At 59.5% G+C, this 57,671-nt stretch carries 48 protein-coding genes and 1 pseudogene (2 of these 49 cut by a window edge); 31 read left to right on the top strand and 18 right to left on the bottom strand.

Annotated elements, in window-relative coordinates; translation table 11 throughout:
- A protein-coding gene (gene icd, locus MMG91_RS03950; RefSeq protein WP_123358348.1) for an NADP-dependent isocitrate dehydrogenase crosses the window boundary here: on the bottom strand, window positions 1-711 show its 5' portion. 546 nt of this gene lie to the left of the window's left edge; the window shows 711 of its 1,257 coding nt (coding positions 1-711); its start codon is at window positions 709-711; the stop codon falls past the left edge of the window.
- Between the two features lie 493 nt (window positions 712-1,204).
- On the opposite strand from icd, the gene MMG91_RS03945 reads away from it, so the two are divergent.
- From MMG91_RS03945 to nuoN, 22 genes are all read left to right on the top strand, one after another.
- Window positions 1,205-3,430, top strand: a complete 2,226-nt coding sequence (locus MMG91_RS03945; RefSeq protein ID WP_310658807.1) for an NADP-dependent isocitrate dehydrogenase — start codon at window positions 1,205-1,207, stop codon at window positions 3,428-3,430.
- A gap of 128 nt (window positions 3,431-3,558) precedes the next feature.
- Window positions 3,559-4,005 carry an NUDIX hydrolase gene (locus MMG91_RS03940; protein WP_305446150.1) on the top strand — a complete coding sequence of 149 codons (447 nt, stop codon included), beginning with the start codon at window positions 3,559-3,561 and terminating at the stop codon, window positions 4,003-4,005.
- A 59-nt stretch (window positions 4,006-4,064) separates the two neighbouring features.
- A complete protein-coding gene (gene mnmA, locus MMG91_RS03935) occupies window positions 4,065-5,198 on the top strand; it encodes a tRNA 2-thiouridine(34) synthase MnmA (RefSeq protein WP_305446151.1) in 1,134 nt (377 codons plus the stop codon).
- The gene (gene hflD / locus MMG91_RS03930) at window positions 5,195-5,818 is read left to right on the top strand and encodes a high frequency lysogenization protein HflD (RefSeq protein ID WP_310658806.1); all 624 of its coding nucleotides are present in this window, start codon (window positions 5,195-5,197) and stop codon (window positions 5,816-5,818) included. Before mnmA ends, hflD begins: the two co-directional genes overlap by 4 nt.
- Before the next feature lie 127 nt (window positions 5,819-5,945).
- Window positions 5,946-7,316, top strand: a complete 1,371-nt coding sequence (purB, locus tag MMG91_RS03925; protein ID WP_020799537.1) for an adenylosuccinate lyase — start codon at window positions 5,946-5,948, stop codon at window positions 7,314-7,316.
- Between the two features lie 86 nt (window positions 7,317-7,402).
- The gene (locus MMG91_RS03920; RefSeq protein ID WP_305446153.1) at window positions 7,403-8,572 is read left to right on the top strand and encodes a cupin domain-containing protein; all 1,170 of its coding nucleotides are present in this window, start codon (window positions 7,403-7,405) and stop codon (window positions 8,570-8,572) included.
- Window positions 8,565-8,990 carry a GNAT family N-acetyltransferase gene (locus MMG91_RS03915; protein ID WP_007905044.1) on the top strand — a complete coding sequence of 142 codons (426 nt, stop codon included), beginning with the start codon at window positions 8,565-8,567 and terminating at the stop codon, window positions 8,988-8,990. Before MMG91_RS03920 ends, MMG91_RS03915 begins: the two co-directional genes overlap by 8 nt.
- 154 nt (window positions 8,991-9,144) lie before the next feature.
- Window positions 9,145-9,906, top strand: a complete 762-nt coding sequence (locus tag MMG91_RS03910; protein WP_310658805.1) for a secretin N-terminal domain-containing protein — start codon at window positions 9,145-9,147, stop codon at window positions 9,904-9,906.
- Between the two features lie 512 nt (window positions 9,907-10,418).
- Complete coding sequence (aceA, locus tag MMG91_RS03905; protein WP_007905048.1) at window positions 10,419-11,744, top strand: isocitrate lyase; 1,326 nt, start codon at window positions 10,419-10,421, stop codon at window positions 11,742-11,744.
- 649 nt (window positions 11,745-12,393) lie between these two features.
- Entirely contained in the window at window positions 12,394-12,807 is a 414-nt protein-coding gene (locus MMG91_RS03900; RefSeq protein WP_007905050.1) for an NADH-quinone oxidoreductase subunit A, read from the top strand.
- Between the two features lie 10 nt (window positions 12,808-12,817).
- Window positions 12,818-13,492: an NADH-quinone oxidoreductase subunit B family protein gene (locus MMG91_RS03895; RefSeq protein ID WP_008014893.1), complete on the top strand. Its 675-nt coding sequence runs from the start codon at window positions 12,818-12,820 to the stop codon at window positions 13,490-13,492.
- A gap of 72 nt (window positions 13,493-13,564) precedes the next feature.
- Window positions 13,565-15,349 (top strand): NADH-quinone oxidoreductase subunit C/D, encoded by a 1,785-nt coding sequence (gene nuoC / locus MMG91_RS03890; protein WP_310658804.1) that lies wholly within the window; start codon window positions 13,565-13,567, stop codon window positions 15,347-15,349.
- A 2-nt stretch (window positions 15,350-15,351) separates the two neighbouring features.
- Window positions 15,352-15,849: an NADH-quinone oxidoreductase subunit NuoE gene (gene nuoE / locus MMG91_RS03885; RefSeq protein WP_007940871.1), complete on the top strand. Its 498-nt coding sequence runs from the start codon at window positions 15,352-15,354 to the stop codon at window positions 15,847-15,849.
- Window positions 15,846-17,201 (top strand): NADH-quinone oxidoreductase subunit NuoF, encoded by a 1,356-nt coding sequence (nuoF, locus tag MMG91_RS03880; protein WP_310658803.1) that lies wholly within the window; start codon window positions 15,846-15,848, stop codon window positions 17,199-17,201. The genes nuoE and nuoF overlap by 4 nt, the downstream gene beginning before the upstream one ends.
- A gap of 137 nt (window positions 17,202-17,338) precedes the next feature.
- A complete protein-coding gene (gene nuoG / locus MMG91_RS03875) occupies window positions 17,339-20,053 on the top strand; it encodes an NADH-quinone oxidoreductase subunit NuoG (RefSeq protein WP_310658802.1) in 2,715 nt (904 codons plus the stop codon).
- Window positions 20,050-21,057, top strand: a complete 1,008-nt coding sequence (gene nuoH / locus MMG91_RS03870; RefSeq protein WP_007905066.1) for an NADH-quinone oxidoreductase subunit NuoH — start codon at window positions 20,050-20,052, stop codon at window positions 21,055-21,057. The genes nuoG and nuoH overlap by 4 nt, the downstream gene beginning before the upstream one ends.
- Before the next feature lie 12 nt (window positions 21,058-21,069).
- A complete protein-coding gene (gene nuoI, locus MMG91_RS03865; RefSeq protein WP_019648466.1) occupies window positions 21,070-21,615 on the top strand; it encodes an NADH-quinone oxidoreductase subunit NuoI in 546 nt (181 codons plus the stop codon).
- Window positions 21,616-21,624: 9 nt separating this feature from the next.
- Window positions 21,625-22,128, top strand: a complete 504-nt coding sequence (nuoJ, locus tag MMG91_RS03860) for an NADH-quinone oxidoreductase subunit J (RefSeq protein ID WP_007905076.1) — start codon at window positions 21,625-21,627, stop codon at window positions 22,126-22,128.
- Between the two features lie 2 nt (window positions 22,129-22,130).
- Window positions 22,131-22,439: an NADH-quinone oxidoreductase subunit NuoK gene (nuoK, locus tag MMG91_RS03855; RefSeq protein ID WP_007946416.1), complete on the top strand. Its 309-nt coding sequence runs from the start codon at window positions 22,131-22,133 to the stop codon at window positions 22,437-22,439.
- A complete protein-coding gene (gene nuoL, locus MMG91_RS03850) occupies window positions 22,436-24,289 on the top strand; it encodes an NADH-quinone oxidoreductase subunit L (RefSeq protein ID WP_310658801.1) in 1,854 nt (617 codons plus the stop codon). The genes nuoK and nuoL overlap by 4 nt, the downstream gene beginning before the upstream one ends.
- A gap of 39 nt (window positions 24,290-24,328) precedes the next feature.
- Complete coding sequence (gene nuoM, locus MMG91_RS03845; RefSeq protein WP_253544860.1) at window positions 24,329-25,861, top strand: NADH-quinone oxidoreductase subunit M; 1,533 nt, start codon at window positions 24,329-24,331, stop codon at window positions 25,859-25,861.
- Window positions 25,862-25,868: 7 nt separating this feature from the next.
- Window positions 25,869-27,332, top strand: a complete 1,464-nt coding sequence (gene nuoN, locus MMG91_RS03840) for an NADH-quinone oxidoreductase subunit NuoN (protein ID WP_310658800.1) — start codon at window positions 25,869-25,871, stop codon at window positions 27,330-27,332.
- 141 nt (window positions 27,333-27,473) lie between these two features.
- Here nuoN and MMG91_RS03835 read toward each other — a convergent pair whose 3' ends face one another.
- Window positions 27,474-27,941 (bottom strand): GNAT family N-acetyltransferase, encoded by a 468-nt coding sequence (locus MMG91_RS03835; protein ID WP_310658799.1) that lies wholly within the window; start codon window positions 27,939-27,941, stop codon window positions 27,474-27,476.
- Window positions 27,942-28,340: 399 nt separating this feature from the next.
- Here MMG91_RS03835 and MMG91_RS28895 point away from each other — a divergent pair.
- The 3 genes and pseudogenes from MMG91_RS28895 to MMG91_RS03825 form a co-directional block, all read left to right on the top strand.
- A pseudogene (locus MMG91_RS28895) lies at window positions 28,341-28,433 on the top strand (hypothetical protein); the annotation flags it as partial.
- Window positions 28,434-28,739: 306 nt separating this feature from the next.
- Window positions 28,740-29,090, top strand: coding sequence for a toxin (locus tag MMG91_RS03830; protein ID WP_310659071.1), 351 nt, complete (start codon window positions 28,740-28,742; stop codon window positions 29,088-29,090).
- Window positions 29,080-29,394, top strand: coding sequence for a DNA-binding transcriptional regulator (locus MMG91_RS03825; protein ID WP_030130910.1), 315 nt, complete (start codon window positions 29,080-29,082; stop codon window positions 29,392-29,394). The genes MMG91_RS03830 and MMG91_RS03825 overlap by 11 nt, the downstream gene beginning before the upstream one ends.
- Window positions 29,395-29,579: 185 nt before the next feature.
- On the opposite strand, the gene MMG91_RS03820 is transcribed toward MMG91_RS03825, so the two are convergent.
- Genes MMG91_RS03820 through MMG91_RS03795 form a run of 6 tightly spaced genes read right to left on the bottom strand, consistent with a single transcriptional unit; the run spans window position 29,580 to window position 35,517 of the window.
- Entirely contained in the window at window positions 29,580-31,322 is a 1,743-nt protein-coding gene (locus MMG91_RS03820) for an ABC transporter substrate-binding protein (protein WP_310658798.1), read from the bottom strand.
- 48 nt (window positions 31,323-31,370) lie between these two features.
- Window positions 31,371-31,643, bottom strand: coding sequence for a DUF2160 domain-containing protein (locus tag MMG91_RS03815; protein WP_258622733.1), 273 nt, complete (start codon window positions 31,641-31,643; stop codon window positions 31,371-31,373).
- A 10-nt stretch (window positions 31,644-31,653) separates the two neighbouring features.
- Window positions 31,654-32,454 carry a carbohydrate ABC transporter permease gene (locus tag MMG91_RS03810; protein WP_290026443.1) on the bottom strand — a complete coding sequence of 267 codons (801 nt, stop codon included), beginning with the start codon at window positions 32,452-32,454 and terminating at the stop codon, window positions 31,654-31,656.
- 8 nt (window positions 32,455-32,462) lie between these two features.
- Window positions 32,463-33,329, bottom strand: coding sequence for a carbohydrate ABC transporter permease (locus MMG91_RS03805; protein ID WP_310658797.1), 867 nt, complete (start codon window positions 33,327-33,329; stop codon window positions 32,463-32,465).
- Complete coding sequence (locus tag MMG91_RS03800) at window positions 33,326-34,423, bottom strand: ABC transporter ATP-binding protein (RefSeq protein ID WP_305446162.1); 1,098 nt, start codon at window positions 34,421-34,423, stop codon at window positions 33,326-33,328. Before MMG91_RS03800 ends, MMG91_RS03805 begins: the two co-directional genes overlap by 4 nt.
- Window positions 34,423-35,517, bottom strand: coding sequence for an ABC transporter ATP-binding protein (locus tag MMG91_RS03795; protein WP_030130905.1), 1,095 nt, complete (start codon window positions 35,515-35,517; stop codon window positions 34,423-34,425). Before MMG91_RS03795 ends, MMG91_RS03800 begins: the two co-directional genes overlap by 1 nt.
- Before the next feature lie 304 nt (window positions 35,518-35,821).
- On the opposite strand from MMG91_RS03795, the gene MMG91_RS03790 reads away from it, so the two are divergent.
- The gene (locus MMG91_RS03790; protein WP_310658796.1) at window positions 35,822-37,672 is read left to right on the top strand and encodes a sigma-54-dependent Fis family transcriptional regulator; all 1,851 of its coding nucleotides are present in this window, start codon (window positions 35,822-35,824) and stop codon (window positions 37,670-37,672) included.
- 107 nt (window positions 37,673-37,779) lie between these two features.
- On the opposite strand, the gene cysS is transcribed toward MMG91_RS03790, so the two are convergent.
- Together cysS and MMG91_RS03780 are read right to left on the bottom strand one after the other, a co-directional pair.
- Window positions 37,780-39,162 (bottom strand): cysteine--tRNA ligase, encoded by a 1,383-nt coding sequence (cysS, locus tag MMG91_RS03785; protein ID WP_310658795.1) that lies wholly within the window; start codon window positions 39,160-39,162, stop codon window positions 37,780-37,782.
- A gap of 24 nt (window positions 39,163-39,186) precedes the next feature.
- Window positions 39,187-40,884, bottom strand: a complete 1,698-nt coding sequence (locus MMG91_RS03780; RefSeq protein WP_310658794.1) for a glutamine--tRNA ligase/YqeY domain fusion protein — start codon at window positions 40,882-40,884, stop codon at window positions 39,187-39,189.
- A gap of 261 nt (window positions 40,885-41,145) precedes the next feature.
- Here MMG91_RS03780 and MMG91_RS03775 point away from each other — a divergent pair, with 261 nt between their 5' ends.
- Entirely contained in the window at window positions 41,146-41,649 is a 504-nt protein-coding gene (locus MMG91_RS03775) for a peptidylprolyl isomerase (protein ID WP_305446168.1), read from the top strand.
- Window positions 41,646-42,398: a UDP-2,3-diacylglucosamine diphosphatase gene (gene lpxH / locus MMG91_RS03770; RefSeq protein WP_310658793.1), complete on the top strand. Its 753-nt coding sequence runs from the start codon at window positions 41,646-41,648 to the stop codon at window positions 42,396-42,398. The genes MMG91_RS03775 and lpxH overlap by 4 nt, the downstream gene beginning before the upstream one ends.
- A 122-nt stretch (window positions 42,399-42,520) precedes the next feature.
- Here lpxH and MMG91_RS03765 read toward each other — a convergent pair whose 3' ends face one another.
- From MMG91_RS03765 to MMG91_RS03735, 7 genes are all read right to left on the bottom strand, one after another.
- Window positions 42,521-44,050, bottom strand: a complete 1,530-nt coding sequence (locus MMG91_RS03765) for a DHA2 family efflux MFS transporter permease subunit (RefSeq protein WP_305502521.1) — start codon at window positions 44,048-44,050, stop codon at window positions 42,521-42,523.
- Window positions 44,051-44,115: 65 nt separating this feature from the next.
- On the bottom strand, window positions 44,116-45,318 hold the full coding sequence (locus MMG91_RS03760) for an efflux RND transporter periplasmic adaptor subunit (protein WP_310658792.1): 1,203 nt from the start codon (window positions 45,316-45,318) through the stop codon (window positions 44,116-44,118).
- 15 nt (window positions 45,319-45,333) lie between these two features.
- Window positions 45,334-46,803, bottom strand: a complete 1,470-nt coding sequence (locus MMG91_RS03755) for an efflux transporter outer membrane subunit (RefSeq protein ID WP_310658791.1) — start codon at window positions 46,801-46,803, stop codon at window positions 45,334-45,336.
- On the bottom strand, window positions 46,793-47,272 hold the full coding sequence (locus MMG91_RS03750; protein WP_052967722.1) for a MarR family winged helix-turn-helix transcriptional regulator: 480 nt from the start codon (window positions 47,270-47,272) through the stop codon (window positions 46,793-46,795). Before MMG91_RS03750 ends, MMG91_RS03755 begins: the two co-directional genes overlap by 11 nt.
- Before the next feature lie 239 nt (window positions 47,273-47,511).
- A complete protein-coding gene (locus tag MMG91_RS03745) occupies window positions 47,512-51,186 on the bottom strand; it encodes a translocation/assembly module TamB domain-containing protein (protein WP_310658790.1) in 3,675 nt (1,224 codons plus the stop codon).
- Complete coding sequence (locus MMG91_RS03740; protein ID WP_310658789.1) at window positions 51,183-52,910, bottom strand: autotransporter assembly complex family protein; 1,728 nt, start codon at window positions 52,908-52,910, stop codon at window positions 51,183-51,185. The genes MMG91_RS03745 and MMG91_RS03740 overlap by 4 nt, the downstream gene beginning before the upstream one ends.
- A 64-nt stretch (window positions 52,911-52,974) precedes the next feature.
- On the bottom strand, window positions 52,975-53,625 hold the full coding sequence (locus MMG91_RS03735) for a GNAT family N-acetyltransferase (protein ID WP_310658788.1): 651 nt from the start codon (window positions 53,623-53,625) through the stop codon (window positions 52,975-52,977).
- Between the two features lie 233 nt (window positions 53,626-53,858).
- Here MMG91_RS03735 and xthA point away from each other — a divergent pair, with 233 nt between their 5' ends.
- Together xthA and MMG91_RS03725 are read left to right on the top strand one after the other, a co-directional pair.
- Complete coding sequence (gene xthA / locus MMG91_RS03730) at window positions 53,859-54,671, top strand: exodeoxyribonuclease III (protein ID WP_305502528.1); 813 nt, start codon at window positions 53,859-53,861, stop codon at window positions 54,669-54,671.
- Window positions 54,672-54,863: 192 nt separating this feature from the next.
- The gene (locus MMG91_RS03725) at window positions 54,864-56,204 is read left to right on the top strand and encodes a phosphate ABC transporter substrate-binding/OmpA family protein (protein ID WP_310658787.1); all 1,341 of its coding nucleotides are present in this window, start codon (window positions 54,864-54,866) and stop codon (window positions 56,202-56,204) included.
- A gap of 51 nt (window positions 56,205-56,255) precedes the next feature.
- Here the strand turns inward: MMG91_RS03725 and MMG91_RS03720 are convergent, their stop codons facing one another.
- A complete protein-coding gene (locus tag MMG91_RS03720; RefSeq protein WP_030130892.1) occupies window positions 56,256-57,485 on the bottom strand; it encodes an acyl-CoA dehydrogenase in 1,230 nt (409 codons plus the stop codon).
- Window positions 57,486-57,649: 164 nt separating this feature from the next.
- Here MMG91_RS03720 and MMG91_RS03715 point away from each other — a divergent pair, with 164 nt between their 5' ends.
- Window positions 57,650-57,671, top strand: partial view of a LysR family transcriptional regulator gene (locus MMG91_RS03715; RefSeq protein WP_008068246.1) — the beginning only. Its footprint extends 908 nt past the window's final position; the window shows 22 of its 930 coding nt (coding positions 1-22); the start codon lies at window positions 57,650-57,652; its stop codon lies beyond the right edge, outside the window.

Genomic DNA, 57,671 nt, shown 5'->3' with positions numbered 1-57,671 from the left:
CTTCATGATGTTGCCTTTGTGCACGATAGTCAGCGAGTCGCGGTCATTGTCGACCACATACTGCAGGGCCTTGCGCGCCAGACGCTTGGTGCCTTCCAGGGAGACCGGCTTGATGCCGATACCGCAGTTTTCGTCGAAACGGATCTTGGTGACGCCCATTTCTTCTTTAAGGAACTTGATGACCTTGGTCGCTTCCGGCGAACCGGCCTTCCATTCGATACCGGCATAAATGTCTTCCGAGTTTTCGCGGAAGATCGTCATATCGACATCACCTGGCTTCTTGACCGGGCTAGGTACGCCTTCGAACCAGCGCACCGGACGCAGGCACACATACAAATCGAGTTGCTGACGCAGGGCCACGTTCAGCGAACGGATGCCGCCGCCGACCGGCGTGGTCAGAGGGCCTTTGATGGAAACCACGTAATCCTTGACTGCGTCCAGGGTTTCCTGAGGTAGCCAGGTGTCCTGATCGTAAACCTGAGTTGCTTTCTCCCCGGCGTAGACTTCCATCCAGGAAATTTTGCGTTCGCCGCCGTAAGCCTTCTTAACAGCAGCATCGACAACCTTGATCATGACCGGGCTGATATCAACGCCAATACCATCGCCTTCGATGAAGGGGATGATCGGGTTGTTAGGAACATTGAGAGAATGGTCCGCGTTGACGGTGATTTTGTCGCCGACGGCTGGAACCTGAATCTTCTTGTATCCCATGCTGAACTCCATTGTTTGGATTGAACATCTGGCTGCGTTCGAGCGTACCCCAGTTAAATCGGCGCGCAAACCCTATGTTCCGCCCATCTGCCGCAAAGCTGCACAGTTCGCGACGTACAAGCCTGAAAGCAAAGGGAAAAGCGCCAAACTCAAGCACGGCGAACGACTCTACGCCCCACACCGGCCTGCGACCTTTAGACCAATGGACGAAAATCGTTGCCTATGAACCATCGGCAGATTGCCAGCTACCTATGTATAATGCCGCCGCTGACCACAGAGTCACGACGGCCGACCGCTCTATCACAAGACGTTGGGCCCGAATAAGCCGGATTGTTATCGCAGTCCACCCGCTTGACGCTCGACTGATGCACCCAACATCACCGCGAAGAAACCTCGACATTCGGCTCATGGATGACTTTGAACGAACGCGCTTACCCGGCGCCCCTCGAGTTTCTGCGCACGCTTTAGCAAAGAAGAGAGAGTTAATCCGAATATGCCCACCCGCTCGAAGATCATCTATACCTTCACCGACGAAGCCCCAGCCCTCGCCACCTATTCACTGTTGCCTATCGTAGAGGCTTTCACCGCCTCGGCTGATATCGCCGTTGAAACCCGCGATATCTCTCTTGCAGGGCGCATTCTGGCCAGCTTCCCCGAGCAATTGGGTGACAAAGCCGTAGCCGACCACCTCGCCGAACTGGGCGACCTGGCCGTTACGCCTGAAGCCAACATCATCAAGCTGCCGAACATCAGCGCTTCGGTTCCGCAACTGCAGGCCGCGATCAAAGAGCTGCAAGCCCAGGGCTTCGCACTGCCGGACTACCCGGAAACCGTAACCTGCGATGCCGACAAGCTCGCCAAGTCGCGTTACGACAAGATCAAGGGCAGCGCCGTGAACCCGGTTCTGCGCGAAGGCAACTCTGATCGTCGCGCACCACTGTCGGTCAAGAACTACGCGCGCAAGCACCCGCACAAAATGGGCGCCTGGGCCAAAGACTCCAAGTCCCACGTCGCTCACATGAGCACCGGCGATTTCTACGGCAGCGAGAAAGCCGCCCTGATCGACGCCGCTGACGCCGTCAAAATCGAACTGATCGCTCAAGACGGCACCACCACCGTCCTGAAAGAAAAAACCACCGTGCAAGCCGGTGAGATCCTCGATTGCGCCGTTCTGAGCAAAAAAGCGCTGCGCAGCTTCATCGCGGCCGAGATCGAAGACGCCAAGCAAAAAGGCGTGCTGCTGTCGGTTCACCTGAAAGCCACCATGATGAAGGTCTCCGACCCGATCATGTTCGGCCAGATCGTTGCCGAGTTCTATAAAGACGCCCTGGCCAAGCACGCTGACGTGCTGGCACAGATCGGCTTCAACCTGAACAACGGCATCGGCGACCTGTACGCTCGCATCAAAGCCCTCCCGGCTGAGCAACAAGCGCAGATCGAAGCGGACATCCAGGCGGTCTACGCCGCTCGTCCGTCGTTGGCCATGGTCAACTCCGACAAAGGCATCACCAACCTGCACGTGCCGAGCGACGTCATCGTCGACGCCTCGATGCCAGCGATGATCCGTGACTCCGGCAAGATGTGGGGCACCGACGGCCAGCTGCACGACACCAAGGCCGTGATCCCGGATCGCTGCTACGCCACCATCTACCAGGCGGTGATCGAAGACTGCAAGCTGCACGGCGCTTTCGATCCAACCACCATGGGCAGCGTGCCAAACGTTGGCCTGATGGCGAAGAAAGCCGAAGAGTACGGCTCGCACGACAAGACTTTCCAGATCAAGGCAAACGGCGTGGTTCGGGTTTCCGACAGCGCTGGCCGCACCCTGCTGGAACAGTCGGTTGAAGCCGGCGACATCTTCCGCATGTGCCAGACCAAAGACGCGCCGATCCAGGATTGGGTCAAACTGGCCGTCAACCGTGCCCGTGCAAGCGCAACTCCGGCCATTTTCTGGCTGGACCCAATGCGCGCCCACGACGGCGTAGTGATCGAGAAAGTTCAGGCGTACCTGAAGGATCACGACACTTCTGGCTTGGACATCCGCATCATGTCGCCTGTCGACGCGATGAAGTTCACCCTGGACCGCACCCGCGAAGGCAAGGACACCATTTCGGTGACCGGCAACGTACTGCGCGACTACCTGACCGACCTGTTCCCGATCATGGAACTGGGCACCAGCGCCAAGATGCTGTCGATCGTTCCGCTGATGAACGGCGGTGGTCTGTTCGAAACTGGCGCCGGCGGTTCGGCACCGAAGCACGTTCAGCAGCTGCTGGAAGAGAACTTCCTGCGTTGGGATTCCCTGGGTGAGTTTCTGGCCCTGGCCGCTTCCCTCGAGCACTTGGGTGTTACCTACAACAACCCTAAAGCGCTGGTGCTGGCCAAGACCCTGGATCAGGCCACTGGCCAGTTCCTGGACAACAACAAGTCGCCATCGCGTAAAGTCGGCAACATCGACAACCGCGGCAGCCACTTCTACCTGGCGCTGTACTGGGCTCAAGCCCTGGCCGCCCAGACCGAAGACACTGCACTGCAAGCGCAGTTTGGCGAACTGGCCAAAACCCTGACCGAGAACGAAGCGACCATCGTTGCCGAGCTCAACGCCGTTCAGGGCAAGCCAGTGGACATCGGCGGTTACTACCACGCCAATGCCGAGCTGATCAGCAAGGCCATGCGCCCGAGCAACACGTTCAACGCCGCGATCGCTGCGCTGGTTTAAGGTTGTAAGGGAACATCACAAGCCCCGGCCATGTGCCGGGGTTTGTATTTCTGGCGTTCAGACATATTTATCTGTCAGAACCCGACCCACAGGTCTCGTGTTTCAACATTCAGAATCGAGGAAGCTTTATGGATTGGCTACCCCACATCACCGTCGCCACCATCGTCGAAGACAATGGTCGCTTCCTGATGGTCGAAGAACTCAAGCACGGACAAACGGTGCTCAACCAGCCCGCCGGCCATCTGGACCCGGAAGAAACCCTGATCGAAGCCGCCATACGCGAAACCCTTGAAGAAACCGGCTGGGACGTCGAGCCGACCGGCGTGGTAGGCATTTATCTCTACACCGCCCCAAGCAACGGCGTGACCTATCAACGCGTTTGCTTCACCGCCAAAGCGCTGAAACACCACCCGGATTATCAATTGGACGACGGTATTGTCGGCGCGAAATGGCTGACGCGTGACGAACTGCTGCAACAGCGCGCAAACTGGCGCAGTGAGCTGATCATCCGCTGCATCGATGATTATCTGGACGGTAAACACTTCAGCCTCGAGCTGATCCGCCCTTCTCTTTAGCCTTGCAGGCTTGAGCCTGCTAGAATCGCGTCCTTTTTCAAGACACTCATTAAATCCCTATGCGTGATCCAGCCCCTTCTACCACACAAAAGAAGCGCGTCATTGTCGGTATGTCCGGCGGCGTGGACTCTTCCGTTTCCGCTCTCCTGCTGATCGAGCAGGGCTATGAGGTGGAAGGCCTGTTCATGAAGAACTGGGAAGAAGACGATGGAACGGAATACTGCACCGCCATGGATGACCTGGCGGACGCTCAGGCCGTGTGCGACAAGATTGGCATCAAGCTGCACACCGCCAACTTCGCCGCCGAGTACTGGGACAACGTGTTCGAGCATTTCCTGGCCGAGTACAAGGCTGGTCGCACGCCGAACCCGGACATCCTCTGCAACCGCGAAATCAAGTTCAAGGCGTTTCTCGACTACGCCATGATGCTCGGCGCCGACCTGATTGCCACCGGCCACTATGTGCGCCGCCGCGACATCGATGGTCGCACCGAATTGCTCAAGGGCCTGGACCCGAACAAGGACCAGAGCTACTTCCTGCACGCCGTCGGCGGCGAACAGATCGCCAAGACGCTGTTCCCGGTCGGCGAGCTGGAAAAACCCGAAGTCCGTGCGATTGCCGAGAAACACGACCTGGCCACCGCGAAGAAAAAGGATTCCACCGGGATCTGCTTTATCGGCGAACGCCGCTTCAGCGACTTCCTCAAGCAATACCTGCCGGCCCAGCCAGGCGAGATCAAGACCACCGAAGGCGAAGTCATCGGCCGTCACCACGGCTTGATGTACCACACCATCGGCCAGCGTCAGGGCCTGGGCATCGGTGGCCTGAAAGACGCCAGCGACGAGCCGTGGTATGTGCTGATCAAGGATCTGGAACACAACGAACTGATCGTTGGCCAGGGCAATGACCACCCTTATTTGTTCTCCCGCGCCCTGCTCGCCTCGGACATCTACTGGGTCAACCCGATCGACTTGACCGAGCCGCGCAAATTGACCGCCAAGGTGCGTTATCGCCAGAGCGACCAGCCTTGTACGCTGGAAAAGACCGCCACCGGCTACCGCGCGACCTTCGATGACCCGCAACGCGCGGTCACCCCAGGCCAATCCGTGGTGTTCTACGACGGTGAAATCTGCCTCGGCGGCGGCGTAATTGAAGTGGCCGAACCCTGGACCAGCAAGGGTCAGCGTTCATGAGCCCGACTCAGGAGCAACTGACAGCCCTGGGCGGTGTGTTTCTCGCCGCCGTACTGGTCGACAAGATCGCCAAGACCGGCCAGACCAACGAAGCCGGCCTGACCTGCATGCTCGGCAGCCTGTTGATTCGCGACCCCAAGGACACGCTGGAAGTCTATGGCGGTGACGACATCAACCTGCGTGACGGTTACCGCGCGCTGATCGGCGCCCTGGAGCGCGACCCCAGCACCCTTCAGCGCGAACCGCTGCGCTATGCCCTGTCAATGCTGGGCCTGGAGCGTCAGTTGGCCAAACGTGGCGACATGCTGGACGAGATCGGTAAGCGTCTGCCGCAGATTCAGGCTCAGGTCGAGCACTTCGGCCCGGCTCATGAAAATGTGATCGCCGCCTGTGGCGCGCTGTATCAGGACACCCTGAGCACCCTGCGCCAACGGATTCAGGTGCATGGCGACATGCGCAACCTGCAGCAACCGAGCAATGCCTCGAAGATTCGCGCGCTGCTGCTGGCCGGAATCCGCTCGGCACGCCTGTGGCGGCAGTTGGGTGGTCATCGCTGGCAGTTGGTGATCAGCCGGCGCAAATTGCTTAAAGAGCTTTACCCGCTGATGCGCAGCAGCTGAACCGCGCCCGCAATACCGCTTTGTAGTCAGTAACGCGTAATACGCCGGTCAGTTGGCAACGGACCGGCGGATTTTTTCATGTATGATACGCGCCCCATTTCGTTGCCCGACTGTCCGAGAACACCCCATGCAGCTCTCTTCGCTCACTGCGGTTTCCCCTGTTGACGGCCGCTACGCCGGCAAAACCCAGGCCCTGCGCCCAATTTTCAGCGAATACGGTCTGATCCGTGCTCGCGTTCTGGTTGAAGTGCGCTGGCTCCAGCGCCTGGCCGCTCACCCTGCCATCAGCGAAGTGCCGGCGTTCTCCGCCGAAGCCAACGCGGTGTTGAACACCCTGGCGGAAAACTTCTCTCTGGAGCACGCCGAGCGTGTCAAAGAGATCGAGCGCACCACCAACCACGACGTCAAAGCCATTGAGTACCTGCTCAAAGAGCAAGCGGCCAAGTTGCCGGAACTGGCTGCCGTCAGCGAATTCATCCACTTTGCCTGCACCAGCGAGGACATCAACAACCTGTCCCACGCCCTGATGCTGCGCGAAGGCCGTGATGACGTGATGCTGCCGCTGATGCGCCAGACTGCCGAAGCCATTCGCGAGCTGGCCATCCGCTTCGCTGACGTGCCGATGCTGTCGCGCACCCACGGTCAACCGGCATCGCCGACCACCCTGGGCAAAGAGCTGGCGAATGTGGTTTATCGTCTGGAGCGCCAAATCGCTCAAGTCGCCGCCGTTCCGCTACTGGGCAAGATCAACGGTGCTGTCGGCAACTACAACGCTCACTTGTCGGCCTACCCTGAGATCGACTGGGAAGCCAACGCCCGCGCCTTCATCGAAGACGAGCTGGGCCTGGGCTTCAACCCGTACACCACGCAGATCGAACCGCACGACTACATCGCCGAGCTGTTCGACGCGATCGCACGCTTCAACACCATCCTGATCGACTTCGACCGCGACATCTGGGGCTACATCTCTCTGGGTTATTTCAAACAGCGCACCATCGCTGGCGAAATCGGTTCGTCGACTATGCCGCACAAGGTCAACCCGATCGACTTCGAAAACTCCGAAGGCAACCTGGGCATCGCCAACGCACTGTTCCAGCACCTGGCGAGCAAGCTGCCGATCTCCCGCTGGCAGCGTGACCTGACCGACTCCACCGTACTGCGCAACCTCGGTGTCGGCTTCGCCCACAGCGTGATCGCGTACGAAGCCAGCCTCAAAGGCATCAGCAAGCTGGAGCTCAACGAGCAGAAGATTGCCGCTGACCTGGACGCGTGCTGGGAAGTGTTGGCCGAGCCGATCCAGACCGTGATGCGCCGCTACAACATCGAAAACCCGTACGAAAAGCTGAAAGAACTGACTCGCGGCAAAGGCATCAGCCCTGAAGCGCTGCAGACTTTCATCGACGGCCTGGACATGCCAGCCGCCGCCAAGGCCGAGCTGAAACTGCTCACCCCGGCAAACTACATCGGCAACGCCGTGGCGCAAGCCAAACGCATCTGATCGACCGCTCTACCCGTTTGAGACGCCCGGCAGCGCCGGGCGTTTTTATTCCCGTCTGAAAAGTGCTTTTTTTCAATAGGTTACACATGAATCCTGACATTCCTCTTCAACTTCTGGGCGGCATCACGGCGCGCGAATTCTTGCGTGACTACTGGCAGAAAAAACCCCTGCTGATCCGCCAGGCGATTCCTGATTTCGAAAGCCCGATTGACGCCGACGAACTGGCCGGCCTGGCGCTGGAAGAAGAAGTCGAATCGCGCCTGGTGATCGAGCACGGCGAGCGCCCTTGGGAATTGCGCCGCGGCCCGTTCGCTGAAGACGAATTCAGCAAACTGCCGGAACGCGAATGGACTCTGCTGGTGCAAGCCGTCGACCAATTCGTGCCGGAAGTCGCTGAGCTGCTGGAGAACTTCCGCTTTCTGCCGAGCTGGCGTGTCGACGATGTGATGATCAGCTTTGCCGCCCCCGGTGGCAGTGTTGGCCCGCACTTCGACAACTACGATGTGTTCCTGCTGCAGGGTCACGGCAAGCGCAACTGGAAAATCGGCCAGATGTGCGATTCCGAGAGCCCGTTGCTGCAACACGCCGACCTGCGCATCCTCGCCGATTTCGAAGCCACCGATGAGTGGGTTCTGGAACCGGGCGACATGCTCTACCTGCCGCCGCGCCTGGCTCACTGCGGCGTGGCCGTCGACGACTGCATGACTTACTCGGTCGGTTTCCGCGCGCCGAGCGCCGCTGAAGTGCTGACTCACTTCACCGATTTCCTCAGCCAGTTCCTGTCGGACGAAGAGCGTTACACCGACGCCGACGCCCTGCCAGCGGCCGATCCTCATCAGATCCAGCACGACGCCCTCGATCGCCTGAAAAGCCTGCTGGCCGAGCACATGAGCGACGAGCGCCTGCTGCTGACCTGGTTCGGCCAGTTCATGACCGAGCCGCGCTACCCGGAACTCGTGGTTGGCCCGGAAGAAATCGAAGAAGACGATCTGCTCGCCAGCCTCGAGCAAGGCGCGGTGCTGATCCGCAACCCGAGCGCGCGCCTGGCCTGGTCGGAAGTTGATGACGATCTGCTGCTGTTTGCCAGCGGTCAGAGCCGTTATCTGCCGGGCAAACTGCGCGAGCTGCTGAAGATGATCTGCGCCGCCGATGCACTGCACGTCGATAATCTCGGCGATTGGCTGAGCGATGAAGACGGCCGCGGCCTGCTGTGTGAACTGATCAAGCAGGGAAGCCTGGGGTTTGCCGATGAATAAAATTCACGTTCGTGTCGCAGACTGGCAAAAGGATAACGCCGAGATCCGGCGCATTCGTGAGACGGTGTTCATCGCCGAGCAATCCGTTCCGCCTGAGCTGGAATGGGATGCTGATGACGCAACGGCAGTCCACTTTCTGGCCTTTGAAGGCGACTTCCCGATCGGCACCGCTCGGCTGTTGCCCGATGGTCACATCGGCCGGGTGTCGGTGCTCAAGGACTGGCGCGGCTTGAAAGTCGGCGATGCGCTGATGCAAGCGGTGATCGGTGAGGCCGAGGAGCGCGGACTGAAGCAGCAGATGCTGAGCGCGCAAGTGCAGGCCACGGCGTTCTATGAGCGCTTGGGTTTCAGCATGGTCAGTGAGGAATTCCTGGAAGCCGGGATTCCGCATGTGGACATGGTGCGTCATTCGGCTTAATACCCTGTAACTGATCGTTCCCACGCGTGGGAACGATCACAAAACGCCCCGCCATCCCCGGATGCCGGGGCGTTTTGCTGTCTGTGATTCAACTCGCACCACGCCGGGCCGACAAACTGGCAATATCAAACCTTTGATTTGCGGAGAAACGGACATGTCCCTACGCACCCTGCTCACCACGCTGCTGCTGACCTGCAGTTTTTCGGTCATGGCCGCCACCGAGATCGTGCCCCTGAACTATCGCACCAGCGCCGACCTGCTGCCGGTGGCGCAGAATTTCATCGGCAAGGACGGCCAGGTCAGCGCCTACGGTAATCAGCTGATCGTCAACGCAGAACAGCGCAAGATCGACGAACTTAAGGCCTTGATCGGCCAACTCGACGTGGCCGCCAAGCGCTTGTTGATCACCGTCGACACCAACGAAAACAACTTCCAGGGCGATCAGGGGTATTCGGTGAACGGTGCCAAGCCGAACCAGACTCGCATCATCAACCGCAGCACCGACAGCCGTGACGGCGGTATCCAGCAGGTTCAGGCCAGCGAAGGTACACCGGCGCTGATCCAGGTCGGCCAGAGCGTGCCGCTCACCAGCACCCAGACTGACAGCTATGGCGACCTGCGCAGCCAGACTGAATACCGCAATGTCACCCAAGGCTTCTACGTCACCGCCAGCGTCACCGGCGACATCGTTCATCTGGCAATCAGTACTAACCGTGACCGGATGAACCAGGAACGTCCCGATGTAGTGAACGTGCAAAGTACCGACACAACGGTCAGCGGCCGACTGGGCGAGTGGATCACCCTGGCCGGCGTAAATCGCCAGACTCAGGCCGACAAACAGGGCCTGACCCGCAGCTACTCGACTCAGGGCCGGGACGACATGACTCTGCGGGTGAAAGTCGATACGTTGGACTAAAGCACCAAAAACTGACTGATTAGTCGTATTAGACCAAAGATGTAGTGCTATAAAAAAAGCACTACAAAACGTTTGACGAGCCAAAAAAGCAAAGGCATGATGGCCTCGCTCCCGCTAATCAGAGGCCCTGGCAAGGGCTTTCGAGTTGTTGTTCGCACCTACCCCGCGAGCCGATTCGTGTCTGTACCGCCCACAAGGTGTGTTTGACGAGGTTGCCGACTGGAACGAAGTTGTCCCGAGGGACGGAAGCGTATTAGGTAACCCGGCTGCACACTGAAGTTCGCACCAAGGCCCACGACGCCCGAATGCGCTCGCCAGTTCGCCCTTACCTGCTCACTTCCCCCCCCCGAGCCCATCGTTCATCCCGTCGCCTTCCCCGCCGAACCCGACTTGACCGCCTAAGCTTCTGGTCAGCGAGCAGCCTTTTACGCCCCTTTGAAATGCGTACTTGGCACGCAGGAACTGTCCACCCAGAACCACTTTCGATTAAAGACGCGACGAGGTTTATCTCCATGGCACTGACACGCGAACAGCAAATTGCAGCCCTCGAAAAAGATTGGGCTGAAAACCCGCGCTGGAAAGGCGTGACACGCAATTACTCCGCTGCTGACGTCGTCCGTCTGCGTGGCTCGGTTCAACCTGAGCACACCTTTGCAAAAATGGGCGCCGACAAGCTTTGGAACCTGGTCACCCAGGGTGCCAAGCCGTCCTTCCGCCCCGAGAAAGATTTCGTCAACTGCATGGGCGCCCTGACCGGCGGCCAGGCTGTACAACAAGTCAAAGCCGGTATCCAGGCGATCTACCTGTCGGGCTGGCAAGTGGCTGCGGACAACAACTCCGCCGAATCGATGTACCCGGACCAGTCGCTGTACCCGGTGGATTCGGTTCCGACCGTGGTCAAGCGCATCAACAACTCGTTCCGTCGCGCTGACCAGATCCAGTGGAAAGCCGGCAAGAACCCGGGCGACGAAGGTTACATCGACTACTTCGCACCGATCGTGGCTGACGCTGAAGCCGGCTTCGGTGGCGTACTGAACGCTTACGAGCTGATGAAGAGCATGATCGAAGCAGGCGCCGCCGGCGTTCACTTCGAAGACCAACTGGCTTCCGTGAAAAAATGCGGCCACATGGGCGGCAAGGTACTGGTTCCGACCCAGGAAGCCGTGCAGAAGCTGACCGCTGCTCGTCTGGCAGCTGACGTTGCTGGTACACCGACCATCATCCTGGCCCGTACCGACGCTAACGCAGCCGATTTGCTGACGTCCGACTGCGACCCGTACGACCAGCCATTCGTGACTGGCGAACGTACTCAGGAAGGCTTCTACAAAGTGCGCGCCGGTCTCGACCAGGCCATCGCTCGCGGCCTGGCCTACGCACCGTTCGCCGACCTGATCTGGTGCGAAACCGCCAAGCCGGATCTGGACGAGGCTCGCCGCTTCGCTGAAGCGATCAAAAAGGAATACCCGGACCAACTGCTGTCGTACAACTGCTCCCCTTCCTTCAACTGGAAGAAAAACCTGGACGACGCGACCATCGCCAAGTTCCAGCGCGAACTGTCCGCCATGGGTTACAAGCACCAGTTCATCACCCTGGCCGGCATTCACAACATGTGGCACAGCATGTTCAACCTGGCGCACGACTACGCCCGCAACGACATGACTGCTTACGTGAAGCTGCAAGAGCAAGAGTTCGCCGACGCCGCCAAGGGTTACACCTTCGTGGCTCACCAGCAGGAAGTGGGCACCGGCTACTTCGACGACATGACCACCGTGATTCAAGGTGGCACGTCCTCGGTGACCGCGCTGACTGGTTCGACCGAAGAAGAACAGTTCCACTGATCTGCTTCGCTTAAGCAAATGGCCCTTGCGGACCGAATAGAAAGCTAACCGCAAAGCCGCTCATTTGACGCCCCGACTGGTTCGGGGCGTTTTTTTTGCCTGCGATTTAACAACCCCGCAAAACCCTGTGGGAGCGGGCTTGCCCGCGATGGCGACCTTTCAGCCAACATCTGCAGCGTCTGACACACCGACATCGCGGGCAAGCCCGACTCCCACAGGGAATGAGTCAACCCACAAAATCCAGACAAAAACATTGATCCAGAGCGGTGTCGCGATCAGAAAAAGAGGGTAAAACGGAGGTGCCTGCTACTTGCAGTAACGCGCATATAAGACAACTTCCCAGCCACTCACCTGTTAAACAGTTTGAAAGCCACGCCAAACAATACTGATTATCATTTAGCGACAACTATGTTCGTTACATTCCCTACAAAACATATTTGACAAAACCCCCGCTAATGCCCGAGCTGCATGGGCTACAGGGCTTTGGAGGTACGCTATGTCCTTATTCTTGTAAATAATTTCGCCATCTGAATTTTACTTGCTCGGTGTTTAGCCATAAAATCACCGCGATTGATTGCTGCGACATATCGTCACTGCTTTGTTTCTTTTCAAGCTCAGAGACCTTTGCTCTCTGTTAAGGATTACCAGCATGCCCGAAGCGACCGGACTCATGGCCCACAACTGGGGCTTTGCCATTTTCCTTCTGGGTGTTGGCGGCCTTTGCGCCTTCATGCTCGGCGTCTCCAGCCTCCTCGGGTCAAAAGCCTGGGGCCGCAGCAAAAACGAACCGTTCGAGTCCGGCATGCTACCTACAGGTGGCGCCCGCTTGCGGCTCTCAGCCAAATTCTATCTGGTCGCGATGCTCTTCGTGATCTTCGATATCGAAGCCCTATTTCTCTTTGCCTGGTCTGTGTCCGTCCGCGAAAGCGGCTGGACCGGATTCGTCGAAGCTCTCGTTTTCATAGCAATTCTGTTGGCAGGTCTTGTCTACCTATTCCGAGTGGGCGCCCTTGACTGGGCTCCGGAAGCTCGTCGTAAGCGGCAAGCGAAGCTGAAACAATGAGGCTTTGGCAATGCAATACAATCTCACCAGGATCGACCCCGATGCTCCTAACGAGCAGTATCCGATTGGCAAACGGGAAACCGTTTCCGATCCGTTAGAAGATCAAGTTCACAAAAACATTTTCATGGGCAAGCTCGAAGACGTGCTCAACGGCACGATCAACTGGGGGCGCAAGAACTCCCTGTGGCCGTATAACTTCGGTCTTTCGTGCTGCTACGTGGAAATGACCACCGCCTTCACGGCGCCCCACGACATCGCGCGCTTTGGCGCCGAGGTTATCCGGGCATCGCCGCGTCAGGCGGATTTCATGGTTATCGCCGGTACCTGCTTCATCAAGATGGCGCCGATCATTCAGCGTCTCTACGAGCAAATGCTCGAGCCTAAATGGGTCATCTCCATGGGTTCGTGCGCCAACTCCGGTGGCATGTACGACATCTACTCCGTCGTTCAAGGGGTGGACAAGTTCCTGCCCGTGGACGTCTACGTGCCTGGCTGCCCACCCCGCCCTGAAGCTTTTCTGCAAGGCTTGATGCTGTTGCAGGAGTCGATTGGCCAGGAGCGTCGCCCACTTTCCTGGGTCGTTGGCGATCAAGGCGTTTACCGCGCCGAGATGCCTTCGCAAAAGGAACAGCGCCGCGAACAGCGTATTCAGGTAACCAACCTGCGCAGCCCCGACGAAGTCTGATCCAGATCTGTTCTTACAAAGAAACGAGAAACTGGCTTCATTCTTTACGTTGACCGAAAGCGATAAATAACCATGACTACAGGCAGTGCTCTGTACATCCCGCCTTATAAGGCAGACGACCAGGATGTGGTCGTCGAACTGAACAATCGTTTTGGCCCGGAGGCGTTCAGCGCCCAGCCGACCCGCACCGGCATGCCGGTGCTTTGGGTTGCCCGCGCCAAACTCGTCGAAGTCCTGACTTTCCTGCGCAACCTGCCCAAGCCGTACGTCATGCTCTATGACCTGCACGGCGTGGACGAGCGTCTGCGCACCAAGCGTCAAGGGCTGCCAAGCGGCGCCGACTTCACTGTGTTCTATCACTTGATGTCGATCGAACGTAATAGTGACGTAATGATCAAGGTCGCCTTGTCCGAGAGCGACCTCAACCTGCCGAGCGTCACCAGCATCTGGCCGAACGCCAACTGGTACGAGCGTGAAGTGTGGGACATGTACGGCATCCACTTTGCCGGTCACCCGCACCTGACCCGTATCATGATGCCGCCCACCTGGGAAGGTCACCCGCTGCGCAAGGACTTCCCGGCCCGTGCCACCGAGTTCGACCCGTTCAGCCTGACCCTGGCCAAGCAACAGCTCGAGGAAGAAGCCGCGCGCTTCAAGCCTGAAGACTGGGGCATGAAGCGTTCCGGGCCGAACGAGGACTACATGTTCCTCAACCTGGGTCCCAACCACCCTTCGGCGCACGGTGCGTTCCGTATCATCCTGCAGCTGGACGGTGAAGAGATCGTCGACTGCGTGCCGGACGTCGGTTACCACCACCGTGGTGCCGAGAAGATGGCCGAGCGTCAGTCCTGGCACAGCTTCATTCCGTACACCGACCGTATCGACTACCTCGGCGGCGTGATGAACAACCTGCCGTACGTGCTCTCGGTCGAGAAGCTGGCCGGCATCAAGGTGCCCGAGAAGGTCGACGTCATCCGCATCATGATGGCCGAGTTCTTCCGGATCACCAGCCACTTGCTGTTCCTGGGGACTTACATCCAGGACGTCGGCGCCATGACCCCGGTGTTCTTCACCTTCACCGACCGTCAGAAGGCGTACACGGTGATCGAAGCCATCACCGGTTTCCGTCTGCACCCGGCCTGGTACCGCATCGGTGGCGTCGCCCACGACCTGCCGCGCGGCTGGGAAAAACTGGTCAAGGATTTCGTCGAGTGGATGCCAAAGCGTCTGGACGAATACCAGAAAGCCGCACTGGACAACAGCATCCTGCGTGGCCGGACCATCGGCGTCGCCGCCTACAACACCAAAGAAGCCCTGGAATGGGGCGTCACCGGTGCCGGCCTGCGTTCGACCGGTTGCGATTTCGACCTGCGTAAGGCTCGCCCTTACTCCGGCTACGAGAACTTCGAATTCGAAATCCCGTTGGCGGCCAATGGCGATGCCTACGACCGTTGCATCGTTCGCGTCGAAGAAATGCGCCAGAGCCTCAAGATCATCGAGCAGTGCATGCGCAACATGCCGGAAGGCCCGTACAAGGCGGATCACCCGCTGACCACGCCGCCGCCCAAAGAGCGCACGCTGCAGCACATCGAGACCCTGATCACGCACTTCCTGCAAGTTTCGTGGGGCCCGGTCATGCCGGCCAACGAATCCTTCCAGATGATCGAAGCGACCAAGGGCATCAACAGTTATTACCTGACGAGCGATGGCGGCACCATGAGCTACCGCACCCGGATTCGTACTCCAAGCTTCCCGCACCTGCAGCAGATCCCATCGGTGATCAAAGGCAGCATGGTCGCGGACTTGATCGCGTACCTGGGTAGTATCGATTTCGTTATGGCCGACGTGGACCGCTAAGCATGAACAGCCCGCTTATCCAGACAGACCGTTTCGCCCTGAGCGAAACCGAGCGCTCGGCCATCGAGCACGAGCTGCATCACTACGAAGACCCGCGCGCGGCGTCGATCGAAGCCCTGAAGATCGTCCAGAAGGAACGTGGCTGGGTGCCTGACGGCGCGCTCTACGCCATCGGCGAGATCCTCGGCATCCCGGCCAGCGACGTTGAAGGGGTGGCGACGTTCTACAGCCAGATCTTCCGTCAACCCGTGGGCCGTCACATCATTCGCGTCTGCGACAGCATGGTCTGCTACATCGGCGGCCACGAGTCGGTGGTCAGCGAAATCCAGAGCAAGCTGGGCATCGGCCTGGGTCAAACCACCGCCGACGGTCGTTTCACCCTGCTGCCAGTCTGCTGCCTCGGCAACTGTGACAAGGCGCCGGCGCTGATGATCGACGACGACACGTTCGGTGATGTGCAGCCTGCCGGCGTTGCCAAATTGCTCGAGGGCTACGTATGACCCTGACTTCTTTTGGTCCAGCTAACCGCATCAAGCGTTCGGCCGAGACTCACCCGCTCACCTGGCGTCTGCGTGATGACGGCGAAGCCGTATGGCTCGACGAATACCAGGCCAAGAACGGTTACGCCGCTGCGCGCAAGGCCTTCGCCGACATGGCCCAGGACGACATCGTCCAGACCGTGAAAGATTCCGGCCTCAAGGGCCGCGGCGGTGCAGGCTTCCCCACGGGCGTGAAGTGGGGTCTGATGCCCAAGGACGAATCCATCAACATCCGCTACCTGCTGTGCAACGCGGATGAAATGGAGCCGAACACCTGGAAAGACCGCATGCTGATGGAGCAACTGCCCCATCTGCTGATCGAAGGTATGCTGATCAGTGCCCGCGCACTGAAAACCTACCGTGGCTACATCTTCCTGCGTGGCGAATACACCACCGCCGCCAAGCATCTGAACCGTGCCGTGGAAGAAGCCAAGGCAGCAGGCCTGCTGGGCAAGAACATCCTGGGCAGCGGCTTCGATTTCGAGCTGTTCGTGCACACCGGCGCCGGGCGTTACATCTGCGGTGAAGAAACCGCACTGATCAACTCCCTCGAAGGCCGCCGCGCCAACCCGCGCTCCAAGCCGCCCTTCCCTGCCGCCGTAGGCGTGTGGGGCAAGCCGACTTGCGTAAACAACGTCGAAACCCTGTGCAACGTGCCGGCGATCATTGCCGACGGCGTGGACTGGTACAAATCGTTGGCCCGGGTCGGCAGTGAGGATATGGGCACCAAGCTCATGGGCTTCTCCGGCAAGGTCAAGAACCCTGGCCTGTGGGAATTGCCGTTCGGCGTCACCGGTCGCGAGCTGTTCGAAGACTACGCCGGCGGCATGCGCGACGGTTACAAGCTCAAGTGCTGGCAGCCAGGCGGCGCCGGTACCGGTTTCCTGTTGCCGGAACACCTGGACGCGCAAATGTACGCCGGCGGCATCGCCAAAGTGGGTACCCGCATGGGTACCGGCCTGGCCATGGCGGTGGACGACAGCGTCAACATGGTGTCCTTGCTGCGCAACATGGAAGAGTTCTTCTCCCGTGAATCCTGCGGCTTCTGCACCCCATGCCGTGACGGTCTGCCGTGGAGCGTCAAGCTGTTGCGCGCGATCGAGAATGGTGAAGGGCAAGCCGGCGATATCGAGACCCTGCTGGGTCTGGTCGGTTTCCTCGGCCCGGGCAAGACCTTCTGTGCACACGCACCGGGTGCCGTGGAGCCTTTGGGCAGCGCCATCAAATACTTCCGTCCAGAGTTCGAAGCCGGCATCGCGCCCACCAGCGCCGTCGTCCCGCCTCTGGCAAAGCCGATCGTAGTCGGCGCGTAAACGCTTAAAAAGGCGAAGGGTCCGTGCCCTTCGTCTTCTCGTGTGATGACGCCGTAAACGGCTGTGTTGATTCACGCGAATAACAAGATTCCATTAGCCACGCCCGCTGACACCGGGCCAACGAAGAACTTTGAACCATGGCCACTATCCACGTAGACGGCAAAGAGCTCGAAGTCGATGGGGCAGACAACCTGTTACAGGCATGTCTGTCGCTAGGCCTCGACATCCCTTATTTCTGCTGGCACCCCGCCCTTGGCAGCGTTGGCGCTTGCCGCCAGTGCGCGGTCAAGCAGTACACCGACGAGAACGACAAGCGTGGTCGGATCGTCATGTCCTGCATGACCCCCGCCACCGACGGCAGCTGGATCTCCATCGACGACGAAGAAGCGAAAGTGTTTCGCGCCAGCGTCGTCGAATGGCTGATGACCAACCACCCTCACGACTGCCCGGTCTGTGAGGAAGGCGGTCACTGCCACCTGCAAGACATGACGGTGATGACCGGCCACAACGAGCGCCGTTATCGCTTCACCAAACGCACCCACCAGAATCAGCAATTGGGGCCGTTCATTTCCCACGAAATGAACCGCTGCATCGCTTGCTATCGCTGCGTGCGCTTCTATAAGGACTACGCCGGCGGCACCGACCTCGGTGTGTTCGGCGCCCACGACAACGTGTACTTCGGTCGCGTTGAAGACGGCACCCTCGAAAGCGAGTTCTCCGGCAACCTCACCGAGGTCTGCCCGACCGGTGTGTTCACCGACAAGACTCACTCCGAGCGCTACAACCGCAAGTGGGACATGCAGTTCTCGCCGAGCATCTGCCATGGCTGCTCCAGCGGTTGCAACATTTCCCCGGGCGAGCGTTACGGCGAACTGCGTCGTATCGAAAACCGCTTCAACGGTTCGGTGAACCAGTACTTCCTGTGCGACCGTGGCCGTTTCGGTTATGGCTATGTCAACCGCGAAGATCGCCCGCGTCAGCCACTGCTGGCCAATGGCGCCAAGCTGAGCCTCGACGAAGCGCTGGATAAAGCTGCTGACCTGCTGCGCGGTCGCAATATCGTCGGTATCGGTTCGCCGCGCGCCAGCCTCGAAAGCAACTACGCGTTGCTGGAACTGGTCGGCGCCGAGCACTTCTACTCCGGTATCGAAGCCGCTGAACTTGAGCGCATTCGTCTGGTTGTGCAGGTGCTCAAAGACAGCCCGCTGCCAATCCCGAACATGCGCGACATCGAAGACCACGATGCGATTTTCGTCCTTGGCGAAGACCTGACCCAGACTGCTGCGCGTATGGCCCTGGCCCTGCGTCAATCGGTCAAGGGCAAAGCCGAAGACATGGCCGACGCCATGCGCGTTCAGCCGTGGCTCGATGCCGCGGTGAAGAACATCGGTCAAGATGCGCTGAACCCGCTGTTCATCGCCAGCCTGGCTGAAACCAAGCTCGACGACGTGGCGGAAGAATGCGTTCACGCAGCGCCAGACGACCTGGCCCGCATCGGTTTCGCCGTGGCTCACGCCCTCGATGCCAGCGCGCCGGCCGTTGAAGGCCTGGACGCTGAAGCCCTCGAACTGGCTCAGCGCATCGCCGATGCCCTGCTCGCTGCCAAGCGCCCATTGATCATTGCCGGTACCTCGCTGGGTTCCAAGGCGCTGATCGAAGCCGCGGCGAACATCGCCAAGGCCCTGAAGCTGCGCGAGAAGAACGGTTCCATCAGCCTGATCGTGCCAGAGGCCAACAGCCTCGGCCTGGCCATGCTCGGTGGTGACTCGGTCGACGCAGCCCTGCAAGCGGTGATCGACGGTAAGGCTGACGCCATCGTCGTGCTGGAAAACGATCTGTACACCCGCACCGACAAAGCCAAGGTCGATGCTGCTCTGAACGCCGCGAAAGTGGTGATCGTGGCGGACCACCAGAAGACCGCCACCACCGATCGCGCGCACTTGGTTCTGCCAGCCGCCAGTTTCGCTGAAGGCGACGGTACGCTGGTCAGCCAGGAAGGCCGCGCGCAGCGTTTCTTCCAGGTCTTCGACCCGACTTACCTCGACGCAAGCATTCTGGTTCACGAAGGCTGGCGCTGGCTGCATGCCCTGCGTTCGACCCTGCTGAACCAGCCGATTGACTGGACCCAACTGGACCACGTCACCGCTGCCGTTGCTGCAAGCAAACCGCAACTGGCGCGCATCGTCGATGCCGCACCGTCCGCCGCGTTCCGCATCAAAGGCCTGAAACTGGCTCGCGAACCGCTGCGTTACAGCGGCCGGACCGCCATGCGCGCCGACATCAGCGTGCACGAACCGCGTACTTCCCAGGACAACGACACCGCGTTCTCGTTCTCCATGGAAGGTTACTCGGGCTCGGTCGAACCGCGTCAGCAAGTACCATTCGCCTGGTCTCCGGGCTGGAACTCGCCGCAAGCCTGGAACAAGTTCCAGGACGAAGTCGGTGGTCACATCCGCGCGGGCGACCCGGGCACTCGCCTGATCGAAAGCACCGGTGATTCGCTGAACTGGTTCGCCAGTGTTCCGCGCGCGTTCAACCCGGCTCCGGGCACCTGGCAGGTCGTGCCGTTCTTCCACCTGTTCGGCAGCGAAGAGAACTCTTCCAAAGCCGCGCCGGTTCAAGAACGCATTCCAGCCGCTTACCTGTCGCTGGCCAAGTCCGAAGCCGATCGCCTGGGCGTTAATGACGGTGCCCTGCTGAGTCTGAACGTGGCCGGCCAGACCCTGCGTCTGCCGCTGCGCATCAACGAAGAGCTGGGTGCCGGTCTGATCGCATTGCCAGCCGGTATCGCTGGCATTCCGCCCGCGATCTTTGGCAAATCCGTTGATGGTCTGCAGGAGGCAGCGCTATGACCTTGTTCACTCCTGAAGTGATCGACGTAATCATCGCGGTCCTCAAGGCCATCGTGATTCTGCTCGCCGTTGTGGTGTGCGGCGCGCTGCTGAGCTGGGTCGAGCGTCGTCTGCTCGCCCTCTGGCAGGACCGTTACGGTCCGAACCGCGTCGGCCCGTTCGGCGCGTTCCAGATCGCCGCCGACATGATCAAGATGTTCTTCAAGGAAGACTGGACCCCGCCGTTCGCCGACAAAGTGATCTTCACGTTGGCGCCGGTCGTGGCCATGAGCGCCTTGCTGATTGCCTTCGCGATCATCCCGATCACCCCGACCTGGGGCGTGGCGGACATCAACATCGGCATCCTGTTCTTCTTCGCCATGGCCGGTCTGTCGGTCTACGCGGTGCTGTTCGCCGGCTGGTCGAGTAACAACAAGTTCGCCCTGCTGGGCAGCTTGCGGGCTTCGGCACAAACCGTGTCGTACGAAGTGTTTATGGGCCTGTCGCTTATGGGCATCGTGATCCAGGTTGGCTCGTTCAACATGCGCGACATCGTTGAATACCAGGCGCAGAACCTGTGGTTCGTCATTCCGCAGATCTTCGGTTTCCTGACCTTCTTCATCGCTGGCGTCGCCGTGACTCACCGTCACCCGTTCGACCAGCCGGAAGCGGAACAGGAACTGGCCGACGGTTACCACATTGAATACGCCGGCATGAAATGGGGCATGTTCTTCGTCGGTGAGTACATCGGCATCGTGTTGATTTCAGCGCTGCTGGTGACCTTGTTCTTCGGTGGCTGGCACGGTCCGTTCGGCATTCTGCCGCAGATCCCGTTCATCTGGTTTGCACTGAAAACCGCGTTCTTCATCATGTTCTTCATCCTGCTGCGCGCCTCGATTCCGCGCCCACGGTATGACCAAGTGATGGATTTCAGCTGGAAGTTCTGCCTGCCGCTGACCCTCGTCAACATGCTGGTGACCGCTGCGGTCGTGTTGCTCAACACGCCCGCCGTCGCGGCTCAGTGAGGATAGAGAATCATGAAGTACATTTTTGACATCGTGCATGGCTTCTTCACCCAGCTTCGCAGCCTGGTGATGATCTTCGGCCACGCCTTCCGCAAGCGCGACACGCTGCAGTACCCGGAAGAAGCCGTGTACCTGCCGCCGCGCTTCCGTGGGCGCATCGTGCTGACCCGCGACCCCGACGGCGAAGAGCGTTGCGTAGCTTGCAACCTGTGCGCCGTGGCGTGCCCGGTCGGTTGCATCTCGCTGCAGAAAGCTGAAACCGATGACGGTCGCTGGTACCCGGAGTTTTTCCGTATCAACTTCTCGCGCTGCATTTTCTGCGGCCTCTGCGAGGAAGCCTGCCCGACCACCGCGATCCAGCTGACACCGGATTTCGAGATGGCCGAGTTCAAACGTCAGGACCTGGTGTACGAGAAAGAAGATCTGCTGATCTCCGGCCCCGGCAAAAACCCTGATTACAACTTCTATCGTGTTGCAGGTATGGCGATTGCCGGTAAGCCGAAAGGCGCCGCGCAGAATGAAGCCGAACCGATCAACGTGAAGAGCTTGCTGCCTTAAGGAAGAAAGATGGAATTCGCTTTCTATTTCGCATCGGGTATCGCTGTTGTGTCCACGCTTCGCGTGATCACCAACACCAACCCCGTGCACGCCCTGCTCTACCTGATCATTTCGCTGATCGCCGTGGCCATGACGTTCTTCGCCCTCGGCGCACCGTTTGCCGGTGTACTGGAAGTGATCGCCTACGCCGGCGCCATCATGGTGCTGTTCGTGTTTGTGGTGATGATGCTGAACCTGGGCCCGGCCTCGGTTCAGCAAGAGCGTGTCTGGCTCAAGCCCGGTATCTGGCTGGGCCCGGTCGCACTCGGCACCCTGCTGCTGGTTGAACTGCTGTACGTGCTGTTCAGCGACGCCAGCGGTCAGGCCATCGGCCACACCACCGTAGACGCCAAGGCCGTGGGCATCAGCCTGTTCGGTCCGTATCTGCTGGTGGTCGAACTCGCCTCGATGCTGCTGCTCGCCGCAGCCGTCACGGCGTTCCACTTGGGCCGCAACGAAGCCAAGGAGCAATGACGATGCCTGCTATCCCTATGGAGCATGGTCTGGCGGTTGCCGGCATCCTGTTCTGCCTCGGTCTGGTCGGCCTGATGGTCCGGCGCAACATTCTTTTCGTGCTGATGAGCCTGGAGGTCATGATGAATGCCTCCGCGTTGGCGTTCATCGTTGCCGGTAGCCGTTGGGCGCAGCCGGATGGACAGATCATGTTCATTCTGGTGATCAGCCTGGCAGCCGCCGAGGCCAGTATTGGCCTGGCGATTCTGTTGCAGCTGTATCGCCGCTTCCACACTCTCGATATCGACGCTGCCAGCGAGATGCGCGGATGAACCTTCTCTATCTGACTTTCGTATTCCCTCTCATAGGTTTCCTGCTGCTGGCGTTCTCACGCGGTCGCTGGTCGGAAAACCTTTCGGCGCTGATCGGCGTCGGCTCCATTGGCCTGTCGGCAATCGTTACTGCTTACATAATCTGGCAGTTCAACGTTGCGCCCCCTGAAGGCGGTCACTATACCCAAGTGTTGTGGCAGTGGATGGCGGTGGAAGGCTTCACGCCTAACTTCGCGCTGTACCTGGATGGTCTGTCCCTGACCATGCTCGGTGTGGTGGTTGGCGTGGGCTTTCTGATCCACCTGTTCGCGTCCTGGTACATGCGCGGTGAAGCCGGTTACTCGCGCTTCTTCGCCTACACCAACCTGTTTATCGCCAGCATGCTGTTCCTGGTCCTGGCCGATAACCTGCTGTTCGTGTACTTCGGCTGGGAAGGCGTGGGCCTGTGCTCGTACCTGTTGATCGGTTTCTACTACAGCAACCGCAACAACGGTAACGCGGCACTCAAAGCCTTCATCGTGACCCGCGTCGGCGACGTGTTCATGGCCATCGGCCTGTTCATCCTGTTCCAACAGTTGGGTACGCTGAACATTCAGGAACTGCTGGTCAAGGCGCCTGAACACTTCAAGGCCGGTGACTTCTGGATCGTTCTGGCGACCCTGATGCTGCTGGGCGGCGCTGTCGGTAAATCCGCGCAACTGCCGCTGCAAACCTGGCTGGCGGATGCGATGGCCGGCCCTACCCCGGTTTCGGCACTGATCCACGCCGCGACCATGGTGACCGCCGGTGTCTACCTGATCGCCCGTACCCACGGTCTGTTCGCCCTGGCGCCGGATATCCTGCACCTGGTGGGTGTGGTCGGTGGCGTGACGCTGGTGCTGGCAGGTTTTGCCGCACTGGTTCAGACCGACATCAAACGTATCCTCGCCTACTCGACCATGAGCCAGATCGGCTACATGTTCCTGGCCTTGGGCGTCGGCGCATGGGAAGGCGCGATCTTCCACCTGATGACCCACGCCTTCTTCAAGGCGCTGCTGTTCCTTGCGTCCGGTTCGGTGATCGTTGCCTGCCACCACGAGCAGAACATCTTCAGGATGGGCGGCCTGTGGAAGAAACTGCCACTGGCCTACGCCAGCTTCATCGTCGGCGGCGCGGCCCTGGCGGCCTTGCCGCTGGTGACCGCGGGCTTCTACTCCAAGGATGAAATCCTCTGGGAAGCGTTCGCCAGCGGTAACCAGGGTCTGCTTTATGCAGGTCTGGTCGGTGCCTTCATGACCTCGCTGTACACCTTCCGCCTGATCTTCATCGCGTTCCACGGTGAAGCGAAGACCGAAGCGCACGCCGGTCACGGCATTGCTCACTGGCTGCCACTGTCGGTGCTGATCGTACTGTCGACGTTCGTCGGCGCGATGATCGTTCCGCCGCTGCACGGTGTCCTGCCAGAAAGCGTCGGCCATGCCGGCGGCGAAGCCAAGCACAGTCTGGAAATCGCCTCGGGCGCCATCGCCCTGGCCGGTATCCTGCTGGCCGCGCTGCTGTTCCTCGGCAAGCGCCGCTTCGTCACCGCCATCGCCAACAGCGGCATCGGCCGCTTCCTTTCGGCCTGGTGGTTCGCTGCCTGGGGCTTCGACTGGATCTACGACAAACTGTTCGTCAAGCCTTACCTTGCGATCAGCCACATTCTGCGCAAAGACCCGCTCGACCAGACCATAGGTCTGATCCCGCGTATGGCCAAAGGCGGTCACACCGCCCTGAGCCGCACCGAGACCGGTCAACTGCGTTGGTATGCCGCCTCGATGGCTGCTGGTGCCGTGCTGGTAATCGGCGCCGTCGTGCTGGTAGCGGTCTGATATGAACCTTGCGAACTTGCGAAAGGAAACGAGCCCGTCATGATTCTGCCCTGGCTAATCCTGATCCCCTTCATCGGCGGCCTGCTGTGCTGGATGGGTGAGCGCTTCGGCGCCACCCTCCCCCGCTGGATTGCGCTGATCACCATGTCCCTGCTGCTCTCCCTCGGCCTCTGGCTGTGGGCCAACGGTGACTATTCATTTGCTCCAGCACCGGGTGCCGATCCGACCTGGGTGATTGAGTTCAAACACGTCTGGATCCAGCGCTTCGGCATCAACGTGCACTTGGCCCTCGACGGCCTGTCGCTGTTGATGATCCTGCTGACCGGCCTGCTGGGTGTCCTTTCGGTACTCTGCTCCTGGAAAGAGATTCAGCGTCACGTGGGCTTCTTCCACTTGAACCTGATGTGGATCCTGGGCGGTGTCGTCGGCGTGTTCCTCGCCCTCGACCTGTTCATGTTCTTCTTCTTCTGGGAAATGATGCTGGTGCCGATGTACTTCCTCATCGCGCTCTGGGGTCACAGTTCTTCGGACGGCAAGAAAACCCGGATCTACGCAGCGACCAAGTTCTTCATCTTCACTCAGGCTTCCGGCCTGATCATGTTGGTGGCGATCCTGGGGCTGGTACTGGTCAACTTCAACGACACCGGCGTGATTACCTTCAACTACGCCGATCTGTTGAAAACCAAGATGTCGATGACCACCGAGTACATTCTGATGCTCGGCTTCTTCATCGCCTTCGCGGTCAAGCTGCCCGTGGTGCCGTTCCACTCCTGGTTGCCTGACGCTCACGCCCAGGCACCGACCGCGGGTTCCGTGGACCTGGCCGGTATTTTGTTGAAGACTGCGGCGTATGGCTTGCTGCGTTTCGCCCTGCCGTTGTTCCCGAATGCCTCGGCCGAGTTCGCGCCGTTCGCCATGGCCCTGGGTCTGATCGGGATCTTCTACGGTGCGTTCCTGGCCTTCGCGCAAACCGACATCAAGCGTCTGATTGCCTTCTCGTCCGTTTCCCACATGGGCTTCGTGCTGATCGGCATCTACTCCGGCAGCCAACTGGCGCTGCAGGGCGCAGTGATGCAGATGCTGGCGCACGGTCTGTCGGCCGCGGCACTCTTTATCCTCTCCGGTCAGCTGTACGAGCGTACCCACACCCGCGATATGCGCGAGATGGGCGGCCTGTGGTCGAAGATTGCCTACCTGCCGGCTCTGAGCCTGTTCTTCGCCGCCGCATCGCTTGGCTTGCCGGCGACCGGTAACTTTGTCGGTGAGTTCCTGATCCTGATCGGCACCTTCGCCAGCGCCCCATGGATCACTGTGATTGCGACGTCCGGCCTGGTGTTCGGTTCGGTGTACTCGCTGATCATGGTCCACCGTGCCTTCTTCGGCCCGTCGAAATCGGACGCGGTGTTGCATGGCATGGACGGTCGCGAACTGATCATGGTGGTTGGACTTGCGGCGCTGCTGATCTACATCGGCGTGTACCCGCAACCGTTCCTCGATACCTCTGCCGCGACGATGCATGGCGTGCAGCAGTGGCTCGGCACCGCCTTCACTCAACTCGCTTCGGCCCGGTAAGAGCGCTATGGAATTCACGACTCAACACTTTATCGCGCTTGCGCCGTTGTTGATCACCAGCGCCACGATCATCGTGGTGATGCTGGCTATCGCATGGCGCCGCAATCACTCACAGACCTTCCTGCTGTCGGTGGCAGGTCTGAACCTGGCGCTGCTGTCGATCCTGCCAGCCCTGAAAGTCGCGCCGCTGGCCGTGACTCCACTGCTGCAGATCGACACGTTCGCCTGCCTGTACATGGCGCTGATCCTGGTCGCCACCCTCGCCTGTGTGACCCTCGCCCACGCCTACCTGGGCGACGGCGGTACGGGCTACCCGGGCAACCGTGAAGAACTTTACCTGCTGATCCTGATGTCCGCCGCCGGTGGCCTGGTGCTGGTCAGCGCGCAGCACCTGGCCGGGTTGTTCGTCGGTCTGGAACTGCTCTCGGTACCGGTCTACGGTCTGGTGGCGTATGCCTTCTTCAACAAGCGCTCGCTGGAAGCCGGCATCAAGTACATGGTGCTGTCGGCCGCCGGTTCCGCGTTCCTGTTGTTCGGCATGGCCCTGCTCTACGCCGACGCTGGCAGCCTGAGCTTCAACGGCATCGGTCAGGCCCTCGCGGCCACCGGTCTGCCAAGTTCTCTGGCTCAACTGGGCCTGGGCATGATGCTGATCGGCCTGGCGTTCAAGTTGTCGCTGGTACCATTCCACCTCTGGACCCCGGACGTTTACGAAGGGGCTCCGGCACCGGTGGCAGCGTTCCTGGCCACCGCATCGAAAGTCGCTGTGTTCGCGGTGATGGTGCGTCTGTTCCAGATCTCGCCAGCGGCGAGCAGTGGCGTGCTGAGCGATGTGCTAACCATCATCGCCATCGCGTCGATCCTGTTCGGTAACCTGCTGGCACTGACCCAAAGCAACCTCAAGCGTCTGCTGGGTTACTCGTCCATCGCTCACTTCGGTTACCTGCTGATCGCCCTGGTGGCGAGCAAAGGCCTGGCCGTAGAAGCCATCGGCGTGTACCTGGTCACTTACGTGATCACCAGCCTCGGCGCGTTCGGTGTGATTACCCTGATGTCCTCGCCGTACAACGGCCGTGACGCGGATGCCCTGTACGAATACCGCGGCCTGTTCTGGCGCCGTCCGTACCTGACCGCCGTCCTGACCGTAATGATGCTGTCCCTGGCCGGTATTCCGCTGACCGCGGGCTTCATCGGCAAGTTCTACATCATCGCCACCGGTGTCGAATCGCATCAATGGTGGCTGGTCGGCTCCCTGGTACTGGGCAGCGCCATCGGCGTCTTCTACTACCTGCGTGTGATGGTCACCCTGTACCTGATGGAACCGAACCTGCGTCGCCACGATGCCCAGCTGCACTGGGAACAACGTGCAGGCGGCGTGATGCTGCTGGCGATTGCCGTACTGGCATTCTTCCTCGGCCTGTACCCACAGCCGCTGCTGAACCTGGTTCAACAATCGGGGTTGGCGGGTTGATCGCTTAAGCGATACTCGGTAGAAAACAGAAACGGCACCTTCGGGTGCCGTTTTTGCGTTTGTGGGATGATGGATTTTCAGAAACCCGTGATCGCAGCCTTTTTCTTGCTCCAGCTCCTGAGCGATCAAATCAAACCTGCACTATAAAAGCCCCTTCACCATAGGAACACACGCCAGTTGAAGCCCCGAAGGGGAATGGTAAATCGCAGGCTCCTCACCCACGAAACCGTAGCGTCGGTAAAAGTCAGCCGCATTCAAAGTGGCATCAAGCTTGACTTCTTCCAGGCCCAACTCTCGCGCCAGGCATTCGAGGTGGTCCAGGACTCTCCTGCCGATACCCCGCTGCATAAAGCCAGGATGCACAAAGATCGCGCCGATTTCGCTGTTCTCCAAGTCAAGCATTCCTGTCGCCACCGGCTCTCCGTCAATACAGCCCAGATAGAAGTGCTTCTCCATCAGTGTGTAATAGCCATCCTCGGCCGCACCAGCCGTCCAGGCCATTAGCTGCGTCTCGGTATAGGCGCCGATGCATTGATGCCGGATCGCTAAAAGGCGAATGTCGAATGCTGTCTGGGAATCGCTGTGGCTGGCTCGTCTAATTTCGAACATTTCACTCTCCGTCAGCCATGTTCGGACGGAGAACTAAAAAGCCCCGTCCATCTCTGGCGGGGCTTGGGGTAACACGTCAAATTCTAAGCACGCATGACCTCATGGCCCGCCAGAGGCGGTCATCGAGGAACACATCATGTTCATTCGGCGTATGTAAATCATGGGCGGATAGTGCTGGGGATGGCCAGACAAGTCAATCTCGAAGCGGCTTTGCGGAACCTGCGCTTTTGGCAAAGGCCGCCGTGCGCATGTTCCTGCAAGCTTTTGAGTACCCGTAGCAGCTACCGAACGAATGGCGATGCAGCGGGGACCACACGTCAATCGATTGCGACAAACCCTTCGGTCTGGCGCCGCCACAGACGTGCATACAACCCTCCTTGGACCAGCAGTTCATTGTGGATGCTGCTGGCGATTGCCGTACTGGCGTTCTTCCTCGGCCTGTACCCACAGCCGCTGCTGAACCTGGTTCAACAGTCGGGGTTGGCGGGTTGATCGTGTAGCGGTAGATCGTAGAAAACAGAAACGGCACCTTTGGGTGCCGTTTTTGCGTTTGGGGGACAAGATCAAAAGATCGCAGCCTTCGGCAGCTCCTACAGGGTATTGCGTACGCTTTTGATCCTTATTGCTCCCCCCTCTCCTCCCCAATATCCAGAATCGCCTCGCGGGTGAATCAGCCGCGTCCTACATCCCGATCCTGCCTTCGCCTTTAACGTAATGACTTGACCGAATTGGGCAGGAACAGAAGCCTTGACCTATTCGATTCTTGTGATAGAAATATACGCAGGTAACGTACAGAACATGGACGCTCTTTTTATCGAATTACCCGTATTTCAAAAGCATCGAAGTGAATACCTGGATGACGATCTGTTTCACCGGTTCCAGCAGGAGCTGCTGCAAAACCCGGAAGCGGGAGATGTCGTCGAAGACACCGGAGGTCTGCGCAAAATTCGAGTGGTGGATGAGCGGCGAAACAAGGGCAAGCGCGGTGGGCTGAGGGTGATTTATTACTGGTGGTCCGGTTTCGACCAATTCTGGCTCTTTACCTTGTATGGCAAAAACGAGCAGGACGATCTGACGCCACAACAGAAAAAACTGCTTAAAGAAATGCTTTATCGAGAAATCAAAGCGAGAACGAGCGATGAAACGTGACATTTTTTCCGAGCTGGTAGAGGGGTTTGAAGCCTTGGCCGATGAGCGCCAAGGTAAAGTCACACTCCGTACACACAAAGTAAAACTGGCCAAGCTCGCCCCGATCACCGCAGAGGAAGTGGTTGGCATCCGCCAGCAACTGAATCTCTCCCGGCCGGTGTTTGCGATGTACTTGCGCACCAACACCCGGACGCTGGAGAACTGGGAGCAAGGACGGGCGAAACCTAATGCTCAGGCGACAACACTGATCCGGCTGGTTGAGCGTTTTCCGGAGACGGTTCAACAACTGGCGGCGCTGACCTGAAGTGCCCGCGGTGTTTTCAATGACACCTTCGCGAGCAAACCCGCTCCCACAGGGGATCTCCAGTGAACACACCATTGGGGAACTACTACGATTAACTGCGTGTGGGCTTGTTCGTGAAGGCAGCCCATCAGGCACAAAGCAAAACGGCACCTTTCGGTGCCGTTCGCGTTTCACATTACATTCGATTACTTACGCGCTGCCTCCCACGATTTCAGCAGTTCGGCATAGCTCACGGTTTCGCCTTTAGGCTTCTCGTCCGCCAGTTTCGCTTTCGGCGCACCCGGCTGATCGAACCAGTACTGCGCATCCCGCTCAGGATTCATTTTCGGCCCGCAGGTCGGTTGTACCTTGGAGCGTTCCAGTCGGGTCATGATCGCATCCTGATCCTTGGCCAGACCGTCCAGTGCCTGTTGTGGCGTTTTCTCGCCACTGGCCGCTTCGGCGATGTGGCTCCACCACAGTTGCGCCAAACGAGGATAGTCCGGCACGTTGGTCCCGGTCGGGGTCCATTGCACGCGGGCCGGGCTGCGATAGAACTCCACCAGACCACCGAGTTTCGGCGCCAGGTCGGTCATGGCTTGCGAGTTGATGTCCGACTCGCGGATCGGGGTCAGGCCGACAATGGTTTTCTTCAGGGATACGGTTTTCGAGGTCACGAACTGCGCGTACAGCCAGGCTGCGAGTTTTTGCTTTTCAGGCGTGGACTTGAGGAAGGTCCAGGAACCGGCGTCCTGATAACCGAGCTTCATGCCCTCCTCCCAGTACGGACCTTTCGGCGAGGGTGCCATGCGCCATTTCGGCGTGCCGTCGGCGTTCATCACCGGCAGGCCCGGTTTGGTCATGTCGGCGGTAAACGCGGTGTACCAGAAAATCTGCTGGGCGATGTTGCCCTGGGATGGCACCGGGCCGGACTCGGAGAAGGTCATGCCTGCCGCTTCCGGTGGCGCGTATTTTTTCATCCAGTCAACGTATTTGGTGGTCGCATACACCGCCGCCGGGCCGTTGGTATCGCCACCGCGGGTTACGCTGGAACCAACCGGATGGCAGTCTTCGACACGGATGCCCCACTCGTCCACCGGCAAGCCGTTGGGAATGCCCTTGTCGCCAGCGCCGGCCATGGAGAACCAGGCGTCGGTGAAGCGCCAGCCGAGGGACGGGTCTTTCTTGCCGTAGTCCATGTGGCCGTAGACGCGTTTGCCATCGATTTCCTTGACGTCTTCGCTGAAGAACTTGGCGATGTCTTCATAGGCCGACCAGTTCACCGGTACGCCCAGTTCATAGCCGTATTTTTCTTTGAATTTCGCTTTCAGATCCGCACGCTCGAACCAGTCGGCGCGGAACCAGTAGAGGTTGGCGAATTGCTGGTCGGGCAGTTGATAGACCTTGCCGTCCGGCGCGGTGGTGAACGAGATGCCGATGAAGTCTTTGATGTCCAGCGTTGGCGAGGTGTAGGCCTTGCCTTCGTTGGCCATCAGGTCGGTGATCGATTCGGTTTTGCCATAGCGAAAGTGCGTACCGATCAGGTCCGAGTCGTTGACCCAGCCGTCATAGATGTTTTTGTCCGATTGCATCTGGGTCTGCAGCTTTTCCACCACGTCGCCTTCCTGCAGCAGGTCGTGGGTCAGCTTGATCCCGGTGATCTCGGTGAAAGCCTTGGCCAGCACCTTGGATTCATATTCGTGGGTGGCAATGGTTTCCGAAACCACCTTGATGTTCATCCCGCGAAACGGCTCGGACGCTTTGATAAACCACTTCAGCTCTTCGAGCTGCTGGGCTTCGGTCAGGGTGGACGGTTTGAACTCGCTGCCAATCCATTTCTTGGCGGCGTCTTCATAGGCATCGGCCCAGGCCGCAGCGCTCAACCCGCTGAGTGCCAGCATGGCTGCCAATGAAACGCTATGTCGCAGCTTATTGTTTTTGTCGAACATAGAGACCTCCTGTTTAGGTTTCGGAGCAACATTGCCGATCGATTTCGACTAGCCCCAACGCATCACAGCCAACAGCCACACCAGGGACAACGCGAACGCTACCCAGATGCTCCAGTCGGTGACGCCGATTACCAGCAAATGCAGGTAGGCGCTGCCGAGAAGACCGATAAACAACCGATCACCACGGGTGGTGGCAATCGGCAAAAAGCCACGCCGAGGGACACTCGGCGAACGCAACTCCCAGGTCGTCATGCCGGTCAGGATCAAGGCAATGACGCTGAAGAACGCCGCCGTGGGGCCAGTCCAACTCATCCATTCCATCATCAGTTCCTCATACCCGGCCCAGAGCAAAGCCCTTGGCCACGTGGTTGCGAACAAACCAGATCACCAGCATGCCCGGCAGGATGGTCAACACCCCCGCCGCCGCCAGCACACCCCAGTCGATGCCGGACGCCGAGACCGTGCGGGTCATCACCGCCGCGATGGGTTTGGCGTTCACCGAAGTCAGGGTTCGCGCCAGCAGCAGCTCGACCCAGGAAAACATGAAGCAGAAAAACGCCGTGACGCCGATCCCGGAGCCGATTAGCGGGATGAAGATCTTCACGAAGAACTTGGGGAAACTGTAGCCGTCGATGTAGGCGGTTTCGTCAATTTCCTTGGGAACGCCGGACATGAAGCCTTCAAGAATCCACACCGCCAACGGCACGTTGAACAGGCAATGGGCCAATGCCACCGCGATGTGGGTGTCGAACAGCCCGATCGACGAGTACAACTGGAAAAACGGCAGCAGGAAAACTGCCGGTGGTGCCATGCGGTTGGTCAGCAGCCAGAAAAACAGGTGTTTGTCACCGAGGAAACGATAGCGCGAGAACGCATACGCCGCCGGCAGCGCCACACTCAGAGAAATCACCGTATTCAGGCTCACGTAGTACAGCGAGTTGAGGTAACCGGTGTACCAGCTCGGATCGGTGAAGATCACCTTGTAGTTGGCGAAGGTGAAATCCTGAGGAAACAACGTCAGACCGCTGAGGATTTCGGTGTTGCTCTTGAAGGACATGTTCAGCAGCCAGTAGATCGGCACCAGCAGGAACAGGATGTAGATCAGCAGTGGAATCAGCTTTCTCTTGCTCATGGCGGGCCTCACCGATTGGCGTCAGAGTGAGTCATGGCGGTGTAGAACAGCCACGACACCAACAGGATGATCAGGAAGTACACCAGCGAGAAAGCCGCCGCCGGACCGAGGTCGAATTGCCCGATGGCCATTTGGGTCAAGGTCTGACTCAAGAAGGTCGTGGCATTGCCCGGACCGCCCCCCGTCAGAACGAACGGCTCGGTGTAGATCATGAAGCTGTCCATGAACCGCAGCATCACCGCGATCAGCAGCACGCTCTTGAGCTTGGGCAACTGGATGTGTCGGAAAACCGCCCAGGCCGACGCCCGATCAATCCGCGCCGCCTGGTAATACACGTCCGGAATTGCCCGTAGCCCGGAGAAACACAGCAGCGCCACCAACGACGTCCAGTGCCACACGTCCATCACCAACACCGTGACCCAGGCGTCCATGGTGTTGGACGCATAGTTGTAGTTGATGCCCATGGCATTGAGGCTCGAACCGAGCAACCCGATGTCGGCCCGGCCGAAAATCTGCCAGATGGTGCCGACCACGTTCCACGGAATCAGCAGCGGAATCGCCAGGATAATCAGCACCAGCGACGACCAACGGCCTTTGATCGGCATGGTCAGGGCGATGGCGATGCCCAACGGGATTTCGATCAGCAATACGCAGGCGGAGTAGATGAACTGGCGCAACAGGGAGTCATGCAACCGTGGGTCGAGCAGCACCTGCTTGTACCAGTCGGCGCCGACAAAGTAGCGGCTGGACTGGTCGAAAATGTCCTGCACCGAGTAGTTGACCACGGTCATCATCGGGATCACCGCACTGAATGCCACCAGCAGGAACACCGGTAACACCAGCCACCAGGCCTTGTTGTTCTGCACCTTGCTCATGGCAGCACCTCCAGCAGGTAATCATCGGCGTAGACCATCAGCCATTGCGCCGGAAAACTGATGTACGCCGTGCCTTCGGGTACCGGTTTGTCTTCGGCCAGGCGTACTTTGAGCGGCGCACCGTCGAGGTTCAGGGTCATGATCTTGTAAGTGCCAAGGTCTTCGACGTGTACGACCTGTGCCTGCATCGCGTCATCAAAGGGCTCGTCCCACACATGAATGAACTCCGGACGGATGCCGACTTTCAGGGTTTTCCATTCGGACTCGGCGATTCGTTTCTGCATCGCGTCAGACAACGGCAAGTGAGTCCCGGCAAAACCGACACCACCGGCTTGCGGCTGGACCTCGATCAGGTTCATCCCCGGACTGCCGATGAAATAACCGACAAAAGTGTGGCTCGGCCGCTCGAACAATTCCCGTGGCGTACCGAACTGCACGATTTGCCCGCCATACATCACTGCGATCTTGTCAGCGAAGGTCGAAGCTTCAAGCTGATCGTGGGTGACGTAGACCATAGTGATGTTGAACTGCTCGTGGATCTGCTTGAGCTTGCGCCGCAGCTTCCACTTCAGGTGCGGGTCGATCACTGTCAGCGGTTCATCGAAGAGGATCGCCGACACGTCATCGCGCACCAGCCCACGGCCCATGGAGACTTTCTGTTTTTCATCGGCGGTGAGGTTGCGCGCCTTCTTGGACAGCAATGCCTGGAGGTCAAGGACTTCCGCGATTTCGTGCACCTTGGTGTGAATTTTCGCCTCGTCCATACCCTGATTGCGCAATGGAAAGGCCAGGTTATCGAACACCGTCATGGTGTCGTAGACCACCGGAAACTGGAAAACCTGGGCGATATTGCGCTTTTCCGGGGTCAGTTCGTTGACCACTTTACTGTCGAACAGCACCTGGCCCTGAGACGGGCTGAGCAACCCGGAAATGATGTTGAGCAAGGTCGACTTGCCGCACCCCGAAGGCCCGAGCAACGCATACGCACCGCCCTGCTCCCAGACGTGGTCCATCTCGCGGATCGCGTAATCCTCAGGTCCGGTCGGCGTCGGGGTGTAGCTGTGGGCAAGGTTCTGCAAACGGATTTCGGCCATCAGGCAACCCTCGCAATGCGGCGACCAGGCGCCTGAACCAGCCGCCCCTGCATATCGAACACAAACAGTTTATGGGTCGGGATATAGATGCGAATCGGCGCGTCGACGTCGTATTCGTGAACACCCGGCAAGTGCAGCACCAACAGGAAATACTCGTTGCGCACGTGCAGGAAGGTTTCCGAACCGCTGATCTCGGCCACCTCGACGGTTACCGCCAGTTCCAGATCGTCGTCGTTGCTCGGCACCAGCGAGATATGGCTGGGGCGCACGCCAAAACGGAACTCCCCCTCGCCCACCGGTCGCAGATCGACGTTCAACGGAAAGTGCACGAAATTGGCGAAACTGACTTCGTTGCCGGCGATGCGCCCCGGCATCAGGTTGATCGGCGGCTCGGAGAACAGCTCCGCCGCCAGCACGGTTTGCGGCTGGTGATAGACCTCAGAGGACTTGCCGCTCTGAATCACCCGGCCTTCGTGAAGAATCGTGGTGGTGCCGCCCAGTGCCAGGGCTTCGTTGGGTTCCGTGGTGGCATAAATCGCGATGGTGTGCCGGGCCTTGAACAGCTCGCGCATTTCCTGGCGCAGTTCTTCGCGCAGCTTGTAGTCGAGGTTGACCAGTGGTTCATCGAACAGAATCAGCTCGGCATCCTTGACCAGCGCCCGGGCCATGGCTGTGCGTTGTTGCTGACCGCCCGAGAGCTCCAAAGGATAACGCTGGAGGAATTTCTCGATGCGCAGCATCTTCGCGGTTTCCAGCACTTTGCTCTGGATCAGCTCATTGGAAACACCGGACTGACGCAGCGGCGAAGCGATGTTCTCGAACACCGTCATGGTCGGGTAATTGATGAACTGCTGATAAACCATCGATACGTTGCGCAAACGCACCGGGCGCTGGGTGACGTCGACGCCGTTCATCAAGATGCGGCCGCTGTCGGGCTTGTCCAGACCTGCCATCAGGCGCATGAGGCTGGTTTTGCCGGACAGCGTGCGACCGAGCAAAACATTGAACGATCCGGGTTCGAAGTTAAGGCACGCATCGTCGATCCAGGTCTGGCCCTCGACGGTGCGGCTGACGTGCTCCAGGATTAGTGACATGGCTCGGCCTTTTTATTATTGGAGTCAAGCGACCGGAGCACTACAGCGACATTCGTGCCAGAAATTCCAAGCGGTTGATCTGGCTTGAAATTCTTTCGAATGAGATAAAAACAGCGTTCGTTGCTGAACAGAAATGAACAATCGCGACTGAACAATTGAACAGTTCAAAGATTGACAATGAACAAATGTGAACAACACTCTACAGACGTTTTTAGCCACACATTGCTCCTACGGGGTATGTGGCGTTTGAACGTGATGCAAAACCTATAACAACAATAAAAGCGTTATACAGAGGCTGACTGTAATGGCCGCACCTGCCCCCGTGTTATCCCACGACGCCATCATCCAGGACTCCTGGTCCCGCTGCCGCGCGTTCGGGCTCGATCATCAGAGCGCGCCAGCGTTCGATCAGCTACCCGCCGATGGCATCGCCCAGTTGCTGGAGAGCCAGCATTCACTGGTGCAGACCACCCATCAGGAAGTCCTGCCGTATTACGAGAACATCCTCAGCAACTCCAATTGCCTGATCATGCTTGCCGATAATCAGGGCCAGGTGCTGACGTCCTGGGGTACCCAGCGTTTCATCGAGCCGAGCCTGACTCGCGGTTTCAGCGCCGGCGCCAGCTGGATGGAGCGTTGCAGCGGGACCAACGCCATCGGTACTGCGTTGGCCTGCGAGCAGGCCGTGCACATCGAGCATGACGAACATTTTCTCAAGGCCAACCGCTTCATGACTGGCTCCGCCGCACCGATTTTCGATGCCGAGCGCAAGGTGATCGCGGTACTGGATGTGTCCAGCGACAGCTACCTGCCGCCATCGCACACCTTGGGCATGGTCAAGATGATGAGCCAGACTGTGGAAAACCGGCTGATCCTCAACCTGTTCCATGGCCAGCATTTCCAACTGACTTTCAACACCGGGCTGAATAACCTCGACAGCCAATGGGCCGGGTTGCTGATCTTCGACGAAACCGGTCAGGTGCTGTCGGCCAATCGCCGGGCCGACAACTTGCTGGGCATCAGCCTGTCGCGGGTCAGCGTCGAAAGCTTGTTCAAAGTCTCATTGCTGGAGTTGCTGAACCAGCCGGACGGCCTGCCGTTTGCCCTGCAAGCCTCGGGGCGCAACCGTTTTCAATGCCTGTTGAAACGGCCGAAACAGGCGCCGATTCATGCTCGACTGTTTTCTGAACCCAAGAGCGCCGAACCCACCGTGGCGACGCCTGCCGCCATCAGCCTCAATACCCTGCATTTTGGCGACAGCCGCGTGGAAAAAGCCGTGCGCCAGGCCGAGCGCTTGCTGGAAAAAGACATTCCGCTGTTGATCCACGGGGAAACCGGGGTCGGCAAGGAAGTCTTCGTCAAAGCCCTGCACCAGGCCAGCTCGCGCAGCAAACAGCCGTTCATTGCCGTCAACTGTGCAGCGATCCCCGCCGAACTGGTGGAATCCGAATTGTTTGGCTATGAGAAAGGCGCATTCACCGGCGCCAATCAGAAAGGCAGCATCGGGCTGATCCGCAAGGCCGACAAAGGCACCCTGTTCCTCGATGAAATCGGCGACATGCCGCTGCCGACCCAGGCCCGACTGTTGCGGGTATTGCAGGAGCGTTGCGTGCAACCGGTGGGCAGCAGCGAGCTGTTCCCGGTGGACATTCGGATTATTTCGGCGACCAACCGCTCGTTGCGCGAACAGGTTCAACTGGGGCGGTTTCGTGAGGATTTGTATTACCGCATTGGTGGTTTGACCCTGGAACTGCCGCCGCTACGGGAACGCAGCGATAAGGAAGCGTTGTTCAAACGGCTGTGGGAACAGCATCGCGAACCGAGCCAATGGGCTGGCTTGAGCCGTGAAGTGATGGAGTTGTTCAGTCGTCATCCGTGGCCGGGGAATTTGCGCCAGGTGAGCAGTGTGATGCAGGTAGCGCTGGCCATGGCCGAGGAACAACCCGTGCGGCCGGAGCATTTGCCGGATGATTTTTTTGTCGATCTGGAGATGGAGCCGGTGGATTCGCCGGAGCCGATAGCGGTTGATTTGAATGATGCCGAGGAATTAAATCGGCAGTTGCAGGCGGCTGGGGGGAATATTTCGCACCTGGCGCGGCGGTTGGGGGTTAGTCGCAATACCCTTTACAAGCGATTGCGTCAGTCAGGCGACTGATCATTCCCACGCTCCGCGTGGGAATGCAGCCCGGCACGCTCTGCGTCCCAAGAGCCGAACGCGGAGCGTCCGTTGAGGCATTCCCACGCGGAGCGTGGGAACGATCATCAGTCAGCTAGACGCCAGGTCGTCCCGCCCTTGCCGTCTTCCAGCACCACGCCCATGGCGGTGAGCTGGTCGCGGATGCGGTCGGATTCGGCCCAGTCCTTATTGGCACGAGCCGTCAAACGAGCCTGGATCAGTGCATCGACTTGCGCCGCATCAACCCGCCCTTCGGCACCGGCCTGCAGGAAGTCATCGGCCTCAAGCTGCAACACACCCAGCACACTCGCCAATTCTTTCAAACGAGCCGCCAGACCGGCCGCCGCATCGAGATCGCTCTCGCGCAGACGGTTGATCTCGCGAACCATCTCGAACAGCACCGCACAGGCTTCCGGGGTGCCGAAGTCGTCGTTCATCACCTGAGTGAAACGCTCGACAAAGGCTTCGCCACCCGCCGGCGCCACGTTCGGCAGGCCTTTCAACGCATGGTAGAAACGCTCGAGTGCGCCTTTGGCGTCCTTGAGGTTGTCTTCCGAATAGTTGATCGCGCTGCGGTAGTGGCTGGACACCAGCAGGTAACGCACGACTTCCGGGTGGTACTTTTCCAGCACGTCGCGAATGGTGAAGAAGTTGTTCAAGGACTTGGACATCTTCTCGCCATTGATGCGAATCATGCCGCAATGCATCCACGTGTTGGCGTAGGTCTTGCCGGTGGCCGCTTCGCTCTGGGCGATTTCGTTTTCATGGTGCGGGAACTCGAGGTCGCTGCCGCCGCCATGAATGTCGAATGTCTCGCCGAGGCAGCAGGTCGACATCACCGAGCACTCGATGTGCCAGCCCGGACGCCCGGCACCCCACGGCGAAGGCCAGCTCGGCTCACCCGGTTTGGTGGCTTTCCACAGCACGAAGTCCAGCGGGTCCTGTTTTGACTCGTCGACTTCGATGCGTGCGCCGATGCGCAGGTCTTCGATCTTCTTGCGCGACAGCTTGCCGTAGCCCATGAACTTGGCGACGCGGTAGTACACGTCGCCATTGCCCGGTGCGTAGGCATAGCCTTTGTCGATCAGGGTCTGGATCATGCTCAGCATGCCAGGGATATGATCGGTGGCCCGCGGCTCCATGTCCGGCTTGAGGATGTTGAGGCGCGCCTCGTCCTCGTGCATCGCGGTGATCATGCGCTCGGTCAGCACGTCAAACGGCTCGCCGTTCTCCTTCGCCCGATTGATGATCTTGTCTTCGATGTCGGTGATGTTGCGCACATAGGTCAGGTTATAACCGCTGAACCGCAACCAGCGGGTCACCAGGTCGAACGCGACCATGCTGCGGCCATGGCCAATGTGGCAGTAGTCGTACACGGTCATCCCGCAGACGTACATGCGCACATTGTTGCCATCCAGAGGCTTGAAGACTTCTTTGCTCTTGGTGAGCGTGTTGTAGATCGTAAGCACGAATGCTCCTTCCTTAACGCTGAATCACTGGCCCCACGAATCGCGCAGGGTCACGGTACGGTTGAACACCGGTTGACCGGGCTTCGAGTCCTTGATATCCGCGACGAAGTAACCTTCGCGCTCGAACTGGAAACGGTCTTCCGGCTGTGCATTGCCAAGCGAAGGCTCGGCACGACAACCGGTGAGGACTTGCAGCGAGTCAGGGTTGATGTTGTCCAGGAAACTGGCGCTGTCTTCGGCCTTTTCCGGGTTGGCCGAACGGAACAGGCGATCGTACAAACGCACTTCGCATTCAACGCTCGCCGCGGCCGGCACCCAGTGCACCACGCCTTTGACCTTGCGGCCTTCCGGGTTCTTGCCCAGGGTGTCCGGATCGTAGGAGCAACGCAGTTCGACGATGTTGCCATCGGCGTCCTTGATCGCTTCGTCGGCACGGATCACATAGCTGCCGCGCAGACGCACTTCGCCGTTCGGCTCCAGGCGCTTGTAGCCTTTCGGCGGCTCTTCCATGAAATCTTCACGGTCGATGTAGAGCTCACGGGCAAACGGCAATACGCGCACGCCCATGTCTTCTTTCGGGTGGCACGCCAATTCGAGGTTTTCGACCTGGCCTTCCGGGTAGTTGGTGATCACGACTTTCAGCGGACGCAACACGCACATGGCGCGTGGGGCGCTGTGGTCGAGGTCGTCACGGATGCTGAATTCGAGCATGCCGAAGTCGACTACGCCGTCGGAACGGTTGGTGCCGATCATTTCGCAGAAGTTGCGGATCGATTTCGGCGTGTAGCCACGGCGGCGGAAGCCCGACAGCGTGGACATGCGCGGATCGTCCCAGCCATTCACGTGCTTTTCATCGACCAGTTGCTTGAGCTTGCGCTTGCTGGTGATGGTGTAGTTCAGGTTCAGGCGGCTGAACTCGTACTGACGCGGGTGCGCCGGTACTGGCAGGTTGTCGAGGAACCAGTCGTACAGCGGACGGTGGCTTTCGAATTCCAGGGTGCAGATCGAGTGGGTAATGCCTTCGATGGCGTCCGACTGACCGTGGGTGAAGTCGTAGTTCGGGTAGATGCACCACTTGTCGCCGGTCTGGTGGTGATGCGCGTGACGGATGCGATACATGATCGGGTCGCGCAGGTTCATGTTCGGCGAGGCCATGTCGATCTTGGCCCGCAGCACGCGTGCGCCGTCCGGGAATTCGCCGGCGCGCATGCGGGCGAACCAGTCGAGGTTTTCTTCCACGGAGCGGTCGCGGAACGGGCTGTTCTTGCCCGGTTCGGTCAGGCTGCCACGGTATTCCTTGGCTTGTTCAGGGGTCAGGTCGTCGACGTAGGCCTTGCCGGCCTTGATCAGCTCTACCGCCCAGTCGTGCAACTGGTCGAAATACTGCGAGGCATAGCGCACTTCACCGGACCATTCGAAGCCCAGCCATTTGACGTCGCTTTCGATCGCGTCGATGTATTCCTGGTCTTCCTTGGCCGGGTTGGTGTCGTCGAAACGCAGGTGCGTGACGCCGCCGAACTCCTGGGCCAGGCCGAAGTTCACACAGATCGACTTGGCGTGACCGATGTGCAGGTAGCCGTTGGGCTCGGGCGGGAAACGAGTAACGATCTGCGTGTGCTTACCCGAGTCCAGGTCCGCCTGGATGATCGGGCGCAGGAAATTGACCGGCACGGCAGGGCCGGTCTTGGAATTCGAGGTAGGGTCGACAGTGGGCTTGCTCATAGGATCCTTGAACGTACAAGTGCGCGGCCAGTTGGCCAAATCGAAGCGGCTGTTATAAATCAAAGGGGCTTATCATAGCCGATGCTGTCAAGTGGCTGACAGAGCAGGCCGGCAATCGGTTGCATTTAATCGGCCGGCGATAAAAAACAGCCTCGAAATTCGCGCCCGGCACGCTAAACTGCCTGCCTTGGCCGACACTGGCCAGACCGGTTGAGGGCCAAAGCGCCCCGAACCCACGAATTTCTATAAAGAGTACTGATCATGACTCAAGTCAAACTGTCTACCAACTTCGGCGACATCGTCCTGAAACTGAACGCTGAAAAGGCACCGCTGACCGTTGCCAACTTCATCGAATACGTCAAGGCCGGTCACTACGAAAACACCGTTTTCCACCGCGTCATTGGTAACTTCATGATCCAGGGCGGCGGTTTCGAGCCAGGCATGAAAGAAAAGAAAGACAAGCGCCCAAGCATCCAGAACGAAGCCGACAACGGCCTGCCGAACAAGAAGTACAGCGTTGCCATGGCCCGCACCATGGAGCCGCATTCGGCATCCGCGCAATTCTTCATCAACGTGGCTGACAACAGCTTCCTGAACCACAGCGCCAAGACCGTTCAGGGCTGGGGCTATGCCGTATTCGGTGAAGTGGTTGAAGGCACCGACGTGGTCGACAAGATCAAAGGCGTGGCCACCACCTCCAAGGCCGGTCACCAGGACGTACCCGCAGAAGACGTGATCATCGAGAAAGCCGAGATCATTGAGTGATACTGCTGATTTCAGACTTGCATCTGGAAGAGGAGCGCCCGGACATTACCCGGGCGTTTCTGGATTTGCTCGCTGGACGCGCCCGTTCAGCGAGTGCGTTGTACATTCTGGGCGACTTTTTCGAGGCGTGGATTGGCGACGATGCCATGACAGCCTTCCAGCGTTCCATCTGCCAGGCCCTGCGGAACTTAAGCGACAGCGGCACGGCCATTTTTCTGATGCACGGCAATCGCGACTTCATGCTGGGCCAGGCTTTCTGCAAACAGGCCGGCTGCACGTTGCTGAAGGACCCGAGTGTCGTGCAGTTCTACGGCGAGCCGGTGCTATTGATGCACGGCGACAGCCTCTGCACTCGCGACGAAGCGTACATGAAGCTGCGTCGTTATCTGCGCAACCCGATCACCCTGTTCATCCTGCGGCACCTGCCCTTGCGCACTCGCCACAAACTGGGGCGCAAGCTGCGAAGTGAAAGCCGTGCACAGACGCGGATGAAGGCCAATGACATTGTCGATGTCACGTCGGAAGAAGTGCCGCGGATCATGCAGCACTATGGCGTGAAAACCTTGATCCATGGTCATACCCATCGCCCCGCCATCCACAAGTTGCAGATTGGCGAGCAGGCGGCCAAACGCATTGTGTTGGGGGATTGGGACCGTCAGGGCTGGGCGTTGCAGGTGGATGAGCAAGGGTTTGCGTTGGCGCCATTTGATTTCACCCCTCCCCCGCAGTTGGCAGCACCCGCGAACTAACTGCCGAACAAAAGAACCTGTGGGAGCGGGCTTGCCCGCGATAGCGGAATCACATTCAACAACTTTGTTGACTGATACACCGTCATCGCGGGCAAGCCCGCTCCCACAGGGACTGTGTTGACTCAATGACCGGCTGCTGCAGGCCCCGCCTTCGCCGCAAACGGCGGTTTCGCCAGCCACACCAACAGAATCAACCCCATGAACGCCCACCCCAGCAACGTGAAGTAATCCACGGTGGAGAGCATGTACGCCTGGCTGGTCAGCACATGATCCAGCTGCGCGTAGGCCGGGTTACCCGCCCCGCCCAGTGAGTTCAACGCCTCCCGGGTCGCCGGCTCATAGGTGGTGATGCTTTCACTCAAATACGCATGGTGCTGATCGGCGCGGCGGATCCAGATCCAGGTGGTCAACGATGCAGCAAAACTACCGCCCAGGGTCCGCAGGAAGGTCGCAAGCCCTGCGCCGTCGGCAATCTGGCTCGGCGGCAAATCCGACATCAAAATGCTCAAGGTCGGCATGAAGAACAGCGCCACCCCGATGCCCATGAACAGCTGCACCAAAGCGATGTGCTGGAAGTCCACTTCGTTGGTAAACCCGGCGCGCATGAAGCAACTCAAACCGATGCACAGGAACGCGCCACCGGCCAACAATCGCAGGTCGAACCTGTGCGCGTACTTGCCGACAAACGGCGACAGCAGCACCGGCAAAATACCGATCGGCGCCACCGCCAATCCGGCCCAGGTGGCGGTGTAGCCCATCTGGGTTTGCAGCCATTGCGGCAGGATCAAGTTGATGCCGAAGAACCCGGCATAACCGCCCACCAGCACGATGGTGCCGATGCGGAAGTTGCGGTAAGCGAACAGCCGCAGGTTGACGACCGGGTGTTTGTCGGTCATTTCCCAGATCACGAACACCGCCAGCGCAATCACTGAAATAGCCGCGCCGATGATGATGAAATTCGACTCGAACCAGTCCAGGTCATTGCCCTTGTCGAGGATCACCTGCAACGCGCCGACGCCAATGATCAAGGTGATCAAACCCACGTAATCCATCGGCTGGTAACTGGTCACCACCGGACGCGCCTTCAGCTGCTGGCGCACCACCATCACCGCGAAAACCCCGATCGGTACGTTGATGAAGAAAATCCACGGCCAGCTGTAGCTGTCAGTAATCCAGCCGCCGAGGATCGGCCCTGCAATCGGTGCCACCACCGTGACCATCGCCAGCAACGCCAGGGCCATGCCTCGCCTGGCAGGCGGATAGACCGCGATCAGCAGCGTCTGGGTCATCGGGTACAACGGCCCGGCCACCAGGCCTTGAAGCACCCGAAAGCCAATCAGCTCCGGCATCGAAGTCGAGATACCGCACAGAAACGAAGCCAGCACGAACAGCATGGTCGCCCAAAGAAACAGCTTCACCTCACCGAAACGCCGACTTAGCCAACCGGTCAGCGGCAGCGCGATGGCGTTGCTCACGGCAAACGAGGTGATGACCCAGGTGCCCTGCTCCGAACTCACCCCAAGGTTGCCGGAAATCGTCGGCAAAGCCACGTTGGCGATGGTGGTGTCGAGCACCTGCATGAAGGTCGCCAGCGACAGGCCGATGGTGCTGAGCAGCAGGCTGGGCGGCGTGAAAGAGGCGTTATTGCTCATCGCGAATCCTTTGAAGCTTGGCGGGCACTGCGCCGTTTAACCGGCGCAGCTGACGGACTGGCGAATCAGCGGTGCGCGGTTTTACTGACCGCGGCGCTGTTGTCGTGGATCAACTGGGTGATCATCGCGTCGGCCTCGGCCAATTGACGGTCGTAGACGCTGGTGCTGAACGACGCCTTTTGCGGCGGCTGTTGCGCCAGCACCGGACCACTCTGGTCACGCAGGCTCACATCGACCTGAGTCGACAGGCCGACCCGCAACGGGTGTTTGGCCAACTCTTCAGCATTGATGTGAATCCGCACCGGCACCCGCTGGACGATCTTGATCCAGTTACCGGTGGCGTTCTGCGCCGGCAGCAAGGCGAACGCGCTGCCGGTCCCGGCGCCGAGGCTGTCGATAGTGCCGCTGTATTTGACGTCGCTGCCGTAGAGGTCGGCCTCGATGTCCACCGGCTGGCCGATACGCATGTCACGCAGTTGGGTTTCCTTGAAGTTGGCGTCGATCCACAGCTGATCCAGCGGGATCACCGCCATCAGCGCCGTGCCCGGCTGAACCCGCTGACCGAGTTGCACGGTACGTTTGGCGACATAACCGGTGACCGGTGCAATCAAGGTGCTGCGGGCATGAGTGAGGTACGCCTGGCGCAGTTGCGCGGCGGCGGACATCACGTCCGGGTGCGACGACACCACGGTGTCATCCACCAGCGCGCTGGTGGTCATGAGCTGTTGTTTGGCGTTGGCCAGGGCGTTTTGCGCCGAGATCAGGTCATCGCGCGCGTGAGACAGCTCTTCCTGGGAAATCGCCCCGCCAGCAGCGAGGTTTTTCCGGCGATTGAAGTTGTCCTGAGCCTTTTGCACTTCGGCCTGCTGCGCATTGACCTGGGCTTTCATGCCGTCGACGTTGCTGTATAAACCGCGCACTTGGCGCACGGTGCGGGCCAGATTGGCCTGGGCACTTTGCAGACCGACTTCGGCGTCGTTCGGGTCGAAGTTGACCAGCACCTGGCCTTCGTGGACCAGATCGCCATCGTCGGCGCCAATACTGACCACGGTGCCGGTGACCAGCGGAGTGATTTCCACCACGTTGCCGTTCACATAGGCGTCGTCGGTGCTTTCATTCCAGCGACCGTAAAATTGGTGATAACTCCAGACGCCGAGTCCGGCGAGGATCACCACTATCGTCAGTACAAACAGCATCACTTTGCGTTTGCGTGGATTGCTCGCGTCTTGAGCGTTGTCAGGAGCTTGGGATGTATCGACAGTGGCCATGACGAGTACCTTGAATTAGTTGTGCTGCGTGTCTGGGGTTGCGTTGGCCGCGGCCAGGGTTTCGCCCTGGAAGCCGCCGCCCAGCGCTTGCATCAGTTGAATCGACAGGTCGATCTGCTCGGCATTCAGGTTGGCTAGCTGACGCTGGGCCTGGAACAATTGCTGCTCGATGCTGAGCACGTCCAGGTAATTACCGATGCCGGAACCATAGCGCTGGACCACGGTGTTGTAAGAATCCTGAGCAATGTCGGTGGCGTGCTGCTGGGCGCCGATTTGCCGGCCGATATCACGCAGCTGGTTGATGGTGTCGCTGACATCGCCCAAGGCTTTCACCAGGCTTTTGTTGTACTGCGCCACCGCGAGGTCGTAATCGGCATCGCGAGAATCGAGGTCAGCCCGCAGGCGGCCGCCGTCGAAAATCGGCACCGAGATCGTCGGCGCGACGTTGAAGAAGCGACTCGCCGAACCGAACATTGCATCGCCCAGCAACGACTCGACACCCGCCGCCGCGCTCAGGTTGAGGTTGGGGTAGAACCGGGTCTTGCCCGCGGCGATGTTTTTGCTCGCGGCTTCAACCCGCCAGCGTGCGGCCACCAGGTCCGGACGACGACCGAGCAATTCCGCCGGCAGCACCGACGGTAAAGCCACGGCGCTGGCCCGGAGGACTTTCGGTCGGGCGATTTCGTTACCACGATCCGGACCTTTGCCCAGCAGCACGGCCAAGGCGATTTTCGCGCTTTGCAGGCGTTTTTCGGCGTCGATCAGGCTGGCCTGGGCGCTGGCTTCCAGGCTTTCGGTCTGTTGGAACTGGTACTGACTGTCGATCCCCGAGCTCAGGCGACGCTGGCTGAGGTCGAGCATTTGTTGGGTGCGCTTGAGGTCTTCGCTGGCCAGGTCATGGATGATGTGCGCCTGCCCCAGATCGCTGTAGGCGCGGGCGACGTCGGCGGACAAGGTCAACTGCGCGGCCTGCTGATCGACTTCGGCGGCACGGGCCTGGCCCAATGCGGCTTCCCAGGCATCGCGCTGACCGCCCCAAAGGTCGAAGTTGTAATTGAAACTGGCACCGAGATTACGCACGGTGGAGTACGTCCCGCCCTGCCCGCTCGGGTCCTGATCACGAGCCAAACGCGAACGGCTGACGCCGGCGCTGGCATCGAGGGTCGGCATCCGCGCGGCGTCGGCGGCATACGCGGCGGCGCTGGCTTGATGGGCGCGGGCGTCGGCGATTTGCATGTCAGGGCTGTCGTGCAGGGCTTCGCGGATCAGACCGTCGAGCTGCGGGTCGCCGAGGCTTCTCCACCAGTCGCTTTTCGGCCACGCCGCGGGCGACAGGGTCACGCCGCTGAGGGACTGCCCGGCCTTGAGATTTTTCGCATCGAGGCTGACGCCTTCGGTGGTCAGGCCGCTGTAACTGGCGCAACCGGCGAGGCTCATGGCCAACAGCACCAGACTCAGGCCGGTACGCAGGCGTTTACTGTTCATTGCCACCTACCCGCAGCAGGGTGATCGAGTCACCCGCCGCTACCAGAATTTTCTTCAGGATCTGTTCGAGGGTTTTCAATTCTTCCGGGGTGATGGCGCCGGCCAGTTCATTCATGGCGTCGGCGCCGATCTGCGGCAACTGGTCGGTCAACTGTTGGCCTTGTTCGGTCAGCACCAGTTGTACCTGACGGCGGTCTGCCTCGGAGCGTTGGCGGGCGAGGAAACCTTTCTGTTCCAGACGATCGAGCATGCGAGTCATCGAACCGCTGTCCAGCGACAGGTGACGGCATAGCTCGGCCGGGGTATCGACGCCGAACTGGGCCATGATGATCAGCACTTTGAACTGCGCGGCGGTGATGCCGTGGGGTTCCATGTGCGTGTCGATGATCCGGTCCTTGAGCAGCGCGGCGCGCCCGAGCAAAAGGCCGAGATGGCAATTATGGAAATCGTATGAGGTGAAATGTTTCATCTGACCACCGATTAGCTGCCTAGGCAGTGAATGTATGTCGAGATGTTACTGCCTAGGCAGCGAATGTCAACGCAATAATTAGGTTGCTTTGTATTTGGTTGATAAATGGTGCACCGCTGATCATTCCCATGCTCTGCGTGGGAATGTTTCAACGGACGCTCTGCGTTCGGCTTGGGAAGGGACGCGGAGCGTCCCGGGCTGCATTCCTTGGCTGCGCGTGGGAACGATCAGGTTGGGGGTTAGAAATCCCGCTTGTAGAAGATGTCCAGCGAACTGGCCACCCCGCTGGCAACTTCGAGGTAGACCCTTTTGCTCAGTTTGTAGCGTAGGGCGATAGTGTTGGCCGGCTCGAACACCCCGACGCCATACCGCAGGCTGAGTTTTTCCGAGATGTTGCCGCTGGCCACCACGGCGGTGTTGGCGCCGCTGCCTTGGGTATCAAGCTGGAAGTCCTGAATCCCCAGGTTCTTGGCCACCCCGCTGGTCACACCCGAACTGCCCATCAAACCCAACCCAAGAGCGGCCTGGGCGAGCATGTTGTTGTCCTCACCGGTAGTGCTCAGCGGACGCCCCAACACCAGATAGGACAACGCTTGCTCCTGACTCATCGCCGGTTCGGAAAAGATCTGCGTGGTCGGTTGCTCGGCGCTGCCACTCAGGCGAATGCCGGCGATTACGTCGTCGGTCTGGCGAACCGCTTCGATGTCGAGGTACGGCTGATCGATCGGACCTGCAAACAGCAGGCGCGCCCGGCGCACCGTCAGTCGCTGGCCGTAGGCGCGATAACGCCCGTCGTTGAGCCACAGCTCGCCACGGGTGTCCATGTTGTCGCCGATGTGCACCTGACCTTGCAGGTTGGCGGTCAGGCCGAAGCCGGCAAAGCTGAGTTTGTCCTGCCCAACCACCACATCGATGTCCATCGCCATGGCCATTGGCGGTTTGCCTTCTTCGGTCTGCTGACCGACGATCACCGTGTCATCGGAGAGCTTGACTGTGGATGGCGGCAGCTCGCGCACGATGATCTCGCCCTTGGGTACTAACACCTTGCCGACGATTGCCAGTTTGTCGTCCTTCATGGAAATCTTCAGGTCCGGCGCGACTTCCAGCGCGACGTAGGGCTCGACGGTCACCGGCAATTGCGAGCCCTTGAGCGCCAGATCCACGACCAATGCCTGGCCCCAGGCGATGTTGCCATTGAGGCTGCCCTGTCCAGTCTTGCCGCTTTTCCAACGGCCGTCCAATTGCATGGTTTCGCCGGCAATCACAGCTTGAAGTTGCAAGGCTTCGAGCGCCATCGGCAGTTCAGGCCCGGAGATTTCACCGTCGCGCAGCACAAGGTTGCCGTTGACCAGCGGCGCCAACAGTCCGCCGGACAGTGTGCCGCTGCCGTTCAAATGCCCGGTGAGTGTCTCGACCATCGGCACAAACGGCCGCGCCACCGACAAGTCCAGACCACTGAGGCGGAATGAACCAGTCAACGGCTTGTTCTTCGGTATCGGGTTGATCTGCGCCTGAACCATCAGCTCACCGAGCTTGCCGCCCACAAAGTGAAGGTCGGTGTCGATGCGTTTGGGTGTGAGTTTGCTGGTGAGTTTCAGGGTCTGGTACGGGAAGTCCAGCCATTGCTCCTTCTGGCGCACACGCAATGTGCCGCCGCTGGCGTCGATGCTGATCAAACCGTTCGGCCCGCTGGCCGGCAAGTCCAGTTGCAGGTCGGCGTTGAGCTTGCCCTTCCAGGCAAAATCCTTTGGCAACCATTGCGCGAGGCTGTCGATGGGGAACTGCTTGAGGTGATAACGCAGCTTCGGCTCGGGCATCAAGCGCTGGTCTTCGCCGCACAGGCTGGCCGGGCCGGACATCCAGCAATGGGCGCCGAAGTTGATTTTGCCGTCCGCCAGTCGCTCAAGCTTCGCCGGATTTTGCAGTTTCCAGTCCTGACCCCCAGCCTGGATATCGCCACTGGCCAGACGCCCGCGCCAATTGCCTTTGTCCAGCGTGCCGTCGAGACCGAGCGCCAGTTTCAGCTTCGGTCCTTGCAGGTCGAGTGCGAGTTTCTGGTTTTTGATGTCGCCCTGACCGCTGGCGGTCAATGTGCCCAGTGACGTGTCGCCGGTCTGAATGCCGCTACCCTTGAGGTCGATCTTCGCCCGCTGGGCGCTGTCGAGCGTGACATCCAGATTGAGGCTTTGCAGGCGATTGTCTTCGAAGGCCAGTTGCTTGCCTTGCAGGCCGAGTTTGCCTTGTAGCGCCTTGAGCGTGCCGGAGACGTCGACCCGACCATTGAGCTGACCGCGCAGTTGCGGCCAGAGCTGGGCCAGACGCTGCATCTTGATGTCGATCCGGCCAGCGAGTTGCTGTTGCAAGCTGCCTTGGCCGTTGATGCTGTTGTCACCGAGGCGAATCTGCAACGTGCTGAGGTTCCACTGCTCGCCACCGCCATCGGCCTTGACTTGCAATACAGCCGGTTGCCCGCGCAGCTTGCCTTTCAGGTCCAGGTCGGCGGTCAGGCTGAGTTTTTCATTCTTCATCTCGCCTTTGCTGCGCAAGGGACCGGCCAATGTGCCAGGCAACTCCGCGAGCCAGTACGCCGGGTTGATTGCCGAGAGGTCCAGCGCCGTATCCCAGGCGATGCCGTCAGCAAACTGCAGGTTCAGGTGCCCTTCAGCCTTGCCCTGCCCGGCTTCGAGTTTGAATTGCGGCAGGTGGATTTTGCTCAAGTCGCCGCTGAACGGGCTGTTCAGGCTGAACGCCCCGGCCGGGCCATCCAGTGCGGCTTTGAAGTTGCCGATGTAGTTGCCGTCGGTGTAGGAGACTTCACCGTTGAAGCTGCGCAGCGCCACTTGGGGCTCGTCGATCAGCGGATAGAGACGGTGCCACGGGAAATCCAGCCAGTCGATTTTTGCATCAGCGCTCAGGCCTTTACTCCAGTCCATTTGCCCGGTGAGCTTGAGGCTTTGTTTGTCGTTGGCCGTCAGATCAAGGCCGGCGATCTGCGCGCCTTTGGCGTCGACCTTGCCTTGCAGCAACAACGCCACCGGGCCTTGTTCGGCGGGCAATGTGGCTTTACCGAGCAACTGGTAGCCGTTTTTCAGGTCGCCGTCGCCGGTGAGTTCCAGTTGATTGAGTTGCAGGGTGTCCGGTAGATCAGCGCTGGCCTTGAAGCCGTCAGCGGTGATGCGCACTTTGGCTGGCAGGTTTTCCACCAGCGGTTGCAGCTCGCCAGTGAGTTGGCCGTTCAAGTAGCCGCTGCTGTCGGCTTTCAGGTTCAGGGTTTTCAGCAAATCGCCGTCGACCTTCAGGGCCAGCGTCCAAGGCTCGGTGCCTGGCGCCGGCAAGGTCAGTTTGCCTTCAGCGGTCAGCGGCCAATTGCCGCTCGGCTGTAACAGGCCGGACAGGTTCAAGCTCAGTTCATCACGCTGCAAATGCACCGAGTCGACCTGCAAACCCTTCTCGGTCCAGTGCGCTGCCAGTTGCAGCCCCTTGAGTTCTTCACTGCCGTTGAACAGCAGACGGCCGATTTTGACGTCGCCCAATTCGATGGCCAGCGGCAATTTCAAGTCCGGCAGACTGATCGGCCCACTGCTTTGCTCTTCCACGCCCGGCGGGAATTGCAGGCTGACCTGCTCGGCCTGCAGTTGCTCGATGCACAACGTCATGCGCATCAGGCACAACGGCGACCAGGCGAAAATCGCTTTGTTCAGCTCGACCCGGCTGCTGTCCTGCTGCCACACCAGCTGATCGGCGCTCCACTGTCCACCCAAACGGCCCTGGAAATTCTCCACGGTCAGACCCGGCACAAACCCGAGCGCCCAGCGACTGCCCGGCGCAGTGCCCAGCACGGTGACCAGCGTCAGCACGATCAGCATCAGCAGCGCCGGAATCGCCAGCAGCGTTATTTTCAAACCACGCTTCACAGCTCGGGCCCCATGGAAAAGTGCAGTCGAATGCCGCCGTCGTCGTCCATCGCGTGGGCCAGGTCGAGGCGAATCGGCCCCACCGGCGAAACCCAGCGGACGCCGATACCGACACCGGTCTTCAGGTTCGGCAATTCGAGTGTGTTGAAGGAGTTGCCTTGGTCGATGAAGGTTGCGACCCGCCATTTTTCGGCGATGGAGTATTGATACTCGACGCTGCCGGCCACCATGTAGCGGCCACCGATACGGTCACCATCGGAGTTTTCCGGGGACAGGCTCTGGTAATCGTAACCGCGCACGCTCTGATCGCCACCGGCGAAGAAGCGCAAGGACGGCGGCACCGATTTATAGCCGTTGGTGGCGCTGCCGCCGACCTGCACCCGACCGAGCAAGCGGTGTTTCTCGAAGACCGTGGTCAGGCCTTTGACCAGCGCCGTGCCGTAGAGCAAGTTGGTGTCCGAACCCAATCCTTCCTTGGCGACTTTGGTTTCGAATTGCAGGCGATAACCGTTGTGCGGGTCGATGCGGTTATCGCTTTTCAGGTACGAATAACTCACGCCGGGCATCAGTAAGGTGCTGAGCCCCGAATCGTCACCGAGTTTGTATTCCTCGCGTTGCCACTTGAGCGACACCACCCGCTGCCAGCCGCTGGGCAACTTGCTGTGCCACTCGGGGCCGAGGGTCAGCAGTTTGCTGAGGGTGTCGGTGCCAGCGATTTCTTCATATTGATAACCACCGGCAAAGCGCAGTTTGTCGGTCAATGGTGGGTCCAGCGGAACGTCATAAAACAGCCCGACGTTCTGCCGTGGCGCCGAAATCTCGGCCTCCCAGCCATAGCTGTGCCCCTGAGGATTAACCCAATGGCGGGTCCAGTTGGCTTTGACCCGTGGACCGACGTCGGTGGAAAAACCCAGACCCAACCCCATGGTCCGTGGCTTGCGGGTTTCCAGTTTGACCGCCACCGGGATCACGTCGTTCTTGGACGCAGTCGGCGCCGCGTCCACGCGCACGCCCTCGAAATAACCGCTCGATTGCAGCGCCTGATTGAGTTCCGCGATCAGTTCGGAGTCATAGGGCGTACCCGCCTTAAACGGCACCATGCGTTGCAGCAGGTCTTCGTCGAACGGCGTATCGCCTTCAAAACTGACCTTGCCCAGCGCATAGCGCGGGCCGCTGTCGTAGATCAATTCGATGTCGGCGACGCCGGCACGCGGGTCTACCAAGAGTTTATGGCGGGTGAAGCGCCCACTGAAATAACCGTAGCGCGAGGCCTGGTTCTGGATCAGTCGCTTGGCGTCCTCGTAATGGCCATGATTCAACACTGCGCCGGGTTTCAGCAGATCGCTTTTTGGTACACGAAAGGATTTGAATGACGCAGCCGGGCCCTCGATGCGCACCGTAACATTGCGCAAATGGATGGGCTCGCCGGGTTCGATAGTCAGCACCAGGCGTGGCGTCTTTCCACCCTTCACATCGCTGTCGATTTGCGGCTGGTAATAACCCAAGGCCTGGGCGGCCTTGCGCGCCTGTTCTTCGGCGCCGCGACTGAAGCGCAGCAAGGCTTCTTCATCGCGATCGCCGAGGCTACCGATATAGCCTTCTATATTGGCTTTCAGTTCATCGTTGGACGGCTTGATCCGCACATCCAATTCACTTTGCGCCAGCGCCGCGCAGCTGGAGATCAGCATCAGCACGCCACTGGTAAATCTTCCGGAAAACTTCATAGCGCCGATGCTATCACGAGCCTGGGGGCCTGATAGAGCCTGAGCTGCCGCGAAAGTTCTACTGTTATGCCGTTGCCGTTTGTAACACCTGCGGGTTGGCATGGAAAAACACGTGTTCAAGAATCGGTCCTACCGCCACTTCGCCGATTTCCTCGTAGCCTTGACGCTTATAGAACTCCAGATAACGAGGATTCCCGGTGTCGAGGATCACACCCTGTGAGTGCTCATCGACCGCACACCAGTTATGCACCGCTTGCAGCAATTGTTCGCCGAAGTGCTTGCCCTGGAATTGCGGATGTACCCCCAGTAATGGCAAAACATGCACCGCGTCGGACGGCACGCACGCCATCACGGCGGCGTGGTAATCGAGGTAGCGTCGGGTGCAGCGAAACCCGGTGCTGAGCACCATCCGCAGGCGCCAGGCCCAGCTTTCGGTGATGCCCAGGCGGCGTTGCGGCGGTGCGATCAGGGCGATGCCGATCAAGCGGTCATTCACCAGCAGGCCGATGGCTGGCAAATCCTGAAGAAAGTGTTGCTTGACCAGTTCACGCACCGTCGCCCTTACTCGTTGTTCATAACCGGGGCGTTCGGCTTCGAACAGGTAGCCAAACGTCGGCTCGTGCCGGTACGCCTGATACAACAAGGAGCGTGCTTCGCGGGAATAGCCGCTGTCGAGCATGTGAATATCAGCAATGGCGGTCGAGGTTTCGGGCATAACGGTAGATCTCCCCTGGGCGCGGCTCAGAAGGCCGCGCTCTTATTGGTACGAGCCTTTGGGTGGCTTCACAGTTCCCCACACAGGTATAGACCAAGCCAGGATCTTCATCGACCGCGAAGAGGCCCGATCTGCCGACACATCTCTGACAGGACACAACGAATCCCCTCACCCCACGCTGGCCCCATTCCTACATGTCAGCTAGCATCGCATTTTTGCCAGGACTGCCGACCATGAAGATCGTCTCCTTCAACATCAACGGGCTGCGCGCTCGCCCGCATCAGCTGGCGGCGCTGATTGAAAAGCATCAACCGGACGTGATCGGCCTGCAGGAAACCAAGGTCCACGACGACCAGTTCCCCCTGGCCGAGGTTCAGGCGCTGGGTTATCACGTTTATTACCACGGGCAAAAGAGTCACTATGGCGTGGCCCTGCTTTCGCGCCAGGAACCGATTGCGTTGTACAAAGGTTTCACCACTGACGAAGAGGACGCCCAGCGGCGCTTCATCTGGGGCACGTTCGCCGACGCCAATGGCGTGCCGGTGACCATCATGAACGGCTATTTCCCACAGGGCGAAAGCCGCGACCACCCCACCAAGTTCCCGGCCAAGGAACGTTTCTACAGTGATTTGCAGCAGTTGCTGGAAAGCCAGTTCAGCAACGATCAGCCGATTGTGGTGATGGGCGATGTGAACATTTCCCCGGAAGACTGCGACATCGGCATCGGCCCGGACAACATGAAGCGCTGGCTGAAAACCGGTAAATGCAGCTTCCTGCCCGAAGAACGCGAATGGATGGCCCGCCTGAAAAACTGGGGCCTGGTGGACAGTTTCCGTCATCTGAACCCGGATGTTGCCGACCGTTTCAGCTGGTTCGACTACCGTAGTCGCGGTTTTGAGGATGAGCCCAAGCGGGGGCTGCGGATTGACTTGATCATGGCGTCCCATGGGTTGTTGCCGCGAGTGAAGGATGCCGGCGTGGATTACGATTTGCGCGGGATGGAAAAACCTTCCGATCACGCACCGATCTGGCTTGAGTTGAGCTGATCCGGTTTTGCTGATCGTTCCCACGCGCAGCAAAGGAATGCATCCCGTGACGCTCTGCGTGACATTCAACAGCGGAACGCGGAGCGTCCCCGGCGGCGTTCCCACGCAGAGCGTGGGAACGATCACTGTCATCGTTCAGAAACCTTACTGACTTATTCTCCCGGCACTTTCCCAGGCTTATAAGGTGCCGGCATGACGCTGCGCGTATTGTTTCTGTCGATGCTCGCCGCCCTGCTGCCGTTGCCGGTGTCGGCCGGCGATTTGCCGACGCCCGAACGTGGCCCGGTGTTGCGCATCCAGGGCTCCAACACCATTGGCGCGGCATTGGGCCCGGCGCTGGTCGAGGGGTTGATGCGTGAACAGGGCCTGCTCAAGGTTCATCGCGAAGCCCCGGACAAAGCCAACGAACAACGCATCGTCGGCGAAACCGTTCAGGGACGCCGAGTCGAGGTGGAGGTCGCGGCCCACGGTTCCAGCACCGGGTTCAAAGCCCTGAAAATCGCCTCTGCCGATCTCGCGGCCTCCTCGCGCCCGATCAAGGACAGCGAGCGGCTGGATCTCGAACCGCTGGGCGACCTGAAAAGCCCGATTGCCGAGCAAGTCATCGCCATCGACGGGCTGGCAATCATCCTTCATCCGCTCAATCCGCTGAAGCAACTCAACACCCTACAATTGGCGCGAATCTTCAGCGGCGAAGCAAAAACCTGGGAAGAACTCGGCGGCACCGGTGGGACAATTCATCTCTATGCGCGGGATGATCAATCGGGCACCTACGACACGTTCAAGGAACTGGTCCTCAGCCCGCGAGGGAAAACCCTGAGCGGCAATGCGAAACGCTTCGAATCCAGCGAGCAATTGTCCGACGCCGTCAGTCTGGACCCGCAAGCCATCGGTTTCATCGGGTTGCCTTATGTGCGCCAGGCCAAAGCAGTAGCCATTGTCGATGGAGACTCCCAGGCCATGCTGCCGCTCAATAGCCTGATCGCGACGGAAGATTACCCGCTGTCCCGTCGGCTGTTGTTTTACCTGCCGCCGACCGGGAAAAATCCCTGGGCCAAGGCCTTGGTGAAATTTGCCCAAAGCAGCAAAGGCCAGGCGATCGTCGCAGCCAATGGTTTTATCGCGCAGACGGTTCAGGCCATGGCGGTCACGCCGAATGCGTTGATGCCCGAGGGTTATCAGGCACTCAGCCGGCATGCCCAGCGGCTGACGGTGAACTTTCGTTTCGAAGAAGGCAGCGCGACGCTGGACAACAAGGCCCGACAGGACCTGTCGCGGGTGCTCGACTATATAAAGCAGCACGACAAAACCAATCGGCAGGTAACGCTGGTGGGGTTTGGCGATGCCAAGAGCGACCCGGCGCGAGCCGACCTGCTGTCGAAACTGCGGGCCATGGCGGTGCGACGAGAACTGGTGAAAAGCGGCGTGGTGTTTCGCGAGATTCGCGGCTTCGGCGCCGAGATGCCGGTGGCGACCAACAGCGGGGATGAGGGGCGGATCAAGAATCGGCGGGTTGAGGTTTGGGTGTACTGAAGTAAGCGCCGAACATTGTGGCGAGGGAGCTTGCTCCCTCGCCACAATGTGTTACTGCCCGCTACGCATCATTTCCTTAGGCACATATTTGCCGATCTCAAATTTGCCGATCGCCGCGCGGTGCACTTCGTCCGGGCCGTCGGCCAGGCGCAGGGTGCGTTGCATGGCGTACATGTAGGCCAGCGGGAAATCGTTGGAAACCCCTGCCCCGCCATGAATCTGGATCGCCCGATCGATCACCCGCAACGCCACGTTCGGCGCGACGACTTTGATCTGCGCGATTTCGCTCTTCGCCACCTTGTTGCCGACGGTGTCCATCATGTACGCCGCTTTCAATGTCAGCAGGCGCGCCATGTCGATCTCCATCCGCGAGTCGGCGATTTTGTCGATGTTACCGCCCAGGCGCGCCAAGGGTTTGCCGAACGCGGTGCGGTTGACCGCACGTTTGCACATCAGCTCCAACGCACGCTCGGCCATGCCGATCGAACGCATGCAGTGGTGAATCCGGCCCGGGCCGAGGCGACCTTGGGCAATTTCGAAGCCGCGTCCTTCGCCCAACAGGACGTTTTCGTACGGCACCCGGACATTTTCGAACAGCACTTCGGCGTGACCGTGAGGCGCGTCGTCATAACCGAACACCGGCAGCGGACGCACAATCTTCACGCCTGGGGTGTCCACCGGCACCAGAATCATTGAGTGCTGCGCATGGCGCGGTGCATCCGGATTGCTCAGGCCCATGAAGATCAAAATCTTGCAGCGTGGATCGCAGGCGCCAGAGGTCCACCATTTCTTGCCGTTGATCACCCATTCGTCGCCATCACGCACAGCGCGGGCGGCCATGTTGGTGGCGTCGGACGAGGCCACGTCCGGCTCGGTCATGGCGAACGCCGAGCGGATCTCACCGCGCAACAGCGGTTCGAGCCAGCGTTGCTTCTGTTCCTCATTGGCGTAACGCACCAGCACTTCCATGTTGCCGGTGTCCGGTGCGGAGCAGTTGAACGGTTCAGGGCCCAGCAGCGAGCGGCCCATGATTTCCGCCAATGGCGCATATTCGAGGTTGGTCAGGCCGGCGCCGAGTTCGGATTCAGGCAGAAACAAATTCCACAGGCCTTCAGCTTTGGCCTTGAGTTTGAGTTCTTCCATGATCGCTGTCGGCTGCCAGCGATCGCCCTCGGCGACCTGGCGTTCGAACACCGCTTCAGCGGGATAAACGTAGGTGTCCATGAACGCGGTCACGCGCTCACGCAGTTCTTGCACTTTGGGCGAATAAGCGAAATCCATGGGCAGCTACCTTCTAAAGGGAGGTTGTTCAGGTCATGCAATCGATGCTAGAACAGCGTTGATAATTTACCTAGCCTATTCTCGGCGTGTATTAACATTCATCACCGATATATGATCGACTGATCGAGCCACCTTCCTATAACAAGAGCAGAGAGCGCAGCGCAATGAATCTGAGCAAGGTCGACC

The organism is Pseudomonas sp. JL3, from assembly GCF_031570575.1.
Lineage (GTDB): Bacteria > Pseudomonadota > Gammaproteobacteria > Pseudomonadales > Pseudomonadaceae > Aquipseudomonas > Aquipseudomonas cucumis.
The sequence above is the reverse complement of the archived record's forward strand: the minus strand, read 5'-3'. Positions and strand labels throughout refer to the sequence as shown.

Coding starts and splice junctions, on each gene's coding strand:
- nuoF (WP_310658803.1), top strand. CDS start 15,846: ATGACCCTGACTTCTTTTGGTCCAGCTAACCGCATCAAGCGTTCGGCC.
- MMG91_RS03760 (WP_310658792.1), bottom strand. CDS start 45,318: ATGGCCACTGTCGATACATCCCAAGCTCCTGACAACGCTCAAGACGCG.
- MMG91_RS03800 (WP_305446162.1), bottom strand. CDS start 34,423: ATGGCCGAAATCCGTTTGCAGAACCTTGCCCACAGCTACACCCCGACG.
- MMG91_RS03805 (WP_310658797.1), bottom strand. CDS start 33,329: ATGAGCAAGGTGCAGAACAACAAGGCCTGGTGGCTGGTGTTACCGGTG.
- nuoG (WP_310658802.1), top strand. CDS start 17,339: ATGGCCACTATCCACGTAGACGGCAAAGAGCTCGAAGTCGATGGGGCA.
- aceA (WP_007905048.1), top strand. CDS start 10,419: ATGGCACTGACACGCGAACAGCAAATTGCAGCCCTCGAAAAAGATTGG.
- xthA (WP_305502528.1), top strand. CDS start 53,859: ATGAAGATCGTCTCCTTCAACATCAACGGGCTGCGCGCTCGCCCGCAT.
- MMG91_RS03750 (WP_052967722.1), bottom strand. CDS start 47,272: ATGAAACATTTCACCTCATACGATTTCCATAATTGCCATCTCGGCCTT.
- nuoN (WP_310658800.1), top strand. CDS start 25,869: ATGGAATTCACGACTCAACACTTTATCGCGCTTGCGCCGTTGTTGATC.
- MMG91_RS03895 (WP_008014893.1), top strand. CDS start 12,818: ATGCAATACAATCTCACCAGGATCGACCCCGATGCTCCTAACGAGCAG.
- MMG91_RS03790 (WP_310658796.1), top strand. CDS start 35,822: ATGGCCGCACCTGCCCCCGTGTTATCCCACGACGCCATCATCCAGGAC.
- MMG91_RS03735 (WP_310658788.1), bottom strand. CDS start 53,625: ATGCCCGAAACCTCGACCGCCATTGCTGATATTCACATGCTCGACAGC.
- MMG91_RS03725 (WP_310658787.1), top strand. CDS start 54,864: ATGACGCTGCGCGTATTGTTTCTGTCGATGCTCGCCGCCCTGCTGCCG.
- nuoK (WP_007946416.1), top strand. CDS start 22,131: ATGCCTGCTATCCCTATGGAGCATGGTCTGGCGGTTGCCGGCATCCTG.
- MMG91_RS03910 (WP_310658805.1), top strand. CDS start 9,145: ATGTCCCTACGCACCCTGCTCACCACGCTGCTGCTGACCTGCAGTTTT.
- MMG91_RS03835 (WP_310658799.1), bottom strand. CDS start 27,941: ATGTTCGAAATTAGACGAGCCAGCCACAGCGATTCCCAGACAGCATTC.
- nuoJ (WP_007905076.1), top strand. CDS start 21,625: ATGGAATTCGCTTTCTATTTCGCATCGGGTATCGCTGTTGTGTCCACG.
- mnmA (WP_305446151.1), top strand. CDS start 4,065: ATGCGTGATCCAGCCCCTTCTACCACACAAAAGAAGCGCGTCATTGTC.
- nuoC (WP_310658804.1), top strand. CDS start 13,565: ATGACTACAGGCAGTGCTCTGTACATCCCGCCTTATAAGGCAGACGAC.
- hflD (WP_310658806.1), top strand. CDS start 5,195: ATGAGCCCGACTCAGGAGCAACTGACAGCCCTGGGCGGTGTGTTTCTC.
- MMG91_RS03775 (WP_305446168.1), top strand. CDS start 41,146: ATGACTCAAGTCAAACTGTCTACCAACTTCGGCGACATCGTCCTGAAA.
- MMG91_RS03820 (WP_310658798.1), bottom strand. CDS start 31,322: ATGTTCGACAAAAACAATAAGCTGCGACATAGCGTTTCATTGGCAGCC.
- MMG91_RS03720 (WP_030130892.1), bottom strand. CDS start 57,485: ATGGATTTCGCTTATTCGCCCAAAGTGCAAGAACTGCGTGAGCGCGTG.
- purB (WP_020799537.1), top strand. CDS start 5,946: ATGCAGCTCTCTTCGCTCACTGCGGTTTCCCCTGTTGACGGCCGCTAC.
- MMG91_RS03945 (WP_310658807.1), top strand. CDS start 1,205: ATGCCCACCCGCTCGAAGATCATCTATACCTTCACCGACGAAGCCCCA.
- nuoH (WP_007905066.1), top strand. CDS start 20,050: ATGACCTTGTTCACTCCTGAAGTGATCGACGTAATCATCGCGGTCCTC.
- MMG91_RS03915 (WP_007905044.1), top strand. CDS start 8,565: ATGAATAAAATTCACGTTCGTGTCGCAGACTGGCAAAAGGATAACGCC.
- MMG91_RS03815 (WP_258622733.1), bottom strand. CDS start 31,643: ATGGAATGGATGAGTTGGACTGGCCCCACGGCGGCGTTCTTCAGCGTC.
- nuoI (WP_019648466.1), top strand. CDS start 21,070: ATGAAGTACATTTTTGACATCGTGCATGGCTTCTTCACCCAGCTTCGC.
- MMG91_RS03900 (WP_007905050.1), top strand. CDS start 12,394: ATGCCCGAAGCGACCGGACTCATGGCCCACAACTGGGGCTTTGCCATT.
- MMG91_RS03740 (WP_310658789.1), bottom strand. CDS start 52,910: ATGAAGTTTTCCGGAAGATTTACCAGTGGCGTGCTGATGCTGATCTCC.
- nuoM (WP_253544860.1), top strand. CDS start 24,329: ATGATTCTGCCCTGGCTAATCCTGATCCCCTTCATCGGCGGCCTGCTG.
- nuoE (WP_007940871.1), top strand. CDS start 15,352: ATGAACAGCCCGCTTATCCAGACAGACCGTTTCGCCCTGAGCGAAACC.
- MMG91_RS03780 (WP_310658794.1), bottom strand. CDS start 40,884: ATGAGCAAGCCCACTGTCGACCCTACCTCGAATTCCAAGACCGGCCCT.
- MMG91_RS03810 (WP_290026443.1), bottom strand. CDS start 32,454: ATGAGCAAGAGAAAGCTGATTCCACTGCTGATCTACATCCTGTTCCTG.
- MMG91_RS03830 (WP_310659071.1), top strand. CDS start 28,740: ATGGACGCTCTTTTTATCGAATTACCCGTATTTCAAAAGCATCGAAGT.
- MMG91_RS03795 (WP_030130905.1), bottom strand. CDS start 35,517: ATGTCACTAATCCTGGAGCACGTCAGCCGCACCGTCGAGGGCCAGACC.
- MMG91_RS03755 (WP_310658791.1), bottom strand. CDS start 46,803: ATGAACAGTAAACGCCTGCGTACCGGCCTGAGTCTGGTGCTGTTGGCC.
- MMG91_RS03765 (WP_305502521.1), bottom strand. CDS start 44,050: ATGAGCAATAACGCCTCTTTCACGCCGCCCAGCCTGCTGCTCAGCACC.
- MMG91_RS03920 (WP_305446153.1), top strand. CDS start 7,403: ATGAATCCTGACATTCCTCTTCAACTTCTGGGCGGCATCACGGCGCGC.
- MMG91_RS03940 (WP_305446150.1), top strand. CDS start 3,559: ATGGATTGGCTACCCCACATCACCGTCGCCACCATCGTCGAAGACAAT.
- nuoL (WP_310658801.1), top strand. CDS start 22,436: ATGAACCTTCTCTATCTGACTTTCGTATTCCCTCTCATAGGTTTCCTG.
- MMG91_RS03825 (WP_030130910.1), top strand. CDS start 29,080: ATGAAACGTGACATTTTTTCCGAGCTGGTAGAGGGGTTTGAAGCCTTG.